This is a genomic window from Arenimonas maotaiensis (genome assembly GCF_014638745.1).
GTDB classification, from domain to species: Bacteria; Pseudomonadota; Gammaproteobacteria; order Xanthomonadales; family Xanthomonadaceae; genus Arenimonas; species Arenimonas maotaiensis.
The window spans coordinates 53,628-108,893 of record NZ_BMFO01000002.1; the positions used below are offsets into that span (position 1 = coordinate 53,628).

Genomic DNA, 55,266 nt, shown 5'->3' on the forward strand with positions numbered 1-55,266 from the left:
CCAAAGCCGAAGCGCGCAGTTGGGAAGGCGCCAAGGGCCTGGAGTGGACCGTGCCGAGCCCGGCCCCGCACCACACCTTCGAGAAGCCGCCGGTCATCAAGGACGGCGACCTGGCCCACGGCGACGTGAGCCATTGACGGAAGGGATGGCGGCGTCGTGAGCGGACAGCACACCCAGCGCGGTACGCGCAAGATGATCTGGCTGGCGGTGGCCGCGTTCGGCTTCGCCTTCGCGATGGTGCCGATGTACAACATCGCCTGCGAGAAGATCTTCGGCGTGAAGCTGGACAACACCGCCACCGCCGCGCCCGTGAAGGGCGCCGCGGTCGACGAGCGGCGCACGGTGCAGGTCTATTTCGACGGCACCGTGAACTCCAAGCTGCCCTGGCGCTTCACGCCCGACCAGATGCGCATGACCGTCACGCCCGGCAAGGTCTACGAGGCCTCGTACACCGCGGTCAACACCGCGCCGTACGCCAACGTCGGCAACGCCACGCCGTCGGTGGCGCCGAACCAGTTCTCGGCCTTCTTCAACAAGACCGAGTGCTTCTGCTTCACCGAGCAGGCGCTGCAGCCCGGCGAGTCCAAGCGCATGCCGGTGCGTTTCATCGTCAGCGCCGACCTCCCGAAGGAGGTCAGCACCCTGACCCTGTCGTACACCTTCTTCATCAATGACGCCGCCACCGCGAAACTGAGCGCGGGCGCGGCACCCGGCACCGCCTTGGCGGCGCCTTAACCCAGCACTCCGGGGATAACCATGGCCACTACCCAGAACCACGACGCCGACATCTACTTCGTTCCGCACCACAGCCGCTGGCCGTTCTTCGGCTCCATCGCCCTGTTCATCATGATGATCGGCGTGGCCAACTGGTTCAACGGCGTGTCCTGGGGCCAGGGCCTGTTCTTCGTCGGCCTGCTGGCCGTGCTGCTGGTGCTGGGCTCCTGGTTCGGCGACGTCATCTCCGAGTCGCTGCAGGGCAAGTACAACGACCAGGTCGACACCTCCTTCCGCATGGGCATGATGTGGTTCATCTTCTCGGAAGTGATGTTCTTCGCCGCCTTCTTCGGCGCCCTGTTCTACGCCCGTCAATTCGTGCTGCCGTGGCTCTCGGGCGAGGGCGACGGCGCGCTGACCAACCAATACCTGTGGCAGGGCTTCGTGGCCGGCTGGCCGACCAACGGCCCGACCGCCATCGGCGGCGCCTTCGAGACCATCCCGGCCTGGGGCCTGCCGCTGATCAACACCTTGATCCTGCTGACCTCCGGCGTCACCATCACCCTGGCGCACCACGCGCTGAAGGCCAACGAACGCAAGCCGCTGCTGTGGTGGCTGGGCGCCACCGTGCTGCTGGGCGTGGTGTTCCTGGTGCTGCAGGCCGAGGAATACATCCACGCCTACCAGGAGCTGAACCTGACCCTGGGTTCGGGCATCTACGGTTCCACCTTCTTCATGCTGACCGGTTTCCACGGCATGCACGTGCTGCTCGGCACCATCATGCTGGCGGTGATGTGGCTGCGCTGCGCCAAGGGCCACTTCAGCAAGGACCACCACTTCGCGTTCGAGGCGGTGGCCTGGTACTGGCACTTCGTCGACGTGGTCTGGCTGCTGCTGTTCCTGTTCGTCTACGTGCTGTAACGAAAAAGGCCGGCGCAAGCCGGCCTTTCCGCTTCGGGGCGCGCCGGCTTCAGCCGTGCACGCCGTGCGGTTTGATCACGCCGGTGAAGATGCCGGCCACCACCAGCAGGATCAGCAGCACCGACAGGCCGATGCGCCAGGACAGCGATTTCACCGTGCGGTCGCTTTTGCCCTTGTCGACCATCATGTAGTACAGGCCGGCGCCCAGGTTCCAGATGATCACGAGGATGAAGGCGATGATGAGCAGCTTTTGCATGGGGTTCACCGGATGCGGGGTAATGTCGCCATTATCGGCGAAATGCGGAGTGCCCGGGTGAAAACGCGCTTAATCGCGGTGCTGCTGGCCTTGGCCGTGGAGCTGTTGCTGCTGCGGCTCGGCCTCTGGCAGCTGCAGCGCGGCCGCGAAAAGGAAGCGCAGCTGCAGGCGGTGGCGACGGCATTGGCCGAGAAGCGCGCCGTGCCGCTGGCCGACGCCTTGGCGCGCCCCGAGGCATACCAATGGACCGCTGCCGAGCTGCGCTTCCTGCCCGAGCCGTTGTTGCTGCTGGACAACCAGCGCCGCGGCGAGCGGGTCGGGGTCTCGGTGTTCCAGCAGGCCGTCGCCGGCGACGGTACGGCACTGCTGGTGGATCTGGGCTGGCTACCGGTGTCCGGCGACCGGCAATTGCCGAAGCCGGCTGCGCTGTCCGGCACCCATCGCGTGCAGGGGCTGCTGTTGCCGCCGCCTTCGGCCGGTTTGGCCATGGGCCCGGCCTATAGCGTGCAGGCCGACGGCAGCTGGCTGCTGACCCGCATCGACCGCGAGGCGCTGCAGGCCGGTCTCAAGCATGGACTGGCCGCGCGGGTGCTGCGCCCGGATCCGGCGGAGCGCATCGGCTTCGCCCGCGATCTGCAGGTGCAGGCCAACACCCTGCCGCCGGAGAAACACCGCGGCTACGCCCTGCAGTGGTTCGGATTGGCCGCGGCGTTCGCGGTGTTGTGCATCGGTTTCTGGAGAAGGAAGGAAAATGCAGGTGGATGAATCCAAAAAGCGGCAGTGGCGTTCGCGTCTGGTGCTGCTGTTGATCGTGGCCATGTTCTTCGGTTCGTTCGGCATCGCGGCGTTGCTGCGCTTCGCCGGCTGGGAGCCGGAAAAGCACAAGAACTTCGGCGAGCTGCTGCAGCCGCCGCTGGATTTCAGCGCGCAGCGCTTCCCGCGCGCCGACGGCACGCCGTACGACTGGCGTCCGGAGGAAAACGGCTGGCGCCTGGTGTTCGTGTCGGACAGGCCCTGCGCCGCCGCCTGCGCCGCGCAATACGACGTGTTGCACCGGGTCTGGCTGAGCCAGGGCCGGCACGCCACCCGCATCTACGTGCTGTGGTTCGCCGAACTGCCGGCGGGCGCGCAACCGTTCGAGGGCCTGGTGCCGATGCGGCCGGCGCCGGCCCTGACCGCCGCCCTGCGCGACATCGACGCCGCGGCCGGGCATCCGGCCTACATCATCGACTCCGGCGGTTATGTGGTCATGCGCTATCCGCCCGGCTTCGATCCCTCGGGTTTGCGTAAAGACCTGGCAAAACTCGTAAAATAGCCCGATGAACGCCCATAAGCATTTCCACCGCATCGCCTGGGCCGCCGTTCTGCTGGCCCTGGTGGTCATCGTGTTCGGCGGCTTCGTGCGCCTGTCCAACGCCGGCCTGAGCTGTCCGGATTGGCCGACCTGCTACGGCAAGGCCGCTTGGCCGGTCAAGGAGCACGAGGTGGCCGCCGCCAATGCCGTGTTCGAGCGCGCGGTCGAGGTGCACAAGGCCTGGCGCGAGCAGTTCCACCGCCACATCGCGGCCGGCCTGGGGCTGCTGGTGTTCGTGTTGGCCCTGCTGGCCGCGCGCCGCCGCCGTTTCGGCCTGGCCAGCGTGGCCGGTGCGGCCGCCTTGGTGGCCTTGTCGATTCCGGCCTACATGGGCGTGCCCGGCCTGATGGCGGGTGACCACATGCTCTCGCTGGCGTTGTTCCTGGCCGCCGAGCTGATCCTGCTGACCCAGGCCCTGCGCTGGTCGAACGAGGACGGCGCGCGCCTGTCGACCCTGCTGCTGGCGGTAATCGTATTCCAGGCCGTGCTCGGCATGTGGACCGTGATCTGGCTGGTCAAGCCGGTGATCGTGATGGCGCATCTGCTGGGCGGCCTGACCACCTTCTCGCTGTTGACCTGGCTGGCCTGGCGCAGCACCCCGAACAGCGCGCTGCTGAACGGCGACGCCGGCCTGCTGAAGCGCCTGCTGTGGCTCGGCCTGGCTTTGTTGGTGGTGCAGATCGCGCTCGGCGGTTGGACCAGCGCCAACTACGCGGCGTTGGCCTGCGGCACCGATTTCCCGACCTGCAACGGCCAGTGGCTGCCGCCGCATGATTTCCGCGAAGGCTTCGTGCTTTGGCGCGGTATCGGCGTCGACTATGAAGGCGGCGTGCTCGACGGCCCGTCGCGCGTCGCCATCCAGCTGGCGCACCGCGGCATGGCGGTGGTGGTCGCGCCCTACCTGCTGGCGCTGGCGGTCAAGCTGATCCGCACGCCCGGTCTGGTGTATTGGGGCAGCTTGCTGCTGCTGCTGTTGGCCGCGCAGGTCGCGCTCGGCATCAGCAACGTGCATTTCGGCCTGCCGCTGTGGGTGGCGGTGGCGCACAACGCCGGCGCCGCGCTGCTGCTGTTCGTGCTGGTCGGCTTGCTGGCGCGTCTGCGCGCGCCCGAGCCGGGACCGGTCATCGAATGATTCCGGTCGGTCAATATCTGGAGCTGACCAAGCCGCGCGTGGTCGCGCTGCTGGTGTTCACCGCGGTGATCGGCATGTTCCTGGCCGTGCCCGGCCTGCCGCCCTGGCGGCCGGCGCTGTTCGGCGCGCTCGGCATCTGGTTGGCGGCGTCCAGCGCCGCGGCCATCAACCATCTGCTCGACCGGCGCATCGACGCCGTGATGGCGCGCACCGCGCACCGGCCGTTGCCGACCGGCGGCCTGACCACGACCCAGGTGCTGGTGTTCGCGCTGGCGCTCGGCGCGCTGTCGATGGCGTTGCTGGTCTGGCAGGTCAACGTGCTGACCGCTTGGCTGACCTTCGCCTCGTTGATCGGCTACGCGGTGGTGTACACCGGCTTTTTGAAGCGCGCCACGCCGCAGAACATCGTGATCGGCGGCGCCGCCGGCGCCGCGCCGCCGGTGCTGGGCTGGGCTGCGATCAGCGGCACGGTCGATCCGCACGCGCTGCTGCTGTTCCTGATAATCTTCATCTGGACCCCGCCGCATTTCTGGGCGCTGGCCATCTTCCGCCGCGACGACTACGCGCGCGCGCTGATTCCGATGCTGCCGGTGATCTACGGCGTGACCTACACGCGCTGGCAGATCCTGTTCTACACCATCCTGCTGCTGGTGGTCTCGCTGCTGCCCTGGATCACCGGCATGACCGGCCTGTTCTATCTGGGCGGCGCGCTGGTGCTCGGCGGCGTGTTCCTGTATTACGCCATCCGGTTGATGGATCCGCCCGACGAGCTGTTCGCGATGGAAGTGTTCAAGTATTCGATCTGGTACCTGATGGCGCTGTTCGCCTTCCTGCTGCTCGACCACTGGTTGATGCCGCCGACCTTCACCGTCGCCTGATCGGCGGCGGCGCAGAAAAAACCCCGCATGTGCGGGGTTTTTTCATGGCCTCATCCTGCCGGCTCAGGGCCCGAGCAGGTACTTGCGCCAGAACAGCATCTCGGCCGCGCCGTAGTAGTCGCTGTTGGGCTTCTTGCGGAAGCCGTGGCCTTCGTCCTTGAACATCAGGAACCAGACGTCGCCGCCGTTGCCGCGCACCGCCTTCACCATCTGCTCGGCCTCGGTGTAGGGCACGCGCGGGTCGTTGAAGCCCTGCGCCACGAACAGCGGCTTGGTGATCGCGCGCGCGTTGTTCAGCGGCGCGATGCGCTCGTGGAAGGCGCGCATGCGCGGCTCGCGTTCGTCGCCGTATTCGGCGCGGCGCAGGTCGCGGCGGTAGCTCTCGGTGTTGGTCAGGAAGGTGCTGAAGTGCGAGATGCCGACCACGTCGACGCCGGCGCGGATGCGGTCGTTGTAGTCGACCATGCTGGCCAGCACCATGTAGCCGCCGTAGCTGCCGCCGACCACGCCGACCCGGTCCTTGTCCAGGCCGGGCTGCGCCGCGATCCAGTCCAGCAGCGCGCCGATGTCCTTGACCGAATCCTTGCGCTTGAAGCCGTTGTCCAGCTGCAGGTAGGTCTTGCCGTAGCCGCTGGAGCCGCGCACGTTCGGCACCAGCACGGCCACGCCCAGTTCGCGCAGCTGGTACTGGATGGTCGGGCTGAAGCTCGGCTGCGCCTGGCCTTCCGGGCCGCCGTGGATATTGATCAGCACCGGCACCTTGCGGTCCGGCGCCACGCCCGGCGGACGGTAGTAGAAGGCCGGGATGCTGCGGCCGTCGAAGCTCTTGAAGCGCACCAGGGTCGGCGTCACGAACTGCGAGGAATCCAGGCCGCCGACTTCGCTGCGGGTCCAACGCGTCAGCGCGGCGCCGGCGAGGTCGATCACGTACACGTCGCTGGGCGAGGTCGCGGTGTTGATGCTGAGCGCGATGCGCGCGCCGTCCGGCGAGAACTGCAGGCCGCCGCTGACGCCGACCGGCAGTTCCGGCAGGGGCAGCGGTTTGCCGGTCGCGGTGTCGAGCACGCGCAGGCGCGAGATGCCGTCCTCGTTGCTCAGGAACGCGAGCTTGCCGCCGTCCGCGCTCTGCGCGAAGGCGCTGACGTCCCACGGGATGTCCTTGCTGAGCACACGGGTCTTGCCGGTGGCCGGGTCATGATGGCGCAACTGTAGGAATTCCGATTTCTCGTCCGACACGAAATACACGCCCTTGCCGTTACGCGCGTATTCGAAACCGCCGAACGCGGCGGTGCCGCCCTCGACCGGGAACAGCGTCAGCTTGCCGGTGGCGACGTCGACCTCGCCCGGCCGCGAATCGTTGATTGAGCGGTATTCGCTGACCAGCAGGGTCTTGCCGTCCGGCGCGAAGTCGAGCGCGCTCCAGCTGCCACCGGCGGCCAGCAACAGGCGGGTCTCGCCGCTGCGCATGTCGCGCAGCCAGATGTCGCGGTCCTTGCCGTTGCGCGCGGTGCTGCCGTAGGCCATCAGCGTGCCGTCGTCGCTGATCACGGTGCCGCCGTTCTGGCTGCGCTTGCCATCGGTCAGCAGCACATTCTCGCGGCTGGCCAGATCGAACCAGTACAGCTGGCTGAACTCGTCGCCGCCCTTGTCCTTGGCGTACACGAAGCCGGGCCGCGCGGCCTTGGCCGGCGCCGGGGTGATGCCGGCCACCGGTTCCTTGTGGAAGGTCAGCTGTTCGCGCGTGCCCAGCGGCTGGCAGACGCGGTGCGCCTGCGCGGTGTCGGCGAAACGGGTGCTGACCAGCAGGCAGCCGTCACCGGTCCAGCCGGCGAAGCCGGCGCCGCGGGTGTTCTGGTAGCGGTTCAGGCTGTCGATCAGTTCGGCCGGAATCTCCGGCAGGTTCTCGCTGACGCGATTGCCGGACTCGATGCGTTCCGGCGTCGCGGCCTGGCTCAGGCCGGCGGCGAACAGGGTGAAGACGAACAGTGGGGTCCGCATGCGGGGTTCCTCGGGTGGTCGGAAACCCAAGCATAGCGCAAAGCGAATCAAGCCGGCTTCAGCAGTTCCCGCAGCTCTTCGGTTTCCTGCATGCTCAGCCCGCTTTGCGCCATGCGCTGGCGCAGTTCGGCCAAGCGCTGCTGGCGCGCCTGCCGGTTGAGCTGGCCGATGGCGTCCTCGAACTCGCGTGCCCAGATCTCTGCGTCGCCCGGCAGCTCGGCCATGGCCAGCTTCTGCAGCGCGCCGTGGTCCGGGTCGCCGTCGAAAACCTCCAGCAGGCCGGCGGCCAGGATGTCCGGCCGGTCGTGGATGACATCCAGCAGACGCACCAGCAACGGGATACCCGGCAATTCCAGCGTGGCGAACGGGTAGGGCGGCGACACCGACAGCGCCAGCTTCGGCTGCAACAGCAGCAGGGTCACGGTGGCGCGCACCAGGCTGCGCTTGGGCGCCAGCGGCGCGCTCCTCGGCGCGGCCGGGCGTTCGGCGGCGGCCGGCGTCTGGCTGACGCCGGTCATCGCGGTCAGCCGTTCGCGCATCAGGTCGCGGAAGGCGCCGTCCGGCATCTTCTCCAGATACGGCTTCACCTTTTCGGCCAGGCGCGCCTTGCCTTCCAACGTAGCGATGCGGACGTCCTTGCCGAGTTCCTCGAAGAAGTAGTCGGACAGCGTCATCGCGTCCTGCAGGCGCGCTTCGAAACCGGCCGCGCCCTCGCTTTTCACGATGGTGTCCGGGTCCTCGCCCTCGGGCAGGAACAGGAAGAAGGCCTGGCGGCCGTCGCGCATGCGCGGCACGATCGACTCGACCGCCTTCCAGGCCGCGGCGCGGCCGGCCTTGTCGCCATCGAAGCAGAAGATCACGTCGGCGCTGTTACGGAACAGCAGCTCGGCGTGGTCGGGCGTGGTGGCGGTGCCGAGCGTGGCCACCGCCTCGCGGATGCCGTGCTGGAACAGGCTGACCACGTCCATGTAGCCCTCGACCACGATCAGCCGCGGAATGCGGCTGTGCGCCTGCTTCACCTGCCACAGGCCGTACAGTTCGCGGCCCTTGTGGAACAGCGGGGTTTCCGGCGAGTTCAGGTATTTCGGGCCGTCGTCCTTCTCCAGTACGCGGCCGCCGAAGGCGATGATGCGGCCGCGGCGGTCGTGGATCGGGAACATCACGCGGCCGCGGAACTTGTCGTAGACGCGGCCGTTCTCGGACTTCGACAGCATGCCGGTCTTGTCGAGCAACGCGCGCCGGCGTTCGTCGGTGCCGAGCGCGTCGATCAGGCCGTTGAAGCCCTCCGGCGCGTAGCCGATGCCGAAGCGTTCGATCGAGCCGGCGTCGATGCCGCGCTTGGCCAGATACTCGCGGGCCTTGTTCGACGCCGCCAGCTGCTTGCGGAAGAACTGGCCGCTGGCCTCCAGCGCCGCGTACAGGTCGCGGAAGCCTTCCTCGTCCTTGCCGTGGCGCGCGTCTTTCGGGATTTCGACGCCGGCGCGCTTGGCCAGGTCCTCGACCGCGTCCATGAAGCCCAGGCGGTCGTAGTTCATCAGGAAGCTGATGGCGGTGCCCTTGGCGCCGCAGCCGAAGCAGTAGTAGAACTGCTTGCTGGGCGAAACGGTGAACGAGGGCGAGCGTTCGTCGTGGAACGGGCAACGCGCGGAGTAGTCCTTGCCCTGCTTCTTCAGCGGCACGCGCGCGCCGATGATCTCGACCAGGTCGACGCGCGACAGCAGGTTGTCGATGAAGGAGTCCGGGAGTTTCGCCATCGGATTAGGATGCCACAAACGCCGGACGGCGCCGGCTTATTTCGCCAGCGCGGCCTTGACCAGCGCGGACACCGCGCCCATGTCGGCACGGCCGGCCAGCAGCGGCTTCAGCGCGGCGATGACCTTGCCCATCGCCTGCGGGCCGTCGGCGCCGGTGTCGGCCACGACCTTGGCCACCAGCGCCTCGATTTCGGCCTGCGTCAGCGGCTGCGGCAGGTAGCCCTGGATGATGGCGGATTCCATCTTCTCGACCGCGGCCAAGTCGTCGCGGCCGGCGGCTTCGTACTGGCTGATGGAGTCCTTGCGCTGTTTCATCATCTTTTCCAGCACCGCCAGCACCAGCTCGTCGGTCATCTCCACGCGCTCGTCCACTTCCTTCTGCTTGATGGCGGCGTTGATCAGGCGGATGACGCCCAAGCGTTCCTTGTCGCCGGCTTTCATCGCGGCCTTCATGTCGTCGGTCAGTTGCGCTTTCAGGGTCATGGCGTGCTCCGGAATCGGTGGACGGTATAAACACAAAAAGCCGGAAACGCGAAGCGCAACCGGCTTTGGGGCGCGAGCCGAAGCTCAGCGGCGGATCAATACAGGCGCTGGCGCTTGGTGATGTCGCGCGAACTGCGGCGCACTTGGCGCTTCACGGCGGCGGCGGCTTTGCGCTTGCGTTCCTGCGTCGGCTTCTCGTAGAACTCTTTCTTGCGGGTATCGGCCAAGACACCGGCTTTTTCGCAGGTGCGCTTGAAACGGCGCAAGGCAAATTCAAACGGTTCGTTTTCGCGGACTTTGACAGAAGGCATGGTAGCTCCAAAAATTTGATTTCCCGGCCGGGCGTGTTTTCCTGCCAGAGAGCCGGTTATCATACAGCCCTCGGCGCGGTTTGGCAACCGCGTCCCGGCTTTCAGGAAGGACGGCATGCGGGTTTTGGGCATCGAATCGAGCTGTGACGAGACCGGCGTGGCGCTCTACGACAGCGCCCGCGGCCTGTTGGCGCAGGGCCTGTACAGCCAGATCGACCTGCACGCCGCCTACGGCGGGGTGGTGCCGGAGCTGGCCAGCCGCGACCACGTGCGCCGGCTGTTGCCGCTGATTCAGCAAACCCTGGCGGATTCCGGCCTGACCCTGGCCGACATCGACGGCGTGGCCTACACCGCCGGCCCGGGCCTGATCGGCGCGCTGATGGTGGGCGCCGCCACCGGCCGGGCCATCGCTTGGGCGCTGGACGTGCCAGCCGTGGCCGTACACCACATGGAAGGCCATCTGCTGGCGCCCCTGCTCGAGGACGAGCCGCCCGAGCCGCCGTTCGTGGCCCTGCTGGTGTCCGGCGGGCACACCCAGTTGATGCGGGTGAGCGCCTTGGGCGATTACACCCTGCTCGGCGAGACCTTGGACGACGCCGCCGGCGAGGCCTTCGACAAGACCGCGAAACTGATGGGCCTACCGTATCCCGGCGGTCCGCAGCTGGCCAAGGCCGCCTTGGCCGGTCGGCCGGGCGCGTATACGTTCTCGCGGCCGATGGTGAATCGGCCGGATCTGGATTTCAGCTTCTCCGGCCTGAAGACGCAGGTGCTTCTGGCCTGGCAGAAAAGCGGGCAAGGCGCGCAGGACATGGCCGACATCGCGCTGGCCTTCGAGCAGGCGGTGGTCGATACCCTGGCCATCAAGTGCGAACGCGCGCTGGAACAGGCCGACTGCTCGCGGCTGGTGGTGGCCGGCGGCGTCGGCGCCAACCGCTATCTGCGCGAACAGCTGCAGGCGCGTTGCGCCCGCCGCGGCGCCACGGTGCATTTCCCGCGCTTGGAGCTGTGTACCGACAACGGCGCGATGATCGCCTTCGCCGGTTACCTGCGGCTACGGGCCGGGCAAAGCGAGCCGCCGGCGGTGGCCTGCCGGCCGCGCTGGGATTTGGCCGGTTTGCCGCCGCTTTCACCCGCGCTCGGATAGACTGGCGGCATGGACAAAGTATTCATCGAAGCGCTCGAAATCGAATGCGTCATCGGCATCTACGATTGGGAGCGCACCATCAAGCAGCCGATCGTGCTCGACATCGAGATGGCGTTCGACAACCGCGTGCCGGCCGCCAGCGACGACATCGCCGACACCTTGGACTACAAAGCGGTCAGCAAGCGCCTGATCCAGTTCGTGTCCGAATCCAGCTTCGGGCTGGTGGAAACCTTGGCCGAACGCTGCTGCGCCATCATCCTCGACGAATTCGGGGTCTCGCAGGTCAAGCTGAAGCTCAGCAAGATCGGCGCGGTGCGCGGCGCCAAGGCGGTCGGGGTGATGCTCGAGCGCTCGCGCGCCGATGGCTAAGGCCTATCTGAGCCTGGGCTCCAACCTAGAGCCGGAAAGACATCTGGATGCCGCGGTGAAAGCCCTGCGCGAGACCTTCGGCGAGGTCGTGCTGTCGGATTGGGTGCGCACCAAAGCCATCGGCTTCGACGGCCCGGACTTCGTCAACGGCGCCGCGGTGATCGAGACCGACTGGGACGTATACCGGCTCAACGACTGGCTGCACGCGCTGGAAGACGCGCACGGCCGGCGCCGCGACGTGCCGCGCTTCTCCAGCCGCACGCTCGACATCGACATCGTGTTCTACGACGATCTGATCCTCGATGGTCCCGGCAACCTGCGCATCCCGCGGCCGGAACTGAAGCACGCGTTCGTGCTCCAGCCGTTGGCGCAGATCGCGCCGGATTTCGTCAATCCGGAAACCGGCAAGACCCTGGCCGAAGCCTGGCGCGAATTCCCGGCCGAATCGGCCTGAATCAACCGCCGGCGGCGTAGCTGGCCAGTTTGCTCTGGTTGCTTTCCAGGAACAGTTTGCAGCTGTCGATCTTCTTGCCCAGGTAATCGACGCCGCCGGAGCGGATGCCGTCATCGACGTTCTGCTGGTAACCCATCATCTGGTCCTTGCCGGCGCCGGCGGCGACCGCGGCTTGGATCATGATGCCGCCGATATCGTAGTAGTTCTGCTTTTCCGAGGCTTCTTCGGTCACTTCCCAGAGCTTGAGCATGATGGCCGCGCATTCGCCGGACTCCTTGGCGAAGGCGGGGTCGGGCGTGGCGGCGCGGGCCTGTCCGGAAGCGGCGGCCAGCGAAAGGACGGACGAGGCGATGAGGGCGGTGCGGAGGGACATGGCGTTTCCTTGATAGTCGGAATCAAACTTCGGAGTACAGGAAGATCATGTCCTGCTTGTCCTGGAGGAATTTCTGGCAGCCCTCGACCTTCTGGCCGATGACGTCAGCACCGCCGGTCTGCATTTCCTTCTCGACATCGCTTTGCCAGCCCATCAGCTGGTCCTTGTTCATGTCGTTGGAGTTGGCGGCGGCCTTGACCAGGGTTTCGGCCAAGGAGGTCGATGCCGTTTTCATGTCGGCATCCTCGGTGACTTCGGCCACCAGCAGCATCACGTAGGCGCACTGGATGGATTGCTTGGAGAATTCCAGGTTGGTCGGACCCACGGCATGGGCGGAGGGCGGCGCGAAGCAGAAGGCGGCGGCCAACAAAGTGCCGGCGGCGATGCGGATGGACATGACGGACCCCTGAGTGGTTGTGGTTATGGTGCATCGCCGGACGGGCCGATGGCTCCATTCTGTGATGAACGGCGGGTTTCCGTCAATCTGGCCGGGGCTGGACGCCCTCAGCGCCGCTTCACCATGTCCAGGACCTGGGGCACGTCCAGGGTCCGCGCCTTGTGTGCGATCTCGCCGGCATAGCGGCCCTGCAGTTCCTTGCCTTGGGCGAACAGGCGCGCGAACGTCTGTTTCAGCTCGCCGGTGTCGATGCGCCGGCCGTTGCCGTAGTAGTGCTGGGCCACCTTGCCGAGCGCGTAGGTGGTGGCGAACGAGAACGCCACACCGGTGGCCGCGCTGCCCAAGCCGCCGAGCAGTCCGCCGCCGGCCTTGCCGAGCAGACCGCCCAGCAGTTTGCGGCCCATCTGTTCCAGATACTGGCCGGTCATGCCGATGCCCAAGGTGGCGGCGAAGTCGGTGATGTGGCCGCGGTCGAGCTCGTAGCCGTGGGCTTTGCCGATGGCGTACACCATCTTCATCTGCAGCGGCAGGATCGCCATCGAGGCCATGGATTGCGGCAGTAGCTCCAGCGCGCCGTTCAGGATGGCGTAGTTCAGCACCGAGGCGTCGAGCGCGGCGGCGTCCGGGCCGACCGCCGGCGTGGCGGTCAACGGGGCATCGGCCAAGTCGTCCGCCGATTCGGCGAAGTCCTGCGCCGGTTGCGCGTCAAGACCCAGCGCGTTCCGCAGGCGCTCCAGGAAGTCGGCTTCGGCGGCATCACGCCGGCCGTCGGCATCGCAGACGCCTACGGCCATCTCATAGGCCAATTGCCGGGTTTCCGGGCTGGATAGGCTCCGCGCGCTGGCTTCCAGCGTACGGCGTTTCAGCAGCACGTCCTGGTACAGCTTGGCCAGATCGGCTTCCGCTTCCGGCGACAGGCCTTCGGCGATGCGTTTGATCTGTTCGCGTTCGCGTTCGTCCTTGCCGCCATCGGCGAAGGCGGCCATCAGGCTGATGGCGAGGATGGCGTGCTGTTCGGTCTGGTCCATGGCGGTTCTCGTCGAGGAATGGAAATCCAGTCTCGCCCCGGCGGGGTTAACGCATCGTGAACCGCGCCAGGTTTCAGTGCGTATGCTGGCTCATGTCGTGGTCGGCCATCGGCATCTGCTTGTGCACCATGAACGCCACGTTGCGTTCGCCGGCGTTCCGGAACCGCAGCGTCAGCGTCACGGTCTGGCCTTCGGCCAGCGGCCGCTTGGGTTTGATCAGCATCAGGTGGTAGCCGCCGGGCTTGAGTTCCACCGTCTTGCCGGCCGGGATGTCCAGGCCGCCGGTGAGCTGGCGCATTTCCATCACTTCCCCGCGCATTTTCATCTCGTGGATCTCCACGCGCTCGGCGGCTTCGGTACTGGCGGTGAGCAACACCTCATCGGCGGCGCCGGCATTGGCGACGCGCAGGAAGCCGCCGGCGACCGCGGCGTTCGGTGGCGTGGCGCGCACCCAGGCCTGGTCGACGGTCAACGTCTGCGGGGCGGCGGCAATGCTGGCGAATGCCAGGCCCAGGCCCAGCAGGGCGGCGGACAAGGAGTGGATTTTCATGGCAAGGCTCCGGTTAAGCGGTTGCCGCCATTTTACGCCGATGCGCGGCGGCGCGCTCAGCCAAGCAGGCGGCCGCCATCCACCGCCAGTACGTGGCCGGTGCTGAAACGGGCGTCTTCGATCAGATAGCGCGCGGCGGCGCAGATGTCCTCGACCGAACCGATGCGTGCCAGGGGTGTGGCGTCGATCAGGGCCTGTTGCCGGGCTTCGTCCATGCCGGCCTCCGGCCACAGGATGGCGCCCGGCGCGATGCCGTTGACCCGCACCGCCGGCGCCAGATCGAGCGCCAGCGATTGCGTTAGCATGCGCAGCGCGGCTTTGGCCATGTTGTACACGGTGTGGCCGGGTTTCGGACGCTCGGCGTAGATGTCGAGCAGGTTGACGATGCAGCCGCCGCGTACGGCCAGATGCGGCGCCGCGGCTTGCGCCAGGAAGAACGGCGCGCGCGCGTTGGCATCCATCAGTCTGTCCCAGTCGGCGTCGGTCACTGCCCCGAGCGGCGAGGGAAAGAGGCTGCTGGCGTTGTTCACCAGCACGTCCAACCGCCCGAAGCGCGCCAGCACCGCCGGCACCAGGCCGTCGCGCTCGGATGGGCGCGCCAGATCGGCGGCGAACACCGCCGCGCTGTCGCCGCGTTTGGCGTTCAGCGTATTGGCCAAAGCCTCGGCGTCGGCGCGCGAGCCGCGGCAATGCAGGGCCAGCGTGTAGCCGCGGGCATGCAGGTCGGCCGCCAGCGCGGCGCCGATGCGCTTGCCGGCACCGGTGATCAAAACCACCGCGGAGTCTGCGTGCATGCGTGTTTCCGGTTCAATTCAGGATGCGGACAAGGTATCCTGAACACGCGTAAATAACCAGTGAATCCCCGCATGGACCTGCCCCGTCCCTCGCCCGAGGCGCTCGCACACAGCGCCCGCTTGACCGAACTCATCCAGCACGCCATCACCGCCGAACAGGGCGCGATCTCCTTCGCGCGTTTCATGGAGCTGGCCATGTACGCGCCCGGCTTGGGCTACTACAGCGCCGGCGCGCGCAAGTTCGGCGCCGAAGGCGATTTCGTCACCGCGCCCGAACTCGGCGGCGGCTTCGCCTGGGCCGTGGCCAATGCCGGCGCGGAGGTGTTGGCGCAGCTCGGCGGGGACGCGGTCTGGTTCGAGGTCGGCGCCGGCACCGGCGCGCTGGCCGAGAAGACCCTGTTGCGCCTGCAGCGGCTGGAGCGCCTGCCGCGCGAATACTGGATTCTGGAGCCCAGCGCCGATCTGCGCGAGCGCCAACGCGAGCGCTTGTCGGCCAATCTGCCGCCGGCGTTGTCGGCGCGTTGTCGCTGGTTGGACGCGCCGCCGGAATCGGCATGGCAGGGCGTGCTGGTGGCCAACGAGGTCATCGACGCGCTGCCGGCCACCCGCTTCATCAAGCAGGACGGCGAGGTGTTCGAGGAGTGCGTCGCGCTCGACGGCGAGGGCGCGTTCACCCGCGTCATGCGTCCGGCCGACGTGTTGGTCGGCGGCGCGGTCCGGCATCTGGAGCGCGACCTCGGCCGCGAACTCGAGGACGGCTATTGCTCGGAAGTGCTGCCGCAGTTGCCGTACTGGCTGCAGGCCATCGCCGGCACCCTGGCGCGCGGCGCCCTGCTGTTCGTGGATTACGGCTACGTGCGTAGCGAGTATTACCGGCCCGAGCGCGACGACGGCACCTTGATCTGCCATTACCGGCATCGCGCGCACGGCGACGCCTTCCTGTGGCCGGGCCTGCAGGACCTGACCGCATCGGTCGATTTCACCGCGCTGGCCGAAGCCGGGGTGTCGGCCGGCTTCGGTCTGGCCGGTTACTGCACGCAGGCCGGCTTCCTGCTCGGCAACGGCATCGAGGCCTATCTGGCCGGTTTCGAGGCCGCCGACGAACTGACCCGTTACCGGGAAAGCCAGCACGTGAAAAAGCTGCTGTTGCCGGGCGAGATGGGCGAGCGCTTCCAGTGTATGGGGTTCGCCAAGGACGTCGATTTCGCCGCCGCGTTCGCGCATGGCGACCTGAGCCGCCGGCTGTGATTGGTGTTCTGCGCCATCGCCGGCTTTGGCTGGCGCTGTGGATCGCCGGCATGCTGCTCGGCGTCTATCTCTCGCTGCGGCCGGTGCCGGCCGTGGCGCCGGCGCTTCCGCATCTCGACAAACTCATCCATGCCGGCGGATATGCCGTGCTCGCGGCGTTCGCGGCCTGCCTGTTCAGCGGCCCGGCCCGCCTGCGCGCGCTGGCCGGTGTCTGGTTGTTGGGCGCCGCGATCGAGCTGGCGCAGGGCCTGTTGCCCACCGGTCGTTTGATGGAGGCCGCCGATCTGCTCGCCAACAGCGTCGGCATCATGCTGGGTTCGGCACTGTGTTGGCGCCGGAATCCTTTGGTTTGCGTGGAAGGGCTGTTGTCGATCCGGAACTAAATTTCCGCTTTCGCCGCCGCGATGGCTGCGATGCGTTTTTTCCTCAGTGCGTCGCCGACGGCCGGTCCGGACAGTCCCGGCCCGACATCGCGGCCGGTGACGGCGGCCGCCGCGCGATGGCAGCGCAGCAACAGCGCCGCGTTCGGATACGCCGATTCCGACATGCCGAGACGCCCGCGTTTGTCAGCTTCGCACAGCGTCGCCAGCGCCGCAACCCGCTCCGGCCGGCGGAAGGCGTCGAGGCGCTGTAGCAGCGTATGCACCGTTTCCGGCCGCAGCTGCTCCAGGCGGTGCACGTTCAGGTGTTCACGGCAGGCGTGCAGGGCCATCACGCGGTACTCCGCGGGCGTCTTCCAGCGTGCGCAGACCGCTTCCACCGCCGGCAACCCGAGATGCTCGTGCGCGATGTGCTTCGGCCAGTCGGCCGGCGGCGTCAAGGCCTTGCCCAGATCGTGCGTCAACGCCATGAACGCGATCAGGGTATCGCCCGGCGCCAGCCTCGCCGCCATATCCAGCACCATCTCGGTATGCAGGCCGGCGTCGATTTCCGGATGGTACTCGGCGCGCTGCGGTATGCCGTACAGCGCATCGACCTCCGGCAGCAATACCTTCAGTGCGCCGCAGGCGCGCAGAACCCGCAGGAAAGCCGAAGGCGTCTTGGTGGCCAAGGCGCGCTGGATTTCCTGCCAGACCCGCTCCGGCACCAAGTGATCGACTTCGCCGGCGCGCACCATCCCGCGCATCAGCGCGTCGGTTTCCGGTGCCAGCGAGAAGCCCAGGTGCGCGAAGCGCGCCAGAAAACGCGCGGCGCGCAGGATGCGCACCGGGTCTTCGGCGAAGGCCGGCGACACATGCCGAAGCACGCGCCGTTCGAGGTCGTCGCGGCCGCCGAACGGATCGATCAACGTGCCGTCATCGGCCTGTGCGATGGCGTTGATGGTGAAGTCGCGGCGGGCCAGATCCTGCTCCAGCGTCACCGCGGCGTCGGCATGGAACACGAAGCCGCGGTAGCCCGGCGCGGTCTTGCGTTCGGTGCGCGCCAGCGCGTATTCCTCGCCGCTGCGCGGATGCAGGAACACCGGGAAATCGGCACCGACCGGCCGGAAGCCGGCCGCCGCCATCGACTCCGGGGTCTCGCCGACCACCACCCAGTCGCGGTCGCCGGCGGGCAGGCCGAGCAGGGCATCGCGTACGGCGCCGCCGACCAGATAGACGTTCATCGCGGTTTCTTCGCTGGCACGGGCTGCGGACAACGCAGCGCCACCGTGCGCGCCGGCTCGCCGAAATCGCCGCTCAGGCGCTGCATGATCGGCCGGACGGGCCGCTTCAGGCGCCAGTCGTAGATCACGCTGAACGCCAGCACGCGCGGAATGTATTCGCGCGTTTCCTTGTACGGCACGGTCTCGATCCAGAACTCCGGTTCCAGCGCCGGGCGGGCCGCCAGCCAACGATTCACCGCGGCCGGTCCGGCGTTGTAGGCGCCGATGGCGAGCCAGGCGCGGCCCTGGTAGCCGTCGATCACGTCGCGCAACGCACCGGCGCCGAGCGGGATGTTCACCTCGGGCCGGTACAGCGAGGCCGGGCCTTCCCAGGCGATGCCATGGCGCAGCGCGATGCGCTCCGCGGTCGACGGCAGCAGCTGCAGCAGGCCGCGGGCGTCGGCGCCGGAGGTCACTTCCGGCATGAAGATGCTTTCGGCACGGGCGTGCGCGGTCAGCCAGCTGCGGTCGATGCCGAAGCGCGCGGCGGCGGATTCGAAGGCGTCGTTGTAAGGCGTGGCGAAACGCACGGTGTACAGGCGTTGGCTGGCTTCGTCGGCGTCCAGCGCGAACACCGCGCGGTCGTACCAGCCGATGTCCCGCGCCATCGCCAGCGCCGCGCGCCGTTGCTGCGGTGCCAACGGACGGTAGGCGGCGTTCCACTCCCAGATCGCGGTGTTGGCCTCACCCAATTGCCAGAGCCACAGCGCACGCCGCAGGCCGGGATCACGGTGCAGGTCGACGTGCTCCTTTGGACTTGGGCGGGGTTCCAACGGGCAGAAGGCGTAATCCGCGCCCAGCCGCTCGGCCGCCAGCCAGCCATGGAAGCTCGCCGATTGCGCGGCCTTGCGGTACAGCGGCAGGGCGTCGTCGTTGCGTCCCAGGCGCTGCAATACGCGCGCCTGGAAGTACTGCCAGCGCGGTTCATCGCGCTGCGCCGGCAGCAGCTGTTCGAACGCCGCCAGCGTCTTGGCGTCGTCGTTGGCGTGGAAAGCGTTGCGCAGATACCACTCGCGCAGGTTGACGCTACGCGCCGCTTCGGGCACGGCCAGATAACGCCGCTCCGCCTCCGGCAGGTAATCCACCATCGACCACAGCGCGATTTCGGACAGTAGGGCATTGCGCTGTTCCGCGTTAAGCCCTTCGGCCAGCGGCGTGGCCGCCGACAGGCGTTCGGCCTGCGCGGGATCGCGCTTGGCCAGATTCATCAGCCCTTGTTGCAGCACGCGCCGGCCGCGCGTGTCATCCGGCCAAGCGGTGTCGGCGCTGCCGCCGGCGATGAAAGCCAGATAGCGCCCGGCCAAGGATGCATCGGCGGCGTTCATCGCGCCGATCGCTTCCGGCATGCGTTCCACGGCGCCGTCGGCCAGCAGCCGATCGAAGCGTTGCCAAGCGCGGGTGCCGTCGATGGCACCGGCCGATTTCAAGGCATCGAACACCGGCGTGCAGGCCGCAGGCGCTTTGGCCTCGTTCAGCCACACGGCCAGGGCATTCTGCCGCCAGGCGAAATCGCGCGCGGTGGCATCGACGGCCAGCAGCACGGCGCAACGGCTCGCCGCGCCGTCATCGGGATGGCGCGTGTTCCAGGCCGCCACCGCCGGCCAATCCTGACGACGGACCAGTTCATTGCGCCATTGTTTGACCAGCCAATCGCTGGACGGCGTGTCCGGATCCTCGGCCAGCAGGGCCTCCACGCGCGCGCCATCGGACTGCATGATGCCGCTGCGCCAGGCCAAGGCATCCAGCCAGGGGCGCAGCGGATGCTTGGCCAGCCGCACGCGGGCGTCATCGGGTAAACTGCCGCTCTTGGCCTGTGCGAACGCCGCACGCAGTTCCGCCGCTTGCGGAACCTGCGTCTGCGCCGAAGTCCGCGACGCGAGCAGGACGGCGAATGCGAGTGCCGCAGCGGTTGGCCAGTTAGTGCGCATGCGCGGTGTTTTTCCGGTAATCACAGGTCTTCAAGCATATGGCGGCATGGTGGATTTATCCAGTCTTGGGCATCGGTGCCGGCATCCTGTCGGGCCTGCTCGGCGTCGGCGGCGGCCTGTTGCTGGTCGGCGCGCTGATCCTGCTGTTGCCCGCGCAGGGCGTGCCCGAGGCGGTGGTGGTGCCGGTCGCCTTGGCCAGTTCGCTCGGCAGCATCGTGCTCACCGGCCTGTCTTCGGCGTGGGCGCATCAACGGCGCGGCGCCGTGCTGTGGCCGACCGTGGCTTGGCTGGTGCCGGGCATGCTGTTGGGCGCCGTGCTGGCCAGCCTCGGCGTGGTGCAGTGGGCAGGTCCCGGTCTGCGTTGGGCGGTGGTGGCGTATTGCGCCGCGGTGGCGTTGCAGTTGCTTGCCGATTGGCCGAAAGCCGTCGGCCAGGATGTCTCGCATGTCGTCGGTTGGCGCTGGACCGGTTTCGGCCTGCTGGTCGGCGCGGTGTCCTCGGTGGTCGGCATCGGTGGCGGCAGCATGACCGTCCCGGCGCTGATCTGGCGCGGCGTGCCGGCGGTGAAGGCGGTGGCCACATCGGCCGTGTGCGGCGTGTTCATCGCCGTCGCCGCGGCGCTCACTTACAGCCAGTCGGCCAACCCGCTTCCGATGCCGGCGCATTCGCTGGGCTACGTGTATCTGCCGGCCGCACTCGGCGTGGCCGCCGCATCGGTGTTGTTCGCGCCCCTGGGCGCGCGTTGGGCGCATGCCCTGCCGCCGCAGCGCCTGAAGCAGGTGTTCGCGGCGTTTCTGTTGCTGATGGCCGGATTGCTGGTCTTCAAGTCCTGAGAGGCCATGCTTGTTAGACTACAGGTCTTTCCCTGCGGTACTGAAGATGGCTCCTGAACAGATTCTCACGATGGCCGGGCAGGCCATGCAGCGCGGTGACTGGCCGTCCGCGGAACGCATATTGCATGATGGCCTGACCTCGTATCCCGGACACGCCGAGTTGCTGGGCATGATGGCGATTGCCGTGTTCCGTTCCGGCCGGCCGGAGCAGGCGCTTGAGTGGTTCCGGCGTGCGGCCGAGTCCGGCAACCGGGCTTCGGATTGGGCCAATCTCGGCAGCGCACTATGCGATTTTGGCCGTTTCGAGGAAGCGCACGAGGCCTTGCGGAAGGCCTTGGCGGCAGCACCTTCGGATGCATTCACGCACTTCTGCCTGGCGCGTGCCTTGCATGGCATGGGTCGTAGCGAGGAGGCGCTGGATCGCATCGGTGCGGCCATCGAAGCCGAACCCGGGGACACCGGATTCCGCCTGCTGCGCGCGGAGATCGCGGCTGCTCTGGATCTTCGCGAGTTGGCGTCGACCGATATCGACTGGTTGTTGCAACGCCGGATCGGCTTGTTCGAGCTTCTGCAGTCGGCCTCCCTTATGCTGCAGGTGGGGCGCTTCGGCCAGGCGCTCGCCCTGTACCGGTCGCTCGCCGCCAGCCATCCCGACCAGTTCGATGCATGGCTGGGCGTCTGCCTGGCCAGTGAGCGGGCCAACGATCTGGCGGGCCTCCGGCAAGCTTTGGAGCGGGCAAGGTCGTTGGCGTCCAATCCGGTGCAGGCAGCGGCAGTCGAACAGATGCGCGGCAAGCTGGCCTTCAGGAACGGCGGGTTTGACGAGGCTTGCGGCTTTTTCGCGTCGGCTTGGGCATTCCATACCGACAACGCGCGCTGGAAGAGCCAGATCGGCTTCGATTATTGCCAAAGCCTGGATAAAGCCGGCCGATTCGCCGATGCGCTCCGGGTATGCGGTGCCGCACATGCGCTGCAGGCAGCCGGTGCCGAAAGCAATGCCGCGCAAGAGGCGCGCGCCGGCTTCCTGCAGATGTTGCGCAAGCCGGCCGTGGCGGCCAGTGGTTCCGTCCGCGTGGACGACGGTCGCGCCGATCCGGTTTTCGTCGTCGGGTTTCCCCGCTCGGGAACCACCCTTCTGGAGCTCATCCTCGACTCGCGGCCCGGACTGGTTTCCTTCGACGAGAAGCCGTATCTGGTGAAGACGCTCATGCAGTACCGCTCGTCTGGGCTCGCCTATCCCGAGTCGTTGTCCATGCTCGACGCGCCACGGATTGAACGTCTACGGAACGCATATTTCGATCAGTTGGCCGTGGACGGCGTGGATCCGCAGGCCCGTCCGGTCGACAAGAATCCGCTCAATTGGGCGTATCTGCCCCTCGTGCGCGCGTTGTTTCCCGGTGCTCATGTGATTCTTGCCCTGCGTCATCCGCTGGACGTGGTCCTGAGCTGCTACATGCAGAACCTGCGCTCCGCAGGCAATCTGTTCTCCAGCGTCGCCCGGATCGCTGAGCTGTACGCGGAGATGGTGGACTATTGGCAGCGCCTCGAGCCCGCGCTCGACCTGCCGGTGCTGGTTTCCCGTTATGAAGATCTGGTCTCCGATCCCGAGGCGGGCACTCGACGCATCGCGGAGTTCCTGGATTTGCCGTGGGACGCCGGCTGGTTGGACAACAGCACGCATGCGCGCGGCAAGGCCATCATCCACACGCCCAGCTATGCGCAGGTGCTCGAGCCGCTCAACACCCGCGCCATGGGTCGTTGGCGCAATTACCGCGATCTGTTCGATCCGGCGGTGCTGGACGTGCTCAGGCCGGCGGCCGAGTCGATGGGATATTCGCTGGACTGACTCCCGGCGGCGTCAGCTCCAGTCCGATGGCGAGATGGTCGGAGCCGGCGGCCGGGTAGGTCCGGTAGTTGCCGCTGGCCATGCCGCCGACCAATATGTGGTCGATCGGGCGCTTGGCGTCCCAGCTCGGGAAGGTCGGCAGGCTGAGCGTCGGCACATCCAATGCGGTGAACTGGAACAGTCGGCTCATCTCCGGCGCCAGCAGGTCGCAGTTGAAGTCGCCCATCAGCACCAGCCGCGGCTTGTCGGACAGCAATTCGGCCAGATAGGCGATCTGCACCCGGCGCGCGGCCGCGCCGAGGGAAAGATGGGTGACCGCGATGTGCCAACTGGCCTCGCCTTCGCCGAATTCGGCCAACAGCACGCCGCGGCCGGGGATGCGGCCCGGCAGTACGAAATGCTCGATGCGCCGCGGCGCCGAGCGCGACAGCAACGCGTTGCCGGAACCGGCGAAGCGGCTGATCCGGCGCGTGGCCTGATGCGAGCTGTACGGGAAATTGGCCTTGTCCGCCAGGTAGTCGGATTGGTTCGAGAAGCCCGAGCGCAGGCTGCCCGGATCGCATTCCTGCAGGCCGACCAGGTCGAAGGCCTGATAGGTCTGCGCCAAGGCGTCGAGATTGCCGCGTTTGCCGTTCGGCAGGATGTGCGACCAGGAGCGGGTCACGTACTCGCTGTAGGCGCGGGTCACCGAACCGGCCTGGATGTTGCTGCTCAGCAGTTTGAGGGGTTGTGCGTTCATGGATGAAAAAACCCCGCCGAAGCGGGGTTGGCGCTCACTTCTTCGCCGCTGCCGGTGCCGCCGCGCGTTCCTTGGCAATCAGGTATTCGGCGACCCGCAGGCTGTCCTCCAGCGTGCGCGCGGTGACCCGGTACTTGCCGTTGATCACCAGCATCGGCGTGCCGTTGACGCCGGCGCGGGTGGCGAACTGGCGGGCGCGGTTGAGTTTGGCCGACACCGTGGTGCCGTTCATCACGGCCAGCATCTTGGCGCGGTCCACGCCCAGGCGGGCGTAGGCGTCGGCGAAATCCTCGAGGCTGCCGGTCTTGATCTTCTTGTCGATGAACACGGCCTTGAAGATGGCGTCATGGGTGCGCTCCTGCACGCCCAACGCCTCGGCGGCGAAGAAGGCGCGCGCGGCGTTGTCGTTGACGCCGCCGAACGCGGCCGGGACATAACGGAACTTCACGTCGGCCGGCAGCTTCTTCTTCCAGGCGTTCACCATCGGTTGGAAGTTGGCGCAGTGGATGCAGGTGTAGCTGAACACCTCGGCCACTTCGATGCCGCCCACGCCCCAAGTCGGCTGCGGGGCACTGAGTACCGCGTAGTCTTTGCCGGGCATCGGGATGCCGGGCTTGAGTTGCGCGGCGGCGGCGAACGGCAGCATGAACAGCAAGGTCAGGACGGTACGGCGGATCATGGTCACTCCTTGGAAAAAAACGGGGCCGATAACATGCAGAATGCTATCGGCCCGCTGAACGGAAGCTGTCGGAAGCCGCTTACTTCTTGCCGGCTTTGTGCAGGCCCTGCAGGTAGGAGGCGAGGCCTTGGATTTCTTCATCGCTCAGGCCCTTGGCGGCCTGCGACATGATCACGTTGGCGTTCTTGTCCTTGCCCCAGACCATGCCGTCGCGGAAGGCGGTCAGGCGGGCGGCGGTGTAAGTGGCGTGCTGGCCGCCGAGCGCCGGATAGCTCGGGCCGGGCATGCCGGCGCCGGCCGGACCGTGGCAGGCGGCGCAGGCCGGCACGCCGGCGGACGGCTTGCCGCTGTGGTAGAGGCTCTCGCCGATCTGGTAGAACTTCTTGCCGGCATTCGGGCCTTCGGCGATCACGGCCTCGTCGGCGACGCCGGCGATGACTTTCTGGCTGCCGAAGTAGGCGCCGATGTCGCGCATATCCTGTTCGGTCAGGGTGGCGGCCATGCCCAACATGATCGGGTTCTCGCGTTCGCCGGACTTGAACAGCTTCAGCTGGCGCCAGATGTATTGCTCGTGCTGGCCGGCCAGTTTCGGGTTCAGCGGATCGGCCGAGTTGCCGTCCAGGCCGTGGCAGGCGGCGCAGGCGCCGGCCTTGGTCTGGCCGGCTTTCGGATCGCCGGCCTTGGCCGGGCCGGTATCGGCGGCTACGGCTACCGGGGCGGCGGCCGGCTCCACGGCAGGCGCTGCGGGTTCGGCGGCCTGTTGCGCAATGGCGCCGGTGAACGCCAAGGCGCTGCTCAGTACAAGGAGGTGGGAGAACTTCATTGAGACTCCGAACGTCAGATTTAAGGTGGGTATCGGGGCGATCCCCGTCAGCGGCCAATTATCCCAGTGTTTACGGGTTACGGTCAATAAAGCGGGGTAGAATACGCGCAATCTTCCCGTAAACGAGCCCCATGGCCAATCCCCTCGCCCAAGCCGAATTCGTGCTCTCGGCCAACGCCTTGGCGCAGTTGCCCAAGGACGGTGCGGCCGAAGTGGCCTTCGCCGGGCGCTCCAACGCCGGCAAATCCACCGCCTTGAACGCCCTGTGCCAGCACGGCGGCCTGGCGCGCACCTCGAAAACCCCGGGCCGCACCCAGCATCTGGTGTATTTCCGGGTCGGCGAGGGCCGCTATCTGGTCGATCTGCCCGGTTACGGCTACGCCAAGGTGCCGATTGCGGTACGCGACCACTGGCAGGCCTTCATCGCCCGCTATTTCCAGGTGCGTGAGCCCCTGGCCGGCTTGGTGCTGGTGATGGACATCCGCCACCCCTTGCGCGAATACGACCAGCTGATGCTCGATGTCGCCTTCAAGCGCCATCTGCCGGTGCACTGCCTGCTGACCAAGGCCGACAAGCTCGGCCGCGGCGAACAGACACGCACCCTGATGCAGGTGAAAAAAGAGCTCGCCGGCCGCGCCAGCGCGCAGCTGTTCTCCGGCTCGGCCAAGATCGGCCTGGACGAAGCCCGCGCCGTGGTGCTGGGCTGGTTGCAGGCCGGACCGCACCTCAAGGCAGAATCCCATGGCTGATACCGCGTCCCCGATCACCGGCAAAGACCAGCTGGTCGCCTTCCACGCCGCCGGCGCGCGCGCCAAGGACGATTGGCGCATCGGCACCGAGCACGAGAAGTTCGTGTTCCGCCTCGACGACCTGTCGCCGCCGCCGTTCGACGGCCCGCAGGGCATCGAGGCCCTGCTCAAGGGCATGACCCGCTTCGGCTGGCAGCCGGTCGAGGAAAACGGCCGCGTCATCGCGCTGTTGCGCGACGGCGCGTCGGTGACCCTGGAGCCGGCCGGCCAGTTCGAACTGTCCGGCGCGCAGCTGGAGAACATCCACCAGACCTGCAAGGAAACCAACCAGCATCTGGCCGAGGTCAAGCAGGTCGGCGACGAGCTCGGCATCGGTTTCCTCGGCATGGGTTTCCAGCCCAAGTGGGCGCGCGCCGACATGCCGTGGATGCCGAAAGGCCGCTACAAGATCATGCGCGAGTACATGCCGAAGGTCGGCACACTCGGCCTCGACATGATGACCCGCACCTGCACGGTGCAGACCAATCTCGACTTCAGCGACGAAGCCGACATGGTAAAGAAATTCCGCGTGTCGTTGGCGCTGCAGCCGGTGGCGACCGCGCTGTTCGCCGATTCGCCGTTCACCGAGGGCAAGCCCAACGGCTACCTGAGCTACCGCTCGCACATCTGGACCGACACCGACCCCGACCGCACCGGCATGCTCGATTTCGTGTTCGAGGACGGCTTCGGTTTCGAGCGCTACGTCGATTACCTGCTCGACGTGCCGATGTACTTCGCTTACCGCGACAAACGCTACATCGACTGCGCCGGCCTGAGCTTCCGCGATTTCCTGGCCGGCAAACTGGCGCCGCTGCCCGGCGAGCTGCCGACGCTGGCCGACTGGTCCGACCACATGACCACCGCGTTCCCGGAAGTGCGGCTGAAGAAATACCTGGAGATGCGCGGCGCCGACGGCGGCCCGTGGCGCCGCCTGTGCGCCCTGCCGGCGCTGTGGGTCGGCCTGCTGTACGACAATGAGGCCTTGGACGCGGCCTGGGACCTGGTCAAGGATTTCAGCCTGGCCGAACGCCACGCCCTGCGCGACGGCGTACCGAAGCACGGGTTGAAACTGCCGTTCCGCGGCGGCAGCGTGCGCGATCTGGCCATCGAGACCCTGAAGATTTCCGCCCAAGGCCTGAAGAACCGCCGCCGCCTGAACCGGCACGGCGACGACGAGGCGCTGTTCCTGCATCCGTTGATGGAGATCGCCTTGGCCGACGAAACCCCGGCCGAACGCAAGCTCGCGCTGTACCACGGCGTCTGGAACGGCGATATCGACCAGGTGTTCCGCCAGTTCGCCTACTGAGTCCGTCCGCTCAGCGCCGGGCGTCGGCAATCAGTGCCGCCGCCTGCTGCGCCCACAGCGCATAGGCCGTGGCATTGGGGTGGAAGCCGTCCTCGGCCAGATAATCGCCGTCGGGCGGGAGCGTCACCGACAGCACGCGCACGTCGGCTTCGCCGGCCACCGACCGCGCTAGCGCCTGGTTGAGGCGCCGCGCGCGTTCGCCCAGCATCCAGCGTAGCGGCTGCGGCAAGGCACGGAAGTGCTGCATCGGCGGCACCTCGCTGAGCACGATCCGGCGCACGCCGAATTTCGTGCGGAGCAATTCGCGGATGCGTGCCTGCTGCACGAGCCAATCGCTCAAGCGTACGCCGCCGGTGATGTCGTTCACGCCGATCGAGGTCAGCGCCACGTCGAACGGGTGGGCATCCTCGCGTTCGAGCAGGGCCAGCACCTGTCGGCTGGCGCGCCCGGACTTGGCCCACAGCGTCCAGTCCACCCGATGCCGCGCGGCCAGGCGCGTGACCAGCTGCCCGGCCAGCGCCTGTTGTTGCGATGCGGCGCCGACGCCGGCGGCGGCCGAATCGCCCAGGATCAGCAACGACAGCGGCGTGCCGTCGCCCGTGCATCCGGTGCGCGGGCCCTCGGGTTCCGGCAGGCGCAACGCGTAGCGCCGTACGTACAGCGCCTGCAGCAGCAGGACCGGCGACAGCAGCAGAAGCGCCAGCCGGTACGCCGCCGTCATCAGGCTTTCTTGACGAACTCCGACTTCAGCTGCATGGCGCCGAAGCCGTCGATCCTGCAGTCGATGTCGTGGTCGCCCTCGATCAATCGGATGTTCTTGACCTTGGTGCCGACCTTGACCGAGGACGACGAGCCTTTCACCTTCAGGTCCTTGATCACGGTCACCGTGTCGCCGTCCTGCAGGATGTTGCCGACTGCATCCTTCACCACCCGCGGCGCGTCCGCGGCTTCGGCCGCCACGGCACTCCATTCGTGCCCGCATTCCGGGCAGGCCAGACCCGGGCCGTCTTCATAGGCGTATGCGGAACCGCATTCCGGGCAGGGGGGCAGTGTGCTCATGGCGGCTCCTAATGGCGTGTATGGCCGATTATTGTAACCGGCGCCGGATGCGGCCAGGCCCGCTCCATCGACCACGAATGCGGCCTGATTAAAAAATCGCATACCGAGTATAAATATAATTCATACTAAATTGACAGGTATTAATATTATTATCAGTATTCATGAAGCGTGTGCGGCTCTCCCTCTCTACTGTCACGCTTCGTGGGTGTGTTCATTCCGAACTGAAATCTTTCCAGCCACGCTTTGCGTGGCTTCTTTTTACCCTCAGTTTAATGAGACGGCATCGACAGAAAATCAATAAGTTACCATTTGTTACATATGTCCGGGGGTAGTGGCCATTTGTAACGCCGCATAACGATTAGAATGGCCGCAACAGGGGCGGACATGCCCGTAAATACCGGGCATTGGCATATGGTGGACACCGACAAGCGCATTAGCCTGCGCCAGTGGATCTGGCGGGCGTTCCTGCACAGCGCGTTGATTCCGCTGCTATTGGTCGAGACGGTGCTGATCGCCGCCTATCTGCTGACCAATTCCGCCATCCGCGATTCGCAGATCGAATACCTGCGCGAAAGCGCCCGCAGCGATCTGCGCGTGGTGGCGCGCCAGGAGTCGCGGGTGGTCGACCAACAGCTGTCCGCCATCAGCGCCCTGACCCGGATGTACGCCAACGAAGTCGGCAGCGCGCTGCGCGATCCGCGGAGCGCGCCGCTCACCAAGAACCTGGCACTGACCCCCAGCGGCGTACACTACAGCCCGAAGGACGACGGCCGTCCGGCGGTGTTCTATTCCTCGGCGTATTGGAAGAAAAGCGGGCACGATCTGAACAAGCTCGCCAGGCTCGAGCATGTCGACGGCCTGATGCGCCAGATCAAGGCCGAGAATCCGCTGGTGTCGGCGATCTACTTCAACACCTGGGACAGCCTGAACTACATCTATCCGTGGTTCCTGACGCCGGACCAGTACGACCACGCGATGCCGATTCCGGAATACAACTTCTACTACCTGGCCGACGGCAAGCACAACCCGAAACGCGAGGTGGTCTGGACCGATGTGTATGTCGATCCCGCCGGCCAGGGCTGGATGCTGTCCGCGATCGCGCCGGTGTACCGCGGCGATTTCCTGGAGGGCGTGGTCGGCTTGGACGTGACGGTCGGCACCATCCTGGACGAGATCAATGACCTGGAGGTGCCCTGGAACGGCTACGCCGTTCTGGTCAGCCGGGAACTCAACATCATGGCCCTGCCCAAGGCCGGCGAAGCCGATTTCGGACTGACCGAGCTCACCGACTTCACCTACAACGAGGCGATCAAGAAGGAACTGTACAAGCCCTCGGACTTCAATCTCGGCAAGCGCAAGGATACCCTGCGGCTGGCGCGCGCGATGCAGAGCGCGCCGGCCGGCATCGTCGAACTGCCCTTGGGCGGCAAGCCGCACCTGGTGGCCTGGACCACCATCGACCAGACCGGCTGGCGGCTGATGACCGTGGTCGCCGAAGAGGACATCTTCCGCAAGACCAACGAGCTCGCCGGCCAGTACAAGAACATCGGTTATCTGCTGATCATCGGCCTGGTGCTGTTCTACGCCGTGTTCTTCACCTACATGTGGCTGCGCGCGCGCCAGCTGAGCGTGCGTCTGCAGCAGCCGATGGCCGGCGTATCGGAGATGCTGGAGCGCATCGGCGGCGGCGACTGGCGTCCGCAGCGGGTCAACTCGGAAATCGCCGAGCTGGACGACATGGCCGGCGGCGCCAGCGCGATGGGCCTGCAGCTCGAACGCAGCGAGGCCGGCCGCAACGACGCGTTGCAGCGCATCGAGGTGGTGCTGGAGGGCGCGACCGAAAGCCTGTGGGAGCACGACTTCCGGACCAATACCGTGAAGGTCCGCGGCCGCCTGGCCCAGTTCTACGGGCTGAGCTCCGACTGCGTGCCCGAGCTGGAGTTCCGCTCGCACGTGCACCCCGACGACGTGGAGCGCGCCATCGCCGCCAAGCTGCCGGCCATCGACGGCACCAGCGACCGCTACGCCAGCGAATTCCGCTTCGCCGACGGCAACGGCCGCTACCATTGGCTGCTCAGCCGCGGCCGCGTGCTCGAGCGCGACCCGCTGAGCGGACGGGCCCTGCTGATCGCCGGCACGCATCTCAACATCGACGAGCTCAAACGCACCGAAGACGAGCTGCGCAAGGCCAGCTTCGAGGCCGAGGCGGCCAGTCAGGCCAAATCCCGCTTCATTTCCAGCATGACGCACGAGCTGCGCACGCCGCTGAACGCCATCCAGGGCTTCGCCCAGCTGATGCGGATGCAGAAGCCGAAAGGACCGGAATCCGAAGACCACGACTACCTCGACGAGATCCTCTCGGCCAGCAGCCACCTCAACCAGCTGGTCGGCGACATCCTGGACTGGTCGAGCCTGCAGGCCGACGCGCCGAAGATCGATTTGGTGCCGGTCGACGTCCGCGACGTGATGCAGGACTGCGCCGAGCTGGTCCGTGTCCAGGTCGAGCAGAAAGGCCTGGTGTTCAATCTGGACCTGCCGGTGTCCGATTGCCAGGTGCTGGCCGATTCCCGTCGCCTGCGCCAGGTGCTGCTCAACCTGGTGTCGAACGCGATCAAGTACAACACGCCCGGCGGGCAGGTCACGCTCAGCTACCAAATCGGCGCCGGCCATGTCCGGCTGATCGTGGAAGACACCGGTCTGGGCATCGCGCCGGACCTGCAGGACCAGTTGTTCCAGCCGTTCCAGCGCTTGGGTCGCGAGAACACCGCGATCCTCGGCACCGGCATCGGCCTGTCGCTGTGCCGCGAGTTCGCCCAGATGATGCGCGGCCGGATGGGCGTGCACAGCGAACCCGGCATCGGCAGCAGTTTCTGGATCGAATTGCCGTACCTCGGCGCCGACGGCCGGTTCGTCCCGGTGCCGGACGCCGCCGGCGTGCTGCCGAGCGTTTTCTACGTCGAGGACGATCCGGCCAGCCAGTTCCTGGTGGGCAAAGCCTTGGGCGACATCGCGGAGGTCCATATGGCCTCCGACGGCCGCGTCGCGCTCGAACGCATCCTGGCCACGCCGCCCGCCCTGGTGCTGCTGGACTTCAACCTGCCGGGATTGAACGGCGAGGGCGTGTTGCGCCAGCTGCGACAGCACGCGCATACCCGCGACCTGCCGGTGATCGTGCTCAGCGCCGCGGCCGAAGCCGAGCGCGTGTTGGACATGCAGTGCCAGGGCCTGCTCGCCAAGCCGGTCGACATCGAAGAACTGCGGGGCCTGGTAGGCGCCATTCTGCAAAAGGGGCAAAGCAATGCTTGACCATGAACTGCATTCCGCCACCGTGGTGGTGATCGACGACATGCCGGCCAACCTGCGTCTGCTGGTCTCCAGCCTGAAGGCCTTCGGCCTGAAGGACGTGCAGGCGTTCAGCAATTCCCGCGAGGGCCTGCAATGGCTGGAAAGCCATGCCTGGGACCTGTTGGTGCTGGACCTGGACATGCCCGAGCCGAACGGCTTCGCGATCCTGGAGCGCTTGGGCGGACGCGACCGCGCCGGCCAGCCGGTGATCATCGCCTCCGCGCTCAGCCGCGTCGAGGACCGCCGGCGCGGCCTTCAGCTCGGCGCCAACGATTACATCGTGAAGCCGCTCGACATCCCCGAGCTGCTGCTGCGCGTGCGCAACAACCTGCATCTCAGCCGCGCCCGGCACGACCTGCTGCAGGAACGCGACGGCCTCGAAGACCGGGTCGAGGAAAAGACCCGCCAGCTGCGCGCCAGCTTCAGCTCGGTGGTCGGCATGCTGACGCGCGCCGCCTGCTACAAGGACAACGAGACCGGCGCCCATCTGAGCCGGATCGGCGAGTATGCCGCCCTGATCGCGCGCCATCTGGGCGAGACCGACGAGTTCGTGCAGAACATCCGCTTGACCGCGCCTATGCATGACATCGGCAAGATCGGCATCCCCGACTTAATCCTGAACAAGCCCGGCGCGCTCACCGAGGACGAGCGCGCGATCATGATGCACCACGCGCGCATCGGCTACGAGATCCTGCACGAGGACGAGCCGATTTCCTCGCTGACCTTCATGGCGGCCGAGATCGCGCTCAGCCACCACGAGCGCTGGGACGGCACCGGCTATCCGAAAGGGCTTCGGGGCGAGGCGATTCCGCTGTCCGGCCGCATCGTGGCCTTGTGCGACGTGTACGACGCCCTGTGCTCCAAACGCGTCTACAAGTCCGCCTGGGACAACGAGCAGATCATGGCCTACTTCCGCGAGAACGCAGGCAGCCAGTTCGACCCGAAGCTGGTGCAGGCGCTGGAGGCGCTCTCCGGGCAGATGTCCGAGATCTTCGCGCGGCTGTCCGACGAAGAGCCTCCGGCGACCGGCAGCATCGCCCGGATCGCGGCGTCCGAGCAGGCCGATCCGCTCAGGGGTTGATGCCGGCCGGCGGGTTTGCAGTATGATGGGAAGGTTCCGCGCCGCAGGGGCGCGACGGGAGCCTGCCACATGAAACGACGTGATTTCCTCGCCGCCTCCGGCGCCACCCTCGGCGGATTGCTGATTCCCGGCTTCGGCAACGCCATCGCCGCCGAGGCGCTGCTGACCCGCATGGATCCGGCGCGCAAGAAAGCCATGGCCGATCTGGCCCTGAACGCCGCCACCGCCGCCGGCGCCAGCTACTGCGACGTGCGCATCGGCCGCTACCTGGCGCAGTCGATCCAGACCCGCGAGACCCGCGTGCGCGCGGTGACCAACACCGAATCCACCGGCGTCGGCATCCGCGTCATCGCCAATGGCACCTGGGGCTTCGCCGCCACCAGCGACCTGTCCAACGCCGGCATCGCCAAGGCCGCGCAGCAGGCGGTTGCCATCGCCAAGGCCAACTCCGCGGCGCAGACCGAACCGGTGCGGCTGGCGCCGGTCAAAGGCGTCGGCGAAGTGTCCTGGGCCACGCCGATCGCCAAGAACGGCATGGAAGTGCCGGTCAAGGACAAGGTCGACCTGCTGCTGGGCGCCAACGCCGCGGCCATGGCCGCCGGCGCCAATTTCGTCAATTCCCAGCTGTTCCTGATCAACGAGCAGAAGTATTTCGCCTCCACCGACGGCTCCTACATCGACCAGGACGTGCACCGCATCTGGCCGAACTTCACGGTCACCGCCATCGACAAGGCCAGCGGCAAATTCCGCACCCGCAACGCGCTGTCCTCGCCGATGGGCATGGGCTACGAGTACCTCGACGGCGGCCGCGCCATCGCGTTGCCGAACGGGCTCTCGGCCTACAAGGACCGCTACGACATCGTCGCCGACGCCGCCCAGGCCGCGCGTCATGCGGTCGAGAAGCTGAAGGCGCCGTCGGTCAAGCCCGGCAAGTACGACCTGGTGCTCGATCCCAGCAACCTGTTCCTGACCATCCACGAGAACGTCGGCCATCCGCTGGAGCTGGACCGCGTGCTCGGCTACGAAGCCAACTACGCCGGCACCAGCTTCGCCACGCTCGACAAACTCAAGTCCGGCTTCAAGTACGGCAGCGACATCGTCACCCTGTACGCCGACAAGACCGAACCGGGCACGCTCGGCGCGGTCGGCTACGACGACGAAGGCGTCAAGACCAAGCGCTGGGATCTGGTCAAGGACGGCACCTTGGTGAACTACCAGGCCATCCGCGACCAGGCCCACATCATCGGCGAGACCGAATCGCACGGCTGCTGCTACGCACAGAGCTGGGCCGACGTGCAGTTCCAGCGGATGGCCAACGTCTCGCTGGCGCCGGGCAAGACCCCGCTGACCGTGGCGCAGATGATCGCCGGCGTCGAGAAGGGCATCTACATCCTCGGCCGCGGCTCGTTCTCGATCGACCAGCAACGCTACAACGCCCAATTCGGCGGCCAGCTGTTCTACGAGATCGAGAACGGCAAGATCAAGGGCATGGTCGAGGACGTGGCCTACCAGATCCGCACCCCGGAATTCTGGGCCGCCTGCTCGGCCATCTGCGACGAGCGTGATTTCCGCCACGGCGGCTCGTTCTTCGACGGCAAGGGCCAGCCGTCGCAGGTCTCGGCAGTCTCGCACGGCGCCGCCACCACCCGCTTCGACGGCGTCAATATCATCAATACCGCCCGCAGCCTGGGTTGAGCCGACCATGACTTATGGGCTATGCCGTCGCCGGCCGGTGCCGGCGTATGATGGGGGTTCCGGCCAGAACGCGGCCTTGCGCGCCGACCGGTTCCCTTTCCGCAACTCAGGAGTACTGTGATGGATAGACGCGATTTCCTGGCCGCCTCCGGCGCCACCTTCGGCGGCCTGCTGATTCCCGGCTTCGGCAACGCCATCGCCGCCGAGGCGCTGCTGACCCGCATGGATCCGGCGCGCAAGAAAGTGCTGGCCGACATCGCGCTCGAGGCCGCCACCGCCGCCGGCGCCAGCTACTGCGACGTGCGCATCGGCCGCTACCTGCGCCAGTTCGTGATCACCCGCGAGACCCGCGTGCAGAACGTGGTCAACACCGAATCGATCGGCGCCGGCGTGCGCGTCATCGCCAACGGCACTTGGGGCTTCGCCGCCACCAGCGACCTGTCCAACGCCGGCATCGCCAAGGCCGCGCGCCAGGCGGTGACCATCGCCAAGGCCAATTCGGCCTCGCAGACCAAGCCGGTGCAGCTGGCGCCGACCAAGGGCGCCGGCCAGGTGTCCTGGGCCACGCCGATCCGCAAGAACGCCATGGAGGTTCCGGTCAAGGACAAGGTCGACCTGCTGCTGGGCGCCAACGCCGCGGCCATGGCCGCCGGCGCCAATTTCGTGAATTCCATGCTGTTCCTGGTCAACGAACAGAAGTATTTCGCCTCCACCGACGGCTCGTACATCGACCAGGACGTGCACCGCATCTGGCCGACCTTCACGGTCACCGCCATCGACAAGGCCACCGGCAAGTTCCGCTCGCGCGACAGCCTGTCCTCGCCGATGGGCATGGGCTACGAATACCTCGACGGCGCCAGCCACATCGAACTGCCGAACGGCCTGTTCGCCTACCGCGACTCCTACGACATGAAGGAAGACGCCGTCGCCGCCGCGCAGCAGGCGCGCCAGAAGCTGAAGGCGCCGTCGGTCAAGCCCGGCAAGTACGACCTGGTGCTCGATCCCTCGCACCTGTGGCTGACCATCCACGAGAACGTCGGCCATCCGCTGGAACTGGACCGCGTGCTCGGCTACGAGGCCAACTACGCCGGCACCAGCTTCGCCACCATCGACAAGCTCAAGGAAGGCTTCAAGTACGGCAGCGACAAGGTCACCCTGTTCGCCGACAAGGTGCAGCCGACCACCCTCGGCGCGGTCGGCTACGACGACGAAGGCGTCAAGACCAAGCGCTGGGATCTGGTCAAGGACGGCACCCTGGTGAATTACCAGGCCATCCGCGACCAGGCCCACATCATCGGTGAGACCGAATCGCACGGCTGCTGCTACGCCGACTCCTGGTCGAGCGTGCAGTTCCAGCGCATGGCCAACGTCTCGCTGGCGCCGGGCAAGACCCCGCTGAGCGTGTCCGACATGATCAAGGGCGTCGAGAAGGGCATCTACATCGTCGGCGACGGCTCGTTCTCGATCGACCAGCAGCGCTATAACGCCCAATTCGGCGGCCAGCTGTTCTACGAGATCGAGAACGGCAAGATCAAGGGCATGGTCGAGGACGTGGCCTACCAGATCCGCACCCCGGAATTCTGGGCCGCCTGTTCGGCCATCTGCGACGAACGCGACTACCGCTTCGGCGGTTCGTTCTTCGACGGCAAGGGCCAGCCCAGCCAGGTTTCCGCCGTTTCGCACGGTTCCAGCACCGCGCGCTTCGACGGCATGAACGTCATCAACACCGCCCGCTCGCTGGGCTAATCACGGATCACCGAGGAGTATCCCCATGACCATGTACACCGAACAGCAGGCCAAAGCCATCCTCGACAAGGTGATCGCCCTGTCCAAGGCCGACGAATGCACCGCGACCCTGTCCGGCGGCGTCACCGGCAACATCCGCTTCGCGCTGAACAACGTCTCCACCAGCGGCATCGTCAGCAACGCCGAGCTCGGCGTGCAGGTCGCCTTCGGCAAGCGCGTCGGCATCGCCACCATCAACGAGTTCGACGACGAATCGCTGGCGCGCGTGGTGCGCCGCGCCGAGGAGCTGGCCCGCCTGGCGCCGGAGAACGACGAGTTCATGCCGGCCATCGGCAAGCAGGCCTACGTGCCGTCACCGACCTTCGACGACAGCATCGCCGCAATCACCCCGGAATACCGCGCCAAGGTCGCCGCCGCCTCCATCGAGCCGTGCAAGGGCGACGGCCTGATCGCCGCCGGCTTCCTGTCCGACAACGCCGGCTTCTTCGCTTCGGCCAACAGCAACGGCAATTTCGCCTACCAGCGCTCGACCGGCCTGGATTACACCTGCACCGTGCGCACCGAAGACGGCACCGGCTCCGGCTGGGTCGCGCGCAACGCCGGCCGCACCGCCGACTTCAGCGCCGACCGCGAGATCCAGACCGCGATCGCCAAGGCCAAGGGATCGCGCGGCGCCAAGGCGCTGGAGCCGGGCAAGTACACCGTGATCCTCGAGCCGGCCGCGTCCGCCGGCCTCATCTCGTTCATGATGAACGGTTTCGATGCCCGCCAGGCCGACGAGGGCCGCAGCTTCCTGACCAAGAAAGGCGGCGGCAACAAACTGGGCGAGCAGGTGTTCGATCCGCGCGTGACCCTGACCTCCGATCCGTGGAACCCGGATGTGCCGGTGATGCCGTGGGACGGCGAAGGCCTGCCGCGCGAGAAGATGACCATCATCGACAAGGGCAAGGTCAACTACCTGGAATACTCGCGCTATTGGGCCAAGCTCAAGGGCAAGGAGGCCAAGGGTTCGCCCGGCAACCTGATCATGGCCGGCGGCGACAAGTCGACCATGGACCTGGTGCGCTCGACCGCCAAGGGCATCCTGGTCACCCGCACCTGGTACATCCGCATGGTCGATCCGCAGACCGTGCTGCTGACCGGCCTGACCCGCGACGGCACCTTCTACATCGAGAACGGCGAGATCAAGTACCCGATCAAGAACTTCCGCTTCAACGAATCGCCGGTGATCATGCTCAACAACATCGAGGAGCTGGGCAAGCCGATCCGCCTGGGCGACGACGAATCGCCGTTCCTGATGATGATCCCGCCGATGAAGATCCGCGACTTCACGTTCACCTCGCTGTCGGACGCGGTATGACGACCCGGGAGCCGGCATGCGTCGTGCCGACTTCCTGCGCCTGATGCTGGGCGGCGCGGCTTTCGCCGCGCTGCCCCGCGCCCTGCACGCGGCGAAGCCCGCGTACGATTTCCGGTTCACCCGGCTGATGTACGAGTCCGGCAACTGGGACGTCGACCAGCGCATGCCGGCCAACGTCATCAACTCGCTGATCGAATACACGTCGCTGCGCGTCGACCCGAAGGAGCATGTGCTGGCGTTGTCGGATCCGGCGATGCGGCTGGCGCCGTTCTGCTACATGGCCGGCCACAAGCTGGTGCAGTTCAGCGACGCCGAGCGCCGAAACTTCGAGGCCTACACCCGCAACGGCGGCTTCGTGTTCGTCGACGACTGCAACCACGACATCGACGGCCTGTTCGCCAAGTCGTTCGAGGCCCAGATGGCCGCGATCTACGGCAAGACCGCGCTGAAGGAGCTGCCGAACACGCATCCGCTGTATTCCAGCTACTTCAAGTTCACCGAGCCGCCGGCCACCGCCTTCGAGCTCAACGGCTGGGGCGACGATCTGGTGCACGACTACCTCAAGGGCATCGAGATCGACGGCCGCCTGGCCGTGCTGTACAGCAACAAGGACTACGGCTGCGAGTGGGATTACGACTGGCGCAACAAGCGCTGGTTGGCCGAAGACAACACCAAGCTCGCCGTCAACATCGTGATGTACGCCCTCAACGCCTGACTTCAATTTCATTTACGGAACCGCCGCCATGTCGACCCAAGAAGCCGAGATCCAAGCCACCCTGAGCCAGCTGGGCCGCCTGCGCGAAGCCATCGCCACCGCCATCGTCGGCCAGGACGACGTGGTCGAGCAGCTGCTCACCGGCCTGTTGGCCGGCGGCCACTGCCTGCTGGAAGGCGTGCCCGGTCTGGGCAAGACGCTCCTGGTGCGCTCGCTCGGCCAGGCGCTTGATCTCTCGTTCCGCCGCATCCAGTTCACGCCCGACCTGATGCCGAGCGATATCCTCGGTACCGAGATCCTGGAAGAGGACCACGGCACTGGTAAGCGCCACTTCAAGTTCCAGCCCGGCCCGGTGTTCACCCATCTACTGCTGGCCGACGAACTCAACCGCACGCCGCCCAAGACCCAGGCCGCACTGCTGGAAGCGATGCAGGAACACACGGTCAGCTATGCCGGCGTCACCCACCGGCTGCCGGAGCCGTTCTTCGTGTTGGCCACGCAGAATCCGCTGGAGCAGGCCGGCACCTATCCGCTGCCGGAAGCGCAGCTGGACCGCTTCCTGTTGCACATCCGCGTCGACTATCCGAGCGAAGCCGAAGAGCGCGCCATCCTCGAACAGACCACCGGCAAGGCCTCCGCCAAGGTGCCGTCGGTGATGGCCGGCGATGCCGTACGCGGTCTGCAGGCGCTGGTGCGGGAAGTGCACGTCAGCGCCGACATGCTGGATTGGATCAACCGGCTGGTGCGCGCCAGCCGGCCGCAGGCCGGCGTCGGCGACATCGCGCAGTGGGTCAAGTGGGGCGCCGGTCCGCGCGCCGGCCAGGCCCTGGTGCTGAGCGCGAAAGCGCGCGCGCTGATCCACGGCCGCTTCGCGGTGACCGAAGACGACATCCGCGCCTTGGCCGCGCCGGTGCTGCGCCACCGCCTGCTGCTGACCTTCATGGCCGAGGCCGAAGGCAAGAGCGCCGACGACGTCGTGGCGCTGTTGCTGACCGCAGTGCCGCCGCCGCGCTGAGCACGCCGTCATGGCCACGCCCGATCTGATCCCGCCCGAGGTGCGCGCGCGTCTGAAAGACCTGCGTCTGGCCTCGCGTCGGGCATCGACCGCGCAGGGCATCGGCCAGCACCTCAGCCGCGCCCGCGGCGCCGGCATGGAGTTCGCCCAGTACCGCGCTTACGAGCAGGGCGACGAGCCGCGCCAGATCGACTGGAAGCTGTACGCGCGCTCCGACAAATTCTTCGTGCGCGAATCCGAACGCGACAGTCCGCTGACCGCGTGGGCCCTGCTCGACGCCACCGCCTCGATGGCGCAGGCCGACGCCCTGCGCCCGGCCTGGAGCCGTCTGCAGGCGGCGAAGGCGCAGGCCGCCTGCCTGTTCGAGCTGGCCTGCCGGCAGGGCGACCGTTTCGGCTTGATCGCAGTGAACGGCGACGGCTTGACCGTGGTCGCGGCCGGCCAAGGCAACCGCCACCGCGACCGCTGTCTGCTGGCGCTCGCGCAGGTCGAGGCCAAAGGCGTCTGGCCGGATGAAACGGTCTGCCGCCCGATCTGGGAACGCATCCGCGCCGGCGAACTGGCGCTCTGGCTCAGTGACGGCTTCGACGAGACCGCAGTGCAGTTGCTCGAACGTCTGGCGGCGGCGCGCCGCGAGGTGCTCGGCGTGCAGCTGCTGACCTGCGAAGAGCGCGACTTCCCGTTCCGCGGCGGGCACCGCTTCGTGGATGCCGAGGACGGCCATGAGCTGCTGACCGACGCGCCGGCCTCGCGCGCCGAGTATCTGGCCCGCTTCGGCGCCGCGCGCCGGGCGCTGGCCGCGCGTCTGGCCGCGGCCGGCATCCGCCATGTCGAATATGTACTCGACCAGCCGCTCGACGCGCCGCTGCGCCGCCTGTTCGCGCAGGGCAAGGCACGTTTCGCGGAGGGCGCATGAACTTCCTGCTGCCGGCCGCGTTCGCGGCTTTCGCCGCCCTGCTGTTGCCGATCCTGATCCATCTCAGCCGCCGCTCGCAGACGCAGCGTACCGAGTTCGCCGCCCTGCGCTGGATCGGCGCCAAGCTGCGGCCGCGGCGCCGGCCGGTGGTGCAGGAATGGCTGCTGCTGTTGTTGCGTCTATTGTTGATTGCCGTGGTGGTGCTGTGGCTGGCGGCGCCGGTCTGGCAGCGCAGCGCACCGCCGCGGGATTGGTTGTTGGTGACGCCGGGAGTGGATTGGCGCGGCGTATCGGACCTGCCAGCCGGCGAGACGGTGCAGCGCCGTTGGTTGGCGCCGGGCTTTCTGCCGCTGTCCGCGCCGTCGCCGTCAGCGCAGGCGGTGCCGACCGCCAGCTTATTGCGTGAATGGGATGCCGTCGCGCCGGCCGGCGATCGGTTGACGGTGCTGGTGCCCAAAACGCTCGGCGGTCTGGACGGCGAACGCCTACGCCTGAGCCGCGCGGTGGTTTGGCGCGTGTTGCCGGGCTCGTCTGCGCCGCGCCGCACGCCGGATACGCCGCTGCCGGCGCTGACCTTGCTCGATGGCAGCGCTGAATCGGCCGCAGCCGCCTTTTTCCGCGCCGCCTATCTGAGCTGGCAAGCCGGCTTGCCGGAAGCCAAGCGCCGCACCTTGCCGCTGAGCGCCATCGCGGCGCTTGCGCCGGATGCGATTGCCTTGCATCTGCAACCCGGCCCATTGCCGGCTGATCTGCGCACCTGGCTGGAACGCGGCGGTACGCTGATGCTGCCTGTCGGAACCGTCCACAGAACGGTCGGCGAGTGGCAGACCGTCTGGCGCGATGACGACGGCTTGCCGCTGTTGCGCGCTGCGGCGGCCGGTGACGGCCGCCTCCTGCAATGGCAACGGCCTCTGGATCCGCAGGTGCTGCCGCTGCTGTTGGAGCCGGAATTCGCCGACGGTCTGCAGCGCGCGCTGGCCCGTTCGCCGGCCGCGCCCGATCGCGCATCCGCCGCCGACCACGCGCCGCTACGTGGCACATCGACGCATCCGGTGGCGCCGGAACCCATGCGTCCGTGGTTCGCCTTGGCCGCCGTGCTGCTGTTCGCGTTGGAGCGCCTGCTGGCCGCGCGGCGCGGCGTCTGGAGTACGCCATGAGCGCGCGGCAGAGGCTGCATCATTGGTTGGCGGCGGCCCGCCGCCGCGAAGGCGCGATTGCGTTGTCGGCGGTATCCGCGGCCATTCCGGCATTGGCCGCCGCCGGTTGGCGTTTGGCCGGCTTACCGGCCGCGGCAATGGCTGTGGTCGTCGTCTTGTTGGCGGCGTGGCCGTGGGCTGTGCGCGCGCGCCGCCGATTGGATGACACCTGGCTAATCCGGCAGCTGGACGGCCGCTATCCGCAACTGGAAAACAGCAGCGATTTGTTATTGTCCGCCGCGCCCGCCGATGGCACGCTGCCGGCCTTGCAGCGTGCGCGCATCGACGCGCGTTTGGTGCAGTTATCAGCGGTTGATCTGCGCCGACCGTGGCCTTGGCGGCGGCTATCTGCGGCGTGGGCACTGTCGTTGGCGATGGCTGCGGCCTGCGTGTTCTGGCCATCGTCTGCAACGGTATCCGCAACGCCTGCGCAGGACGCACCGTCGACGGCATCCGCTCCGGCAGGTCCAATCATTCTGCGTCAGGCGCGTCTGGATATCGCTGCGCCGGCTTACACCGGGCTTGCGCCGCGCAGCCAGAACGGGTTGGCGGCCAAATTTCCCGAAGGCAGCCGCCTGCGTTGGCAGCTGCGCTTCTCGCGTGCGCCGGCGTCCGCCGTGTTGGTGTTCTTCGATGGCCTGCGCGTGCCACTGGCGCCCGGCGCCGACGGTTGGACCTCCACCCGCGTGATCGCCACGTCCGATGTCTACCGCATCGAGCTCGACGGCCAGACCCTGCAACCGGAAGCCTGGCATCGCCTGGATGCGGTCAAGGATCTGCCGCCGCAGTTACGGGTGATGCAGCCCGACCGCAGTCTGAGCCTGGTGCAATCCGGTCAGCGCGGTTGGGCGTTGGCGCTGGAGGCCGAGGACGATTACGGGCTCGGCGCCGCCACGCTCGATATCCAGCTGGCGCAGGGCAGCGGCGAGAACGTGCGCTTCACCGCCTTCAGCCGCCCGCTGGCCGGTCAAGGCGGCAACGCCCGCAAGCGCTACGCCGCCACGCTCGACCTGACCCAGCTGGGCATGGCGGTCGGCGACGACCTGATCGTGCGCTTCAGCGTCAAAGACCGCCGGCAGGGTTCGCCCAATGAAACGCAGAGCGCGGCCTACATCCTGCGCTGGCCGGCCGAGGACGCGTTCGAGGCCAGTGGCGTGGAAGGCCTGCTGAAGAAGGTGATGCCGGCCTATTTCCGCAGCCAGCGCCAGATCATCATCGATACCGAAAAACTGTTGGCGCAACGTGGCCGCCTCGACCGCGACACCTTCGCCGTGCGCTCGGACACCATCGGCGTCGACCAGCGCATCCTGCGTCTGCGCTACGGCCAGTTCCTGGGCGAGGAGACCGAAGGCGTGCAGGCCGCCAAACCGGCCGAAGGCGGCGCCGAGGAAACACACCACGCCGACGACGGCCACGACCATGGCGAGCAGGGCGCCGCGGCCAAGAAGGCGCCGCCGAGCGCCGCCGCCACCAACCAGGCGGTACTCGAGGAGTTCGGCCATACCCACGACATCCCCGAGGCGGCGACCCTGCTCGACCCGGAAACCAAACGCCTGCTGCGCGCGGCGCTGAACGAGATGTGGCGCGCCGAACTGCACTTGCGCAGCGGCGAGCCCAAGCAGGCATTGCCCTATGAATACCGCGCCTTGGATTTCATCAAGCAGGTGCAGCAGGCCAGCCGCATCTACCTGGCGCGGGTCGGCACCGAACTGCCGCCGATCGACGAAGGCCGACGTTTGATCGGCGACCGCAGCGGCGTGATCCGTCCGGCCGACAGCCTGCAGGCGGCCAGCCGCGACGATGCGCCGGTATTCGCGTTCTGGCAGGCCTTGGACGGCGGCGAGCCCGATTTCGGCGCCTTGCGCGTCTGGTTGGCGGCGCATCCCGAGCGTGTGCCGGATGCGCTCGGCCTGAAAGTGGCGATGGACGAGGCGCAACGCAAGCCCGCGTGTCAAGCCTGCCGCACGCGGCTCAAAGCCCTGCTCTGGCCGGTCCTGCCGGCGCCCTTGGCGGCGCCGGTGCCGCGTCCTGCCACCGATGGGCCGGCCCGGAGTTACCGAGAACTGCTGCGCCGGGAGCGTGAACGATGACGATGGAACTGCTGTGCGCGGCGGTATTGGCGGTTGCGGTGCTGGGGCACGTCCTGTTGCGCTGGCGCGCGCATCTGCGCACGCCGTCCGGCCAGCGTGCCGCTTTGCGCCGCCCCCTGCTGTTGTCGTTGCTATCTTTGGCCGCGGCGGCGGCGTTGTATTTCACGCTGTTCCCGCCCGAACGCAACGCGCCTGCGGACGCCCTGGTGCTGTTGACCGCGCAGGCCGACCGGGCCGGCACCTTGCCCGCCGGCCGCCGCATCGCCTTGCCGGAAGCGCCCGCGGGTTTGGAGGCCGAACGCGTGCCCGATCTCGCCACCGCCTTGCGCCGCTACCCGGGTAGCAGCGTGCTGCATGTGGTCGGCGACGGCCTGGTGGCGCGCGACCGCGATGCCGTGCAAGGCCGAACCCTGCGCCTCCACCCGTCGCCGATGCCGGTCGGCGTAGTCGAGTTCTGGCGCACGCCGGCCGTGTATGCCGGCATGCCGTGGGCTGTCCGCGGCCGCATCCATGGGTTGCCGGATGCGCAGATCGAGCTGTTAGATCCGGGCAATGCCGTGATCACGCGTCAACGCGTGGACGCGCAAGGCGGCTTTGCGATCGGCGACCGCGCACGCGCGCCCGGTCAGGTACTGTACCGCATGCGGGTGCGGAATGCGGCGGGCGCCGTGCATGAAACCGTGAACGTGCCGGTGGACGTGCGCCAGGCGCCGACGTTGCGGATGCTGAGCCTGGCCGGTGGACCGAATGCGGAAGTGAAACTGCTGCGGCGTTGGGCGTTGGATGCCGGCCTGCAACTGCACAGCCGGATCGACCTCGGCCCCGGCACGGCGGTCGCCACGCCGGAAGCGCAAATAAGCGCCGCGACCTTGCGCACCAACGATCTGCTGGTGGTGGACGAACGCGCCTGGGCGACGATGCCGGCGGCGGAAAAGCGGCAGGTGCGCGATGCGGTGACCGGCGGCTTGGGCCTGTTGTTGCGCGTGACCGGTCCGTTGGATGCCGCCAGCCGCGCCGATTTCGCGGCCTTCGGTCTGCGACTGCAGGACAGCGCTGCGCCGCAAGGCGTGCGCTTGGCCGAGCCGGGCGGAAAACGCGAATGGCCGGAGTTGAATCGCTATCCGCTACAAGCCGGCGGAGCTGGACTGCAGATTGCGTTGCGCGATACCGACGGCGGCGCTTTGGCGGTCTGGCGTAATGTCGGTGAAGGCCGGGTGGGCGTGCTCTGGCTGACCGACAGCCACCGCTTGGCCTTGGCCGGATTCGCTGGTGAACACGCGCGCCTGTGGAGCGCACTGGCCTCGGTGCTGGCGCGACCGCGTCCGCAACAGGAGCCGCTTTTGCAGGGCGCCGAATTCCGGCCGCACGAGCGCATGCTGGTCTGCCGCATCGGCGAAGACGCCCGGATGCTTTCCACCGATGGCGTGGCGGTACGCCTGGTGCGCGATGCCGAAGGCGCTTGGCGCGGATGCGCGGCGTTCTGGCCGCAGCAGTCCGGTTGGCATACGCTGGCCAGCGGCGACGCGCGCCTGCCGTTTTACGTGCGCGAGTCGGGCGACGGTGCGGCGCTGCGGCGTCAAAGCATCCGGCAAGCGACCTCGGCCTTGGCGTCAGGCCATCGGCGTGGCGACCGCAATGCCTCGGTACCCTTGCCCGGCTCGCCCTGGCCGTTCTTCATCGCCTGGCTGTGCCTGAGCGCCGCGCTGTGGTTGCTGGAGCGCAGCCGGTTCGGCATTCGCGCCGAACCGTCCATGCCTCAGGGATGAACGGCGTTCAGCCCTGCCGCTTGCGGCGGCGGGCGCTGACCATCTGATGGTAGAAGTCGCGCAGGATCAACGCGCCGGCCAACACCAGCAACACGGTGAACACGCGCTCGGGCGCGATGCCGATGCCGAGTTTTTTCAGCAGTGGCCGCAACAGGTCGGCACCGAGCCGCTCGATCTGCGCGAAGCCGGGGGCGACGTATTTGTCGGCCAACTCGCCGGGAATGGCGCCGGCTTGGCTCGGCGCTTGCGGCCCGAACAGAATCCACAGTCCGGCTAGCACCAGCACGACGACCACGGCGCCGGCCAACAGCCCGGCTTTGCTTTTGCGTGCCGGCGCTGGCGCAGGCTCCATCGCCGGCTCGGGCATCGCGTGCGGCGCTGAAACGGCCGCCGTCGGCGTGACGCCGGCGTTTTCGGCTGTCCCGCCGTGGCCGGCCTTGAGTTGCGCCAACGCCGAGATCAATTCCTCGTTCTGGCGCTGCCGTTCGGCGCGCTCGGCGGCCATCAGCCGGCTCAGTTCCGCGCTACCGGCGTCCCGGCCGCCTTGGCGGCGGTCGGTCAGGTGTTTCTCGGGATCCTCCGGATCCACGCTTTCGAACATCCACAGGCAGACCAGCGCGATCGGAAAGCCGAGCAGGATCGCCACCACCACCAGACGGATGGCCCAGTTCGGGATATCGAAGTACGGGAAGACCTGCGTGGCGACCTGCACCACCACCCAGCCGGCCACCACATACATCACGCCGCCGCGGTAAATCTGCCGGCGCTTGAGTTCGCTGAAGAAACTCGGCTTGACCATCGTATCCATCCCCCGGGAATACGGAAGCATGAGGGCACGGACGTGCGGTACCGGCTTCCTGCGGCCCATACATTAGATAGTGTGACGGATTTCACGTCAAGCCGTGGCGCCGCTTTTGCGTCAGCCGTTCAGTGCCTCAAGGCCCAAAGCCGCCAACAGATCGACCATCCGGCCGGCCTGTTCGGCCTGCGCGCTGGAGGCGTTGCCCTGCTCGACGCGCTTGGCCACGCCCTGCGCGATGGCGGCCAGGCGGAAGAAGCTGAAGGCCAGCACGAACGGCCAGTCCTCCGGCGGCGCGCGGCCGCTGAGCTCGCCGTAGCGCGCCAACAGCGCCGGCTCGTCGGGAATGCCGAGTGCGGTGCGGTCGACGCCGGCCAGACCCGGCAGGGCCGGATTGCGCGGCAGACGCAACGCCATGCAGAAATAGCCGAGGTCGGCGAGCGGATGCCCGAGCGTGGACAGTTCCCAATCCACCACCGCCAGCACCCGGGAAAGATCCGGCGCGAACAGCAGGTTATCGATGCGGAAATCGCCGTGCACCAGGGCGCTGACGCCGTCATCGACCGGGCAGCGCTGCGGCAGCCGCGCGATCAGCGCGTCCATGGCCGGAATCGCACGGGTTTCCGAGGCCCGGTATTGCTCGCTCCAGCGCGCGGTCTGGCGCGCGAAATAATTGCCGGGCTTGCCGAAATCGGCCAAGCCGACCGCTTCGGGATCGACGGCATGGATGGCGGCCAAGGTCCGCAGCGCGGCGTCGTAGGCCGCCGTGCGCTCGGCCGGCGTGCGTTCCGGCAGGGCCGGATCCCAGTTCACGATGCCGTCCACGTACGCCATCACATAGAACATCGAGCCGATGACGGATTCGTCCGCGCACAGATGCAGGGGTTCGGCCACCGGCACGCTGCCGCCATGCAGCGCCTGCAGCACGCGGAATTCGCGGTCCACCGCATGTGCCGAACCGAGCAGCTTGCCGGGCGGCTTACGGCGCAGCACGTAGTCGCCGCTGGCGGCTTGCAGACGGTAGGTGGGATTGCTCTGGCCGCCTTTGAATTTGCGCGAGACCAGCGGGCCGCGGAAGCCGGACAGATGACGCGACAGGTAATCGGCCAAGGCCTCGTCGGGCAGTTCGAACACCGTCATCGGACCGGTCGCGGCGCTCATTTCAGCATACCGCGCGCCAGCGCGGCGATATGCACTTCGTCCGGGCCGTCGGCCAGACGCAGACAGCGCGCGCCGGCCCAGGCCGGCGCCAGGAACGGATCTTGCAGGCCTTCGGCGCCGTACAGCTGCACCGCGCGGTCGATCACCGCCAGCGCCATGCGCGGCGCCACAATCTTGATCATGCCGATTTCGTCCTTGGCGCCCTTGTTGCCGAGCGCGTCGAGTTTGGCGGCGGCGTCCAACGTCAGCAGCCGCGCCTGTTCGATCTCGCAGCGCGACAGCGCGACCATCTCCTGCGCCATGCCCTGCGCCGCCAAGGGTTTGCCGAACGCGACGCGGGTCTTGGCGCGCTCGACCATCAGCTCCAGCGCGCGCTGCGCCAAGCCGATCAGCCGCATGCAATGGTGGATGCGGCCCGGCCCGAGCCGGGCCTGCGCCAGCGCGAAGCCGGCGCCTTCAGCGCCGATGCGGTTGGCGGCCGGCACGCGCACGCCGTCGAACGCCAACTCCATGTGGCCGCCGGGCGCGTCGTCGAAACCGAAGGCCTGCAGCGCGCGCGTCACGCGCACGCCGGGCGTGTCCATCGGCACCAGCACCATCGAATGCCGGGCGTGCCGCTCGGCGCCGGGGTCGGTGACGCCCATCACGATCAGGATCCGGCAACGCGGGTCGCCGGCGCCGGTGATCCACCACTTGCGTCCGTCGAGCACATAGTCGTCGCCGTCACGCGCGATGCGCAGCGCGATGTTGGTCGCGTCCGAGGACGCCACCTCCGGTTCGGTCATCGCGAACGCGGAGCGGATCTCGCCGCGCAGCAGCGGTTCCAGCCAGCGCGCTTTCTGCGCGTCATCGCCGAAGTGCGCCAGCAGTTCCATGTTGCCGGTGTCGGGCGCATTGCAGTTGAATACCTCCGGCGCCCACAGCACGCGGCCCATCTGCTCGGCCAGCGGCGCATACGCGCGGTTGGTCAGCCCGGTACCGTGTTTCGCATCGGGCAGGAACAGGTTCCACAGCCCGGCCGCACGGGCTTCGGCTTTCAGCCGTTCGATGGCCGGGCACGGCGTCCAGCGCGTGGCCGGATCGGCTTGCCAGGCGGCGACCTCGGCTTCGGCCGGCAATACCCGCTCGCGCATGAACGCGGTCAGCGCCTGCAGCAACGCGTCGGCCGCGCTCATTCGTCGTAGTCCACCGGGCAGGTGGCCGAATCGAACGCCAGCGGATCGGCGGGGCCGACCCAGCCGGTCGGCTTCGGCGAGGTCTCGCGTACGAAACGGGCGATGCAGTCGCGTCCGAAGCGCACCGTGTAGGTGTCGAGGTCGATGGCGTTCAATCCGGCCTCGACCCGCGGGTGCGTCTGGATGAATTCGAGCATGACCTCGAGGTCGCGCCGGTTCTGGTACTGCGGCGGCAAGGCCGCGGAGGCCGGTAGCGTGGCCAGCAGCAGGCCGGCGGTCAGGGCGGTTTTCAGCATCAGGCGGCTCCGGTGGCAAAGCACCACTATAGAGCCAATCGCGGCCGCCGGCCAAGCCGCGGCGCCGTCGCTCAGCGGCGGAGCGCCTCCAGCAACGCCTGCCAGTGCGCCGCGCCCAGCGTGCGCGCCTTGGCGATGTTGTTCTCCGGAATCGCATCCACGTCCGGATAGGCGTCGATCGCCGCGCTCAAGCTATCCTCGCGCAGCAGGTGCCACATCGGGTAAGGGCTTCGGTTGGTGTAGTTGGCGGCGTCATCCGAGTCGGCATCCGCGAAGCGGTACTCGGGATGGAAGCTGGCCACTTGATACACGCCTTCATAGCCGTGTTCGGCCAACAGGTCTTCGGCCATCGCCGTCAGGTCGAGGTAATCCTCGAAGTCGTCGGCGCCGGCCGCCAGGATGAGCAGCGCGGTCTCGGTGCCGGCATCGGCGTCGAGGTGCCGGCATTCGGCCAGCAGGGCGGCGAGCAGGGTTTCGGCATCGCCTTCGGCCACGGCATAACGCACGGCCTTGCGGCGCAGCTCGCGTTTGGCGAACGGGCAGAAGTTGTGGCCGACCACCACGGTTTCGATCCAGTCCGCGGTGGCCGCGGTCAGGGCATCGCGGTTCATGCGTCTTCCAGGCAGACGCGGTTGCGTCCGCTGGCCTTGGCGCGTTTCAGGGCGGCGGCCGCGCGCTCGAAGACGTCGGCCAGGTCCAGGTCGCTGTGCTTGGCGACCGCCACGCCGATGCTGACCGACAGCGTGACCGGATTGCCCCCGGCCGTGAACGGCATCGCGTTCACGGCGTTACGCAGGCGTTCGGCCGCCGTGCGCGCACCGTCCAGGCAGGTCTGCGGCGTCATCACCAGGAACTCGCCGCCGCCGGTGCGCGCGACCAGGTCGATTTCGCGCGCGGTGTAGCGCAGGCGCTGCGCCAGCTCCGACAGCATGCGGTCGCCGGTGCTGCGGCCATGGCGTTGGTTTAGGTCGCCGAAGTGGTCGATGTCGACACGCAGCAGGCCGAACTCCGCGCCGCCGCGCTGCAGCCGTTGCCATTCGACCGGCAGCAGGCAGTCGATGCGGCGGCGGTTGGCCAGTCCGGTCAGCTCATCCTGATGCGACTCCTCGCGTATCCGGCAGACCAGACGGTAGACCAGCAGTGCGAACAGGCTGAGGTTGAACGCCGCGGCGCCGGCGATATCGGCGATGGCGGGCGCCAGGCCGACGACAGCGGCTTCGGCCGGCCAGGCCACAGCCGATGCCTGCGCGGCCAACAGGCCCACGAACAGGACGGCGAACAACAAGGGCACCGCGGCCAACAGGGCCGCCACCGGATGTTCGTAGGTCGACCGCAGTTCGCGCCAGAGCATCAGGCCGGCGCGCGCCAGCACCCACGTCGCCGCCGCGTACAGCAACGCGTTGCGCCAACGGTCGCTCATGGCTTCCGGCCCGAGGACGGCCAAGGCGATGCCCGCCCCCAACAGGATCGCCAGATGTTCGCGATCGGCCGGCGGCAGGCGCAGAAAGCGTTCCATGCCGCGCCGCAAGGCCACGAAAGCGGCCAACAGCAACAGGTCGCTGCCGACGTCCGGCAGCCAGGCGCGCGTTTCGCCGCGCAGGGCGATGGCGCACACCGCGCCGGTACATAAGGCCATGGCGGCGCCCCAGTGTCCGGTGGCCGGCCGTTCCTCGCGTGCGAAAGCCGCGCACAGCCACCATCCGGCGGCATACAGGGCGAACTGTACGGCCACCAGCCAAGCCAGCGTCGGCTGTTCGTAAGACAAAGGAATCATGCGGTCGGACGGATCACGCGGCGAGCCTCGGGGCGGTCGATTCTGTGAACCAATTCACACTTGAATGGTTGTGTCCCTATTAAACGCTCCGAATACGCCCGGGTCAATAAGAAAAAGTCTTGGTTTTCCGACTAACCGATTGTTTCTTATGGCGTTCAGCGGACATCGCGCAGTTGCCAGTGCGCGCCGGCCAGTAGCCGCATCCGGTGCTTGAACGCGCTGCCGTTGATGCGGGTGTCGGCGACCAGTTCGATGGCGAGGTCTTTCTGCGCGCCGCTGACCGTGGCCGCGGCATCGACCGCCAACAGGGCCGGATCGACGTGTTCGGCGGCATCCTCATCGAGCGTCGCCAACCAAGCCTGGCTGTAGGCGCGGTCGGCCAAGGCATACCGAAGCTGTTCGGCCAAGGCTTCCGCGCCGTGTGCGGAAAAGCTTAGCGCGGCCAGTTCGCCGCGCGCGCGTTCGGGATCGGGCAGGGTGATGTAGAACTTCATCGCGGCCTCCAAAAAGGAAAGCGCCGTTGCCGGCGCCTTCCAGTGTAGCAAACCGCGGTCCGGGCTCAGTCGCCCTGGGCTTCCATGGTCGGTCCGTATTCCTGGCCGACGCTGACGCCGCTCAGCTCGCGGAAGTGGAACACCGGCGCCGGGCGCTGCTGGCCGCCGATTTCGGCCATGGTGGCGGCGTCGAACAGGCGGCCGTTCACCATCACATAGGCGGTATCGATGGTGTTCTCGATCTTCTCCAGCGGATTGGAGTGGGTGATCACCAGGTCGGCGCGCTTGCCGACTTCGATCGAGCCCAGTTCCGAACCGAAGCCGAGGTAATCGGCGCCGTCGATGGTGGCCGCGCGCAGCGCCTCCCACGGCGAGAAGCCGCCCTGCACCAGCGACCAGATCTCCCAGTTCGGCGACAGGCCCTGCATCTGGCCGTGGCCGCCGACCTGGATCTTGATGCCGGCGTCGCGCAGGCGCTTGGCCTGCTTGGCCACTTCCACGTGGTAGTAGTCCCAGTCGGGGCCGGTCTCGCGCCGGATCGAGCGCGCGTCCAGCGCCTCGCGCGGGAAGAAGCGCAGGAAGCGTTCGTTCTCCCAGATGTTCATCCGGCTGTACCACCAGTACTCGGCGTTCAGGCCGCCGTAGTTGACCACCAGCGTCGGCGTGTTGCGCACGTCGGTGGCCTTCCAGGTCTCGACCACGTCCTTGTACAGCGGCGCGACCGGGATGTTGTGCTCCACGCCGGTGACGCCGTCCAGGATCATGGTCATGTTGTGGTTGAAGGTCGAACCGCCTTCCTCGACCACCAGGATGCCCTGCTCGCGCGCGGCCTGGTTGATCTGCTGGCGCTGGTCGCGGCGCGGCTGGTTGTAGCTCTTGACGCTGAACGCGCCCACCGCCTTCATCCGCGCGATGGTGTTGCGGGCGTCCTCCAGCGAGTTGATCACCGCCTTGAAGTCGCCGTCGGCGCCGTACAGGATGGTGCCGGTCGACATCACGCGCGGACCGACCAGTTTGCCGGCCTTCTGCAGTTCGGCCTGCGCGAACACCGTCTCCGAGGTCGCCGACGGATCGTGCATGGTGGTGACGCCGAACGCCAGGTTGGCGTAGTAGGCCCAGTTGCGCTGCGGGATCACGCCGGAACCGAAGTGCGCGGCGTGCGCATGCGCGTCGACGAGGCCCGGGAACAAGGTCTTGCCGCGGGCGTCGATGACGCGCGCGCCGGCCGGCACGGTCACGTCGGTGCCGACCGCGGCGATCTTGCCGTCCTTCACCAGCACGGTGCCGTTCTCGATCACTTCCTGCGCCTTGCCGGCGTCGCGCATGGTGATTACGCGCGCGCCGGTGAACGCCACGGTCTCGCCCGGGCGGTCGCTGGGCACATTGAATGCCATCGAGGTGCTGCGGTTGGCGGCGCCGGGCACGATGTCGCGGCTGACGTAGGTGTTGCCCAGCATCCAGTGCACGGTGTCGGCGTCGGACCAGTGCAGGAACGGACCGGCGCTGGTGCTGAGCGCGGTCACCGGCACGGCCTTGGTGTCCTTGCTCAGTTCGATGCTGCCGCCGTAGGCCGGCAGCGGCGCGACATAGGCGTTGTGCAGCTCGTTGAACGCGACGTGCTTGCCGTCCGGGCTGAGTTCGACGTTGTCGGCGTACTTCAGGCTCATCAACTCGCGCTTGGCTTCGCCGTGCAGGCCGATGCGGTACACCTTCTTCGACAGGCCGCCGCCGTCCATGAACAGCAGCTGCTTCGAGTCCGGGGTGAACTGCGGCGCGTAGCCGTCGGCCACCTTCAGCGGCGACCACGAGGCGGCGGAGGTCACGTAGATGCCGGTGTCGGACGAGTTCAGGCTGCCGGTCAGCGCGCCGCCGCCGGATTTCACGAAGGTCAGCTGCTTGCCGTCCGGCGAATAGCGCGGGCCGTAGTAGAAGCCCGACTCGGTGCTCAGCGTCTTGACCGCGCCGCTGGCCAGGTCGATCTCGCGGATGCTGCCCTGGGCGGTGTCGTTCCAGGTGGTGAACAGCAGTTTGCGGCCGTCGCGGCTGAAGCTCGGCTGGTATTCGAAGGCGTCCTGCTCGCCGGTCAGGCGGGTCACGGCGCCATCCGGCAGGCTGCGTTTCCACAGCTGGCCGACGGCATGGAACACCACGGTGCGGCCGTCCGGCGAAGTCGCCACGTCACGCAGCATCTTCGGCGTGAAGCTGTCGCCTTCCAGTTTCTGTTCGAAGCGGATCGGCATCGCCAGCTTCTGCTCGACTTCGGCGCGGAACGGGATCTGCGCCGGCTTGCCGCTGGCCATGTCCACGCGCCAGAGCTTGCCCTGCGCCCAGATCACCACCGATTGCGAATCCGGCGTCCAGTCGAAGTTGGCGTACGGTCCGAAGATGGCCCAGGCCTCCTGCATGTCGTGCGACAGGCCGTCCCAGACCGGGGTGACCTTGCCGGTCTTCAGGTCGAGCACGTGCAGCACGCTCTTGTCGCGTACGCGCTTGACGAAGGCCAGACGCTTGCCGTCCGGCGAGGGCTGCGGCCGGATGGCGCCGCCCGGAGTGTTCACCAAGGTGTCGATTTCGCCGGTCTCGCGGTCCAGGCGCTTGATCGCGTAGATCACGCCGTGCACGTTGCGGTTGTATTCGAAGGCGCCGCCGGGGCTGACGTCCTCGGAGTAGTACACATAACGGCCGTCGGGGCTCACCGCCGGTTCGCCCAGGTCCTGCTGGTCGTTCTTGCGCTTGGTCAGCTGCAGGCCGTCGCCGCCGTTGCGGTGCGTCATCCACAGCTCGCCGGCGCCCAGCGAGCGGCCGGAGGTGAAGTGCTTGCGGCCGATCAGGTACTGGCCGTCCGGGGTCCAGGCCGGGTTGTTGAACAGTCGGAAGCTTTCCTTGGTGACCTGCTTGGCGTTGCCGCCGTCGACGCCCATGCGCCACAGGTTGTTGCCGCCGCCGCGGTCGGAGGTGAACGCGATCTCGCGGCCATCCGGCGAGAAGCGCGGCTGCACGTCCCAGGCCGGACCGCTGCTGATGCGGCGGGCATCGCCGCCGGCGATCGGCAGCAGGTAGATGTCGCCCATCATCGAGAACGCGACGGTCTTGCCGTCGGGGCTGACGTCCAGGTCGAGCCAGGTGCCTTCCTCGGTGTTGAAGCGGACGGTCTTGGTCTTGCCCTGTCCGGTCGCGACATCCCAGGCGGGCTTGTCGGCGGCGGCGGCGGAGCCCAGCAACAGGGCGGTGCAGAGCAGGGCGAGCGGTTTATGGCGCAGGTTCATCGGGGTTCCTTCAGGGTTGGTAGGCGCGCGGCAGGTCGCCGGCGGGCGCCAGGTAGCGGTCGCGGAGTCGGGTCTGGCGCGAGACCAGCGGCGTGGCCTTGCCGGCCAGCCACATGGCTTCGGCGGTCGAGCTCACCTCCAGCGGGTCGCCGGTCCACAGCACCAGGTCGGCGGTCTTGCCGACTTCGATGCTGCCGACGCGGTCGGACACGCCCAGGGCGCGTGCCGGCACCGAGGTCAGGCCGGCCAGACCGGCTTCCCACGGCAGGCCGTTGGCCACCGCGTTGCCGGCGATCTGGCGCAGCTTGCGGGCGCTGTGCGAGGCGTCGTTGCCGTTGATGAAGCTGACCGCCACGCCGGCGCGGTGCAGGCGCGCGGCGTTCTCTTCGCTGGCGGCGATCTGCTCGAAGCTGGCCGGCAGGTTGTCCAGCGCGTCGAGGAACACCGGCACCTTGGCGGCGGCCAGTTCGTCGGCCAGCAGCCAGGCTTCGCTACCGCCGACGATGGCGATGCGGATGCCGGCCTTGCGCGCCATGCGCAGGGATTCGCGGATGTCGGCTTCGCGGTTCACGAACACCAGGAACCGGCTGTTCAGCGCCGCGGAGTTCAGCGCGTTGCGGCCGGCGGCGGTCAGCAGGCGCTCGTCGCCCGGCACCGGCAGCTTGGCTTCGGCGAAGGCCTGCTCCAGCAGCATGAACTGCGCGGCGCGGGTGGCGCCGCTCTGGCGCAGCTTGCCGCTGCCGATGCTGATGAACGGCGTCCGGCGCAGCGGCTCATGGCCGCCGTCCAGGCGCATCACGCCGCCCTGGCCCGGCAGCAGGCTGCCGTTGGTGGCCACGGCGCTGAAGCTCATGCCGCCCACGCGCGCGACCGGAATCAGGGTCGAGCGCGGATTGAAGGCGCGGGTAGCGTCGAACTCGGGGCGCAGCGTTTCGATCAGGCCCGAATCGCCGGTCTTCAGCTCCAGGTTGGCGTCCACGGTGGTGTCTTCGGCGCTGATCTCCTCCAGGCCGATGTCGTTGACGCCGGCGAACAGGCCCGGCGTCAGCGGCTTGCCGCCGGCGTCGAAGCTGGCGGTGCCGGCCGGCGCCGTCAGGTTGCGGCCGACGGCGGCGATCTTGCCGTTCTGCACCAGCACGTCGGCGCCCTTCAGCGTGCCCTGCGCGGCCGCGGTGTGTACGGTGGCGTTGCGGATCAGCAGGTTCTGCGCGTGGGCGGAGAAGGCGACGGCCATCAGGCCGAGGAATGCGATGCGGCGGTTCATGGTTGGGCCTCCTGTCCGATGATGAAGTCCGCTTTCGGCTGCCGCGCGCGGTCGTCGCGGTCGAACAGCAGGGCGCCGTCGATGTAGACCTTCTCGGCCTTGGCGTAGGTCGAGAACGGATTGCCGCTCCAGACCACCACATCGGCCATCTTGCCCGGCGCCAGGGTGCCGGTCCTGTCTTCGATGCGCAGCGATTTCGCGGCGTTGTAGGTCAGCCAGCGGATCGCGTGTTCGGGCGCGATCTCGATGCCGGCGCGCTTGGCGGCGGCCATGGCCTTGGCGGCTTCCTGGTTCAGGCGCTGGATGCCTTC

Annotated in this window: 54 protein-coding genes (2 of these 54 running past the window's edge); 27 read left to right on the forward strand and 27 right to left on the reverse strand. The window is 67.5% G+C overall.

All coding sequences use genetic code 11. The annotated features are described in order from the left end of the window. The 3 genes in view from ctaD to IEV56_RS04265 are tightly spaced (at most 21 nt apart) and all read left to right on the forward strand, a layout consistent with a single transcriptional unit that may run on beyond the window. On the forward strand, window positions 1–137 hold the 3' end of the coding sequence (ctaD, locus tag IEV56_RS04255) for a cytochrome c oxidase subunit I (protein WP_188448131.1). Its footprint begins 1,459 nt before the window's first position; only the last 137 of its 1,596 coding nucleotides appear in the window; its start codon lies off the left edge, out of view; the stop codon is at window positions 135–137. Between the two features lie 19 nt (window positions 138–156). Beyond that, window positions 157–735 carry a cytochrome c oxidase assembly protein gene (locus IEV56_RS04260; protein ID WP_229730179.1) on the forward strand — a complete coding sequence of 193 codons (579 nt, stop codon included), beginning with the start codon at window positions 157–159 and terminating at the stop codon, window positions 733–735. Between the two features lie 21 nt (window positions 736–756). After that, on the forward strand, window positions 757–1,635 hold the full coding sequence (locus IEV56_RS04265; RefSeq protein WP_188448133.1) for a cytochrome c oxidase subunit 3: 879 nt from the start codon (window positions 757–759) through the stop codon (window positions 1,633–1,635). A gap of 49 nt (window positions 1,636–1,684) precedes the next feature. Here IEV56_RS04265 and IEV56_RS04270 read toward each other — a convergent pair whose 3' ends face one another. Then, entirely contained in the window at window positions 1,685–1,891 is a 207-nt protein-coding gene (locus IEV56_RS04270; protein WP_188448134.1) for a twin transmembrane helix small protein, read from the reverse strand. A gap of 57 nt (window positions 1,892–1,948) precedes the next feature. Between IEV56_RS04270 and IEV56_RS04275 the strand changes: the two genes are divergently transcribed. The 4 genes from IEV56_RS04275 to cyoE are packed head-to-tail and all read left to right on the forward strand — an operon-like array spanning window position 1,949 to window position 5,255. Continuing rightward, a complete protein-coding gene (locus tag IEV56_RS04275; protein WP_188448136.1) occupies window positions 1,949–2,656 on the forward strand; it encodes an SURF1 family protein in 708 nt (235 codons plus the stop codon). Then, window positions 2,649–3,206, forward strand: coding sequence for a hypothetical protein (locus tag IEV56_RS04280; RefSeq protein ID WP_188448138.1), 558 nt, complete (start codon window positions 2,649–2,651; stop codon window positions 3,204–3,206). The genes IEV56_RS04275 and IEV56_RS04280 overlap by 8 nt, the downstream gene beginning before the upstream one ends. Before the next feature lie 4 nt (window positions 3,207–3,210). Then, window positions 3,211–4,377, forward strand: a complete 1,167-nt coding sequence (locus tag IEV56_RS04285; protein ID WP_188448140.1) for a COX15/CtaA family protein — start codon at window positions 3,211–3,213, stop codon at window positions 4,375–4,377. Then, entirely contained in the window at window positions 4,374–5,255 is an 882-nt protein-coding gene (gene cyoE / locus IEV56_RS04290) for a heme o synthase (RefSeq protein WP_188448143.1), read from the forward strand. The genes IEV56_RS04285 and cyoE overlap by 4 nt, the downstream gene beginning before the upstream one ends. A gap of 63 nt (window positions 5,256–5,318) precedes the next feature. On the opposite strand, the gene IEV56_RS04295 is transcribed toward cyoE, so the two are convergent. The 4 genes from IEV56_RS04295 to rpsU form a co-directional block, all read right to left on the reverse strand. After that, the gene (locus IEV56_RS04295; protein WP_188448145.1) at window positions 5,319–7,253 is read right to left on the reverse strand and encodes a S9 family peptidase; all 1,935 of its coding nucleotides are present in this window, start codon (window positions 7,251–7,253) and stop codon (window positions 5,319–5,321) included. A gap of 47 nt (window positions 7,254–7,300) precedes the next feature. Next, window positions 7,301–9,007 carry a DNA primase gene (gene dnaG, locus IEV56_RS04300; RefSeq protein ID WP_188448147.1) on the reverse strand — a complete coding sequence of 569 codons (1,707 nt, stop codon included), beginning with the start codon at window positions 9,005–9,007 and terminating at the stop codon, window positions 7,301–7,303. A 36-nt stretch (window positions 9,008–9,043) separates the two neighbouring features. Next, window positions 9,044–9,490 carry a GatB/YqeY domain-containing protein gene (locus IEV56_RS04305; RefSeq protein WP_188448149.1) on the reverse strand — a complete coding sequence of 149 codons (447 nt, stop codon included), beginning with the start codon at window positions 9,488–9,490 and terminating at the stop codon, window positions 9,044–9,046. Between the two features lie 95 nt (window positions 9,491–9,585). After that, window positions 9,586–9,801, reverse strand: coding sequence for a 30S ribosomal protein S21 (rpsU, locus tag IEV56_RS04310; RefSeq protein WP_188449335.1), 216 nt, complete (start codon window positions 9,799–9,801; stop codon window positions 9,586–9,588). 115 nt (window positions 9,802–9,916) lie between these two features. Here rpsU and tsaD point away from each other — a divergent pair, with 115 nt between their 5' ends. From tsaD to folK, 3 genes are read left to right on the forward strand one after another with little or no spacing between them, the layout of a single operon-like run. Beyond that, on the forward strand, window positions 9,917–10,945 hold the full coding sequence (gene tsaD, locus IEV56_RS04315) for a tRNA (adenosine(37)-N6)-threonylcarbamoyltransferase complex transferase subunit TsaD (protein WP_188448151.1): 1,029 nt from the start codon (window positions 9,917–9,919) through the stop codon (window positions 10,943–10,945). A gap of 9 nt (window positions 10,946–10,954) precedes the next feature. After that, window positions 10,955–11,314 (forward strand): dihydroneopterin aldolase, encoded by a 360-nt coding sequence (folB, locus tag IEV56_RS04320; protein ID WP_188448153.1) that lies wholly within the window; start codon window positions 10,955–10,957, stop codon window positions 11,312–11,314. Next, entirely contained in the window at window positions 11,307–11,768 is a 462-nt protein-coding gene (gene folK / locus IEV56_RS04325; protein ID WP_188448155.1) for a 2-amino-4-hydroxy-6-hydroxymethyldihydropteridine diphosphokinase, read from the forward strand. The genes folB and folK overlap by 8 nt, the downstream gene beginning before the upstream one ends. Before the next feature lies 1 nt (window position 11,769). Here the strand turns inward: folK and IEV56_RS04330 are convergent, their stop codons facing one another. From IEV56_RS04330 to IEV56_RS04350, 5 genes are all read right to left on the reverse strand, one after another. Continuing rightward, the gene (locus IEV56_RS04330; protein WP_188448157.1) at window positions 11,770–12,141 is read right to left on the reverse strand and encodes a hypothetical protein; all 372 of its coding nucleotides are present in this window, start codon (window positions 12,139–12,141) and stop codon (window positions 11,770–11,772) included. A gap of 22 nt (window positions 12,142–12,163) precedes the next feature. Continuing rightward, on the reverse strand, window positions 12,164–12,538 hold the full coding sequence (locus tag IEV56_RS04335) for a hypothetical protein (RefSeq protein WP_188448159.1): 375 nt from the start codon (window positions 12,536–12,538) through the stop codon (window positions 12,164–12,166). A 107-nt stretch (window positions 12,539–12,645) separates the two neighbouring features. Further along, window positions 12,646–13,566, reverse strand: a complete 921-nt coding sequence (locus IEV56_RS04340) for a YcjF family protein (protein WP_188448161.1) — start codon at window positions 13,564–13,566, stop codon at window positions 12,646–12,648. 73 nt (window positions 13,567–13,639) lie between these two features. Continuing rightward, complete coding sequence (locus IEV56_RS04345) at window positions 13,640–14,116, reverse strand: copper chaperone PCu(A)C (RefSeq protein WP_188448163.1); 477 nt, start codon at window positions 14,114–14,116, stop codon at window positions 13,640–13,642. Window positions 14,117–14,172: 56 nt separating this feature from the next. Further along, a complete protein-coding gene (locus tag IEV56_RS04350; RefSeq protein ID WP_188448165.1) occupies window positions 14,173–14,910 on the reverse strand; it encodes a pteridine reductase in 738 nt (245 codons plus the stop codon). A gap of 72 nt (window positions 14,911–14,982) precedes the next feature. Between IEV56_RS04350 and IEV56_RS04355 the strand changes: the two genes are divergently transcribed. After that, complete coding sequence (locus tag IEV56_RS04355; RefSeq protein WP_188448167.1) at window positions 14,983–16,158, forward strand: class I SAM-dependent methyltransferase; 1,176 nt, start codon at window positions 14,983–14,985, stop codon at window positions 16,156–16,158. Then, a complete protein-coding gene (locus IEV56_RS04360) occupies window positions 16,155–16,541 on the forward strand; it encodes a VanZ family protein (RefSeq protein WP_188448168.1) in 387 nt (128 codons plus the stop codon). Before IEV56_RS04355 ends, IEV56_RS04360 begins: the two co-directional genes overlap by 4 nt. Here IEV56_RS04360 and IEV56_RS04365 read toward each other — a convergent pair. Continuing rightward, window positions 16,538–17,761 (reverse strand): multifunctional CCA addition/repair protein, encoded by a 1,224-nt coding sequence (locus IEV56_RS04365; RefSeq protein ID WP_188449337.1) that lies wholly within the window; start codon window positions 17,759–17,761, stop codon window positions 16,538–16,540. The two genes, IEV56_RS04360 and IEV56_RS04365, sit on opposite strands and share 4 nt — an antisense overlap. Continuing rightward, window positions 17,758–19,728, reverse strand: a complete 1,971-nt coding sequence (locus IEV56_RS04370; protein WP_188448170.1) for a lytic transglycosylase domain-containing protein — start codon at window positions 19,726–19,728, stop codon at window positions 17,758–17,760. The genes IEV56_RS04365 and IEV56_RS04370 overlap by 4 nt, the downstream gene beginning before the upstream one ends. Window positions 19,729–19,793: 65 nt before the next feature. Between IEV56_RS04370 and IEV56_RS04375 the strand changes: the two genes are divergently transcribed. Both IEV56_RS04375 and IEV56_RS04380 read left to right on the forward strand, forming a co-directional pair. Beyond that, on the forward strand, window positions 19,794–20,561 hold the full coding sequence (locus IEV56_RS04375) for a sulfite exporter TauE/SafE family protein (protein WP_229730180.1): 768 nt from the start codon (window positions 19,794–19,796) through the stop codon (window positions 20,559–20,561). Between the two features lie 46 nt (window positions 20,562–20,607). After that, complete coding sequence (locus IEV56_RS04380) at window positions 20,608–22,407, forward strand: tetratricopeptide repeat-containing sulfotransferase family protein (protein ID WP_188448174.1); 1,800 nt, start codon at window positions 20,608–20,610, stop codon at window positions 22,405–22,407. Here the strand turns inward: IEV56_RS04380 and IEV56_RS04385 are convergent. The 3 genes from IEV56_RS04385 to IEV56_RS04395 all read right to left on the reverse strand — a co-directional run bounded on the left by IEV56_RS04385 (window position 22,367) and on the right by IEV56_RS04395 (window position 24,648). Next, window positions 22,367–23,146 (reverse strand): endonuclease/exonuclease/phosphatase family protein, encoded by a 780-nt coding sequence (locus IEV56_RS04385; RefSeq protein WP_188448176.1) that lies wholly within the window; start codon window positions 23,144–23,146, stop codon window positions 22,367–22,369. The genes IEV56_RS04380 and IEV56_RS04385 overlap by 41 nt on opposite strands. Before the next feature lie 34 nt (window positions 23,147–23,180). Then, window positions 23,181–23,825 carry a thiol:disulfide interchange protein DsbA/DsbL gene (locus IEV56_RS04390; RefSeq protein ID WP_188448178.1) on the reverse strand — a complete coding sequence of 215 codons (645 nt, stop codon included), beginning with the start codon at window positions 23,823–23,825 and terminating at the stop codon, window positions 23,181–23,183. A 79-nt stretch (window positions 23,826–23,904) separates the two neighbouring features. Next, the gene (locus IEV56_RS04395) at window positions 23,905–24,648 is read right to left on the reverse strand and encodes a c-type cytochrome (RefSeq protein WP_188448180.1); all 744 of its coding nucleotides are present in this window, start codon (window positions 24,646–24,648) and stop codon (window positions 23,905–23,907) included. Window positions 24,649–24,779: 131 nt separating this feature from the next. Between IEV56_RS04395 and yihA the strand changes: the two genes are divergently transcribed. Both yihA and IEV56_RS04405 read left to right on the forward strand, forming a co-directional pair. Further along, window positions 24,780–25,397, forward strand: a complete 618-nt coding sequence (gene yihA, locus IEV56_RS04400; RefSeq protein ID WP_188448183.1) for a ribosome biogenesis GTP-binding protein YihA/YsxC — start codon at window positions 24,780–24,782, stop codon at window positions 25,395–25,397. Next, a complete protein-coding gene (locus tag IEV56_RS04405) occupies window positions 25,390–26,742 on the forward strand; it encodes a glutamate--cysteine ligase (protein WP_188448185.1) in 1,353 nt (450 codons plus the stop codon). The genes yihA and IEV56_RS04405 overlap by 8 nt, the downstream gene beginning before the upstream one ends. 10 nt (window positions 26,743–26,752) lie before the next feature. Here the strand turns inward: IEV56_RS04405 and IEV56_RS04410 are convergent, their stop codons facing one another. Together IEV56_RS04410 and IEV56_RS04415 are read right to left on the reverse strand one after the other, a co-directional pair. Further along, complete coding sequence (locus IEV56_RS04410; RefSeq protein WP_188448187.1) at window positions 26,753–27,463, reverse strand: SGNH/GDSL hydrolase family protein; 711 nt, start codon at window positions 27,461–27,463, stop codon at window positions 26,753–26,755. Further along, window positions 27,463–27,801: a zinc ribbon domain-containing protein YjdM gene (locus tag IEV56_RS04415; RefSeq protein ID WP_188448189.1), complete on the reverse strand. Its 339-nt coding sequence runs from the start codon at window positions 27,799–27,801 to the stop codon at window positions 27,463–27,465. The genes IEV56_RS04410 and IEV56_RS04415 overlap by 1 nt, the downstream gene beginning before the upstream one ends. A 384-nt stretch (window positions 27,802–28,185) precedes the next feature. On the opposite strand from IEV56_RS04415, the gene IEV56_RS04420 reads away from it, so the two are divergent. From IEV56_RS04420 to IEV56_RS04470, 11 genes are all read left to right on the forward strand, one after another. Next, a complete protein-coding gene (locus IEV56_RS04420) occupies window positions 28,186–31,107 on the forward strand; it encodes an ATP-binding protein (protein ID WP_229730181.1) in 2,922 nt (973 codons plus the stop codon). Next, the gene (locus IEV56_RS04425) at window positions 31,100–32,227 is read left to right on the forward strand and encodes an HD domain-containing phosphohydrolase (RefSeq protein WP_188448193.1); all 1,128 of its coding nucleotides are present in this window, start codon (window positions 31,100–31,102) and stop codon (window positions 32,225–32,227) included. The genes IEV56_RS04420 and IEV56_RS04425 overlap by 8 nt, the downstream gene beginning before the upstream one ends. Before the next feature lie 69 nt (window positions 32,228–32,296). Beyond that, complete coding sequence (locus IEV56_RS04430) at window positions 32,297–33,922, forward strand: TldD/PmbA family protein (RefSeq protein WP_188448195.1); 1,626 nt, start codon at window positions 32,297–32,299, stop codon at window positions 33,920–33,922. 120 nt (window positions 33,923–34,042) lie between these two features. Further along, a complete protein-coding gene (locus IEV56_RS04435) occupies window positions 34,043–35,668 on the forward strand; it encodes a TldD/PmbA family protein (RefSeq protein ID WP_188448197.1) in 1,626 nt (541 codons plus the stop codon). A 25-nt stretch (window positions 35,669–35,693) separates the two neighbouring features. Then, on the forward strand, window positions 35,694–37,028 hold the full coding sequence (locus tag IEV56_RS04440) for a TldD/PmbA family protein (protein WP_188448199.1): 1,335 nt from the start codon (window positions 35,694–35,696) through the stop codon (window positions 37,026–37,028). Window positions 37,029–37,044: 16 nt separating this feature from the next. Further along, on the forward strand, window positions 37,045–37,743 hold the full coding sequence (locus tag IEV56_RS04445) for a DUF4159 domain-containing protein (protein WP_188448201.1): 699 nt from the start codon (window positions 37,045–37,047) through the stop codon (window positions 37,741–37,743). 28 nt (window positions 37,744–37,771) lie between these two features. Next, window positions 37,772–38,758, forward strand: a complete 987-nt coding sequence (locus tag IEV56_RS04450) for an AAA family ATPase (protein ID WP_188448203.1) — start codon at window positions 37,772–37,774, stop codon at window positions 38,756–38,758. Window positions 38,759–38,768: 10 nt separating this feature from the next. After that, the gene (locus tag IEV56_RS04455) at window positions 38,769–39,674 is read left to right on the forward strand and encodes a DUF58 domain-containing protein (RefSeq protein WP_188448204.1); all 906 of its coding nucleotides are present in this window, start codon (window positions 38,769–38,771) and stop codon (window positions 39,672–39,674) included. Beyond that, window positions 39,671–40,831, forward strand: coding sequence for a BatA domain-containing protein (locus IEV56_RS04460; protein WP_188448208.1), 1,161 nt, complete (start codon window positions 39,671–39,673; stop codon window positions 40,829–40,831). Before IEV56_RS04455 ends, IEV56_RS04460 begins: the two co-directional genes overlap by 4 nt. Further along, the gene (locus IEV56_RS04465) at window positions 40,828–42,960 is read left to right on the forward strand and encodes a DUF4175 family protein (protein ID WP_188448212.1); all 2,133 of its coding nucleotides are present in this window, start codon (window positions 40,828–40,830) and stop codon (window positions 42,958–42,960) included. The genes IEV56_RS04460 and IEV56_RS04465 overlap by 4 nt, the downstream gene beginning before the upstream one ends. After that, window positions 42,957–44,726, forward strand: a complete 1,770-nt coding sequence (locus tag IEV56_RS04470; RefSeq protein ID WP_188448214.1) for a carboxypeptidase regulatory-like domain-containing protein — start codon at window positions 42,957–42,959, stop codon at window positions 44,724–44,726. The genes IEV56_RS04465 and IEV56_RS04470 overlap by 4 nt, the downstream gene beginning before the upstream one ends. Window positions 44,727–44,733: 7 nt before the next feature. Here the strand turns inward: IEV56_RS04470 and IEV56_RS04475 are convergent, their stop codons facing one another. From IEV56_RS04475 to IEV56_RS04520, 10 genes are all read right to left on the reverse strand, one after another. Continuing rightward, a complete protein-coding gene (locus IEV56_RS04475; protein ID WP_188448216.1) occupies window positions 44,734–45,534 on the reverse strand; it encodes a hypothetical protein in 801 nt (266 codons plus the stop codon). A 111-nt stretch (window positions 45,535–45,645) separates the two neighbouring features. Then, the gene (locus IEV56_RS04480; RefSeq protein ID WP_229730182.1) at window positions 45,646–46,686 is read right to left on the reverse strand and encodes a phosphotransferase family protein; all 1,041 of its coding nucleotides are present in this window, start codon (window positions 46,684–46,686) and stop codon (window positions 45,646–45,648) included. Further along, the gene (locus tag IEV56_RS04485) at window positions 46,683–47,861 is read right to left on the reverse strand and encodes an acyl-CoA dehydrogenase family protein (RefSeq protein ID WP_188448219.1); all 1,179 of its coding nucleotides are present in this window, start codon (window positions 47,859–47,861) and stop codon (window positions 46,683–46,685) included. Before IEV56_RS04485 ends, IEV56_RS04480 begins: the two co-directional genes overlap by 4 nt. After that, a complete protein-coding gene (locus IEV56_RS04490; protein ID WP_188448222.1) occupies window positions 47,858–48,157 on the reverse strand; it encodes a ssr3402 family protein in 300 nt (99 codons plus the stop codon). The genes IEV56_RS04485 and IEV56_RS04490 overlap by 4 nt, the downstream gene beginning before the upstream one ends. 71 nt (window positions 48,158–48,228) lie before the next feature. Continuing rightward, complete coding sequence (locus IEV56_RS04495; RefSeq protein ID WP_188448224.1) at window positions 48,229–48,768, reverse strand: DUF1415 domain-containing protein; 540 nt, start codon at window positions 48,766–48,768, stop codon at window positions 48,229–48,231. Further along, on the reverse strand, window positions 48,765–49,931 hold the full coding sequence (locus IEV56_RS04500; protein WP_188448226.1) for a GGDEF domain-containing protein: 1,167 nt from the start codon (window positions 49,929–49,931) through the stop codon (window positions 48,765–48,767). The genes IEV56_RS04495 and IEV56_RS04500 overlap by 4 nt, the downstream gene beginning before the upstream one ends. 155 nt (window positions 49,932–50,086) lie before the next feature. Further along, complete coding sequence (locus IEV56_RS04505) at window positions 50,087–50,425, reverse strand: hypothetical protein (protein WP_188448228.1); 339 nt, start codon at window positions 50,423–50,425, stop codon at window positions 50,087–50,089. A gap of 65 nt (window positions 50,426–50,490) precedes the next feature. Beyond that, window positions 50,491–53,691, reverse strand: coding sequence for an amidohydrolase family protein (locus tag IEV56_RS04510; RefSeq protein ID WP_188448230.1), 3,201 nt, complete (start codon window positions 53,689–53,691; stop codon window positions 50,491–50,493). 10 nt (window positions 53,692–53,701) lie between these two features. Next, window positions 53,702–54,955: an amidohydrolase family protein gene (locus tag IEV56_RS04515; protein ID WP_188448232.1), complete on the reverse strand. Its 1,254-nt coding sequence runs from the start codon at window positions 54,953–54,955 to the stop codon at window positions 53,702–53,704. Further along, a protein-coding gene (locus IEV56_RS04520) for an amidohydrolase (RefSeq protein ID WP_188448234.1) crosses the window boundary here: on the reverse strand, window positions 54,952–55,266 show its final stretch. Its footprint extends 1,059 nt past the window's final position; only the last 315 of its 1,374 coding nucleotides appear in the window; its start codon lies beyond the right edge, outside the window; the stop codon is at window positions 54,952–54,954. The genes IEV56_RS04515 and IEV56_RS04520 overlap by 4 nt, the downstream gene beginning before the upstream one ends.

Excerpts from the sequence above, each read along its gene's own strand:
- IEV56_RS04285 (WP_188448140.1), top strand. The coding sequence starts at position 3,211 with ATGAACGCCCATAAGCATTTCCACCGCATCGCCTGGGCCGCCGTTCTG.
- IEV56_RS04340 (WP_188448161.1), bottom strand. The coding sequence starts at position 13,566 with ATGGACCAGACCGAACAGCACGCCATCCTCGCCATCAGCCTGATGGCC.
- IEV56_RS04500 (WP_188448226.1), bottom strand. The coding sequence starts at position 49,931 with ATGATTCCTTTGTCTTACGAACAGCCGACGCTGGCTTGGCTGGTGGCC.
- IEV56_RS04455 (WP_188448204.1), top strand. The coding sequence starts at position 38,769 with ATGGCCACGCCCGATCTGATCCCGCCCGAGGTGCGCGCGCGTCTGAAA.
- IEV56_RS04295 (WP_188448145.1), bottom strand. The coding sequence starts at position 7,253 with ATGCGGACCCCACTGTTCGTCTTCACCCTGTTCGCCGCCGGCCTGAGC.
- IEV56_RS04345 (WP_188448163.1), bottom strand. The coding sequence starts at position 14,116 with ATGAAAATCCACTCCTTGTCCGCCGCCCTGCTGGGCCTGGGCCTGGCA.
- folB (WP_188448153.1), top strand. The coding sequence starts at position 10,955 with ATGGACAAAGTATTCATCGAAGCGCTCGAAATCGAATGCGTCATCGGC.
- IEV56_RS04440 (WP_188448199.1), top strand. The coding sequence starts at position 35,694 with ATGACCATGTACACCGAACAGCAGGCCAAAGCCATCCTCGACAAGGTG.
- IEV56_RS04350 (WP_188448165.1), bottom strand. The coding sequence starts at position 14,910 with ATGCACGCAGACTCCGCGGTGGTTTTGATCACCGGTGCCGGCAAGCGC.
- IEV56_RS04515 (WP_188448232.1), bottom strand. The coding sequence starts at position 54,955 with ATGAACCGCCGCATCGCATTCCTCGGCCTGATGGCCGTCGCCTTCTCC.
- IEV56_RS04465 (WP_188448212.1), top strand. The coding sequence starts at position 40,828 with ATGAGCGCGCGGCAGAGGCTGCATCATTGGTTGGCGGCGGCCCGCCGC.
- IEV56_RS04270 (WP_188448134.1), bottom strand. The coding sequence starts at position 1,891 with ATGCAAAAGCTGCTCATCATCGCCTTCATCCTCGTGATCATCTGGAAC.
- IEV56_RS04370 (WP_188448170.1), bottom strand. The coding sequence starts at position 19,728 with ATGCGCACTAACTGGCCAACCGCTGCGGCACTCGCATTCGCCGTCCTG.
- IEV56_RS04435 (WP_188448197.1), top strand. The coding sequence starts at position 34,043 with ATGGATAGACGCGATTTCCTGGCCGCCTCCGGCGCCACCTTCGGCGGC.
- cyoE (WP_188448143.1), top strand. The coding sequence starts at position 4,374 with ATGATTCCGGTCGGTCAATATCTGGAGCTGACCAAGCCGCGCGTGGTC.
- rpsU (WP_188449335.1), bottom strand. The coding sequence starts at position 9,801 with ATGCCTTCTGTCAAAGTCCGCGAAAACGAACCGTTTGAATTTGCCTTG.
- IEV56_RS04305 (WP_188448149.1), bottom strand. The coding sequence starts at position 9,490 with ATGACCCTGAAAGCGCAACTGACCGACGACATGAAGGCCGCGATGAAA.
- IEV56_RS04405 (WP_188448185.1), top strand. The coding sequence starts at position 25,390 with ATGGCTGATACCGCGTCCCCGATCACCGGCAAAGACCAGCTGGTCGCC.
- IEV56_RS04460 (WP_188448208.1), top strand. The coding sequence starts at position 39,671 with ATGAACTTCCTGCTGCCGGCCGCGTTCGCGGCTTTCGCCGCCCTGCTG.
- IEV56_RS04445 (WP_188448201.1), top strand. The coding sequence starts at position 37,045 with ATGCGTCGTGCCGACTTCCTGCGCCTGATGCTGGGCGGCGCGGCTTTC.
- IEV56_RS04475 (WP_188448216.1), bottom strand. The coding sequence starts at position 45,534 with ATGGATACGATGGTCAAGCCGAGTTTCTTCAGCGAACTCAAGCGCCGG.
- folK (WP_188448155.1), top strand. The coding sequence starts at position 11,307 with ATGGCTAAGGCCTATCTGAGCCTGGGCTCCAACCTAGAGCCGGAAAGA.
- IEV56_RS04495 (WP_188448224.1), bottom strand. The coding sequence starts at position 48,768 with ATGAACCGCGATGCCCTGACCGCGGCCACCGCGGACTGGATCGAAACC.
- IEV56_RS04510 (WP_188448230.1), bottom strand. The coding sequence starts at position 53,691 with ATGAACCTGCGCCATAAACCGCTCGCCCTGCTCTGCACCGCCCTGTTG.
- IEV56_RS04385 (WP_188448176.1), bottom strand. The coding sequence starts at position 23,146 with ATGAACGCACAACCCCTCAAACTGCTGAGCAGCAACATCCAGGCCGGT.
- dnaG (WP_188448147.1), bottom strand. The coding sequence starts at position 9,007 with ATGGCGAAACTCCCGGACTCCTTCATCGACAACCTGCTGTCGCGCGTC.
- IEV56_RS04490 (WP_188448222.1), bottom strand. The coding sequence starts at position 48,157 with ATGCTGAAAACCGCCCTGACCGCCGGCCTGCTGCTGGCCACGCTACCG.
- IEV56_RS04410 (WP_188448187.1), bottom strand. The coding sequence starts at position 27,463 with ATGACGGCGGCGTACCGGCTGGCGCTTCTGCTGCTGTCGCCGGTCCTG.
- IEV56_RS04330 (WP_188448157.1), bottom strand. The coding sequence starts at position 12,141 with ATGTCCCTCCGCACCGCCCTCATCGCCTCGTCCGTCCTTTCGCTGGCC.
- IEV56_RS04450 (WP_188448203.1), top strand. The coding sequence starts at position 37,772 with ATGTCGACCCAAGAAGCCGAGATCCAAGCCACCCTGAGCCAGCTGGGC.
- IEV56_RS04265 (WP_188448133.1), top strand. The coding sequence starts at position 757 with ATGGCCACTACCCAGAACCACGACGCCGACATCTACTTCGTTCCGCAC.
- IEV56_RS04425 (WP_188448193.1), top strand. The coding sequence starts at position 31,100 with ATGCTTGACCATGAACTGCATTCCGCCACCGTGGTGGTGATCGACGAC.
- yihA (WP_188448183.1), top strand. The coding sequence starts at position 24,780 with ATGGCCAATCCCCTCGCCCAAGCCGAATTCGTGCTCTCGGCCAACGCC.
- tsaD (WP_188448151.1), top strand. The coding sequence starts at position 9,917 with ATGCGGGTTTTGGGCATCGAATCGAGCTGTGACGAGACCGGCGTGGCG.
- IEV56_RS04470 (WP_188448214.1), top strand. The coding sequence starts at position 42,957 with ATGACGATGGAACTGCTGTGCGCGGCGGTATTGGCGGTTGCGGTGCTG.
- IEV56_RS04355 (WP_188448167.1), top strand. The coding sequence starts at position 14,983 with ATGGACCTGCCCCGTCCCTCGCCCGAGGCGCTCGCACACAGCGCCCGC.
- IEV56_RS04420 (WP_229730181.1), top strand. The coding sequence starts at position 28,186 with ATGCCCGTAAATACCGGGCATTGGCATATGGTGGACACCGACAAGCGC.
- IEV56_RS04390 (WP_188448178.1), bottom strand. The coding sequence starts at position 23,825 with ATGATCCGCCGTACCGTCCTGACCTTGCTGTTCATGCTGCCGTTCGCC.
- IEV56_RS04505 (WP_188448228.1), bottom strand. The coding sequence starts at position 50,425 with ATGAAGTTCTACATCACCCTGCCCGATCCCGAACGCGCGCGCGGCGAA.
- IEV56_RS04380 (WP_188448174.1), top strand. The coding sequence starts at position 20,608 with ATGGCTCCTGAACAGATTCTCACGATGGCCGGGCAGGCCATGCAGCGC.
- IEV56_RS04415 (WP_188448189.1), bottom strand. The coding sequence starts at position 27,801 with ATGAGCACACTGCCCCCCTGCCCGGAATGCGGTTCCGCATACGCCTAT.
- IEV56_RS04335 (WP_188448159.1), bottom strand. The coding sequence starts at position 12,538 with ATGTCCATCCGCATCGCCGCCGGCACTTTGTTGGCCGCCGCCTTCTGC.
- IEV56_RS04395 (WP_188448180.1), bottom strand. The coding sequence starts at position 24,648 with ATGAAGTTCTCCCACCTCCTTGTACTGAGCAGCGCCTTGGCGTTCACC.
- IEV56_RS04480 (WP_229730182.1), bottom strand. The coding sequence starts at position 46,686 with ATGAGCGCCGCGACCGGTCCGATGACGGTGTTCGAACTGCCCGACGAG.
- IEV56_RS04430 (WP_188448195.1), top strand. The coding sequence starts at position 32,297 with ATGAAACGACGTGATTTCCTCGCCGCCTCCGGCGCCACCCTCGGCGGA.
- IEV56_RS04485 (WP_188448219.1), bottom strand. The coding sequence starts at position 47,861 with ATGAGCGCGGCCGACGCGTTGCTGCAGGCGCTGACCGCGTTCATGCGC.
- IEV56_RS04365 (WP_188449337.1), bottom strand. The coding sequence starts at position 17,761 with ATGAACGTCTATCTGGTCGGCGGCGCCGTACGCGATGCCCTGCTCGGC.